49 protein-coding genes and 4 tRNA genes are annotated in these 52,136 nt (G+C 53.9%); 4 read left to right on the plus strand and 49 right to left on the minus strand.

Annotated features, from left to right (window positions below):
• Positions 1–110 precede the first annotated feature (110 nt).
• Complete coding sequence (locus tag FYJ78_RS02680; protein ID WP_235899775.1) at positions 111–1,808, plus strand: DUF4127 family protein; 1,698 nt, start codon at positions 111–113, stop codon at positions 1,806–1,808.
• Positions 1,809–1,887: 79 nt separating this feature from the next.
• A tRNA-Gln gene (locus tag FYJ78_RS02685) sits at positions 1,888–1,963 on the plus strand.
• Positions 1,964–2,135: 172 nt separating this feature from the next.
• Here the strand turns inward: FYJ78_RS02685 and FYJ78_RS02690 are convergent.
• On the minus strand, positions 2,136–2,774 hold the full coding sequence (locus tag FYJ78_RS02690) for a hypothetical protein (protein WP_154619857.1): 639 nt from the start codon (positions 2,772–2,774) through the stop codon (positions 2,136–2,138).
• Between the two features lie 216 nt (positions 2,775–2,990).
• Between FYJ78_RS02690 and deoD the strand changes: the two genes are divergently transcribed.
• Positions 2,991–3,701, plus strand: a complete 711-nt coding sequence (gene deoD / locus FYJ78_RS02695) for a purine-nucleoside phosphorylase (RefSeq protein WP_154619858.1) — start codon at positions 2,991–2,993, stop codon at positions 3,699–3,701.
• Positions 3,702–3,803: 102 nt separating this feature from the next.
• Here deoD and FYJ78_RS02700 read toward each other — a convergent pair whose 3' ends face one another.
• The 25 genes from FYJ78_RS02700 to putP form a co-directional block, all read right to left on the minus strand.
• On the minus strand, positions 3,804–5,198 hold the full coding sequence (locus FYJ78_RS02700; RefSeq protein WP_154619859.1) for an aminopeptidase: 1,395 nt from the start codon (positions 5,196–5,198) through the stop codon (positions 3,804–3,806).
• Positions 5,199–5,210: 12 nt separating this feature from the next.
• Positions 5,211–6,230 carry a tRNA dihydrouridine synthase DusB gene (dusB, locus tag FYJ78_RS02705; RefSeq protein WP_154619922.1) on the minus strand — a complete coding sequence of 340 codons (1,020 nt, stop codon included), beginning with the start codon at positions 6,228–6,230 and terminating at the stop codon, positions 5,211–5,213.
• A gap of 2 nt (positions 6,231–6,232) precedes the next feature.
• Entirely contained in the window at positions 6,233–7,051 is an 819-nt protein-coding gene (locus tag FYJ78_RS02710; RefSeq protein WP_154619860.1) for a type III pantothenate kinase, read from the minus strand.
• A 23-nt stretch (positions 7,052–7,074) separates the two neighbouring features.
• Complete coding sequence (locus FYJ78_RS02715; RefSeq protein ID WP_328597618.1) at positions 7,075–8,058, minus strand: biotin--[acetyl-CoA-carboxylase] ligase; 984 nt, start codon at positions 8,056–8,058, stop codon at positions 7,075–7,077.
• 93 nt (positions 8,059–8,151) lie between these two features.
• Positions 8,152–10,164 (minus strand): ATP-dependent zinc metalloprotease FtsH, encoded by a 2,013-nt coding sequence (gene ftsH, locus FYJ78_RS02720; protein ID WP_154619861.1) that lies wholly within the window; start codon positions 10,162–10,164, stop codon positions 8,152–8,154.
• 68 nt (positions 10,165–10,232) lie between these two features.
• The gene (hpt, locus tag FYJ78_RS02725; protein WP_154619862.1) at positions 10,233–10,778 is read right to left on the minus strand and encodes a hypoxanthine phosphoribosyltransferase; all 546 of its coding nucleotides are present in this window, start codon (positions 10,776–10,778) and stop codon (positions 10,233–10,235) included.
• Positions 10,771–12,180: a tRNA lysidine(34) synthetase TilS gene (tilS, locus tag FYJ78_RS02730; protein ID WP_154619863.1), complete on the minus strand. Its 1,410-nt coding sequence runs from the start codon at positions 12,178–12,180 to the stop codon at positions 10,771–10,773. Before tilS ends, hpt begins: the two co-directional genes overlap by 8 nt.
• 110 nt (positions 12,181–12,290) lie before the next feature.
• Positions 12,291–12,749 carry a S1 domain-containing RNA-binding protein gene (locus FYJ78_RS02735; RefSeq protein ID WP_154619864.1) on the minus strand — a complete coding sequence of 153 codons (459 nt, stop codon included), beginning with the start codon at positions 12,747–12,749 and terminating at the stop codon, positions 12,291–12,293.
• Between the two features lie 84 nt (positions 12,750–12,833).
• Positions 12,834–13,127 (minus strand): cell division protein FtsL, encoded by a 294-nt coding sequence (gene ftsL / locus FYJ78_RS02740; RefSeq protein ID WP_235899777.1) that lies wholly within the window; start codon positions 13,125–13,127, stop codon positions 12,834–12,836.
• A gap of 90 nt (positions 13,128–13,217) precedes the next feature.
• Positions 13,218–13,667: a hypothetical protein gene (locus FYJ78_RS02745; protein ID WP_235899778.1), complete on the minus strand. Its 450-nt coding sequence runs from the start codon at positions 13,665–13,667 to the stop codon at positions 13,218–13,220.
• Positions 13,668–13,793: 126 nt separating this feature from the next.
• Complete coding sequence (locus tag FYJ78_RS02750) at positions 13,794–14,924, minus strand: MGDG synthase family glycosyltransferase (protein WP_195847829.1); 1,131 nt, start codon at positions 14,922–14,924, stop codon at positions 13,794–13,796.
• Between the two features lie 52 nt (positions 14,925–14,976).
• Positions 14,977–15,735, minus strand: coding sequence for an SDR family NAD(P)-dependent oxidoreductase (locus tag FYJ78_RS02755; RefSeq protein WP_154619867.1), 759 nt, complete (start codon positions 15,733–15,735; stop codon positions 14,977–14,979).
• Between the two features lie 77 nt (positions 15,736–15,812).
• Positions 15,813–16,088, minus strand: a complete 276-nt coding sequence (locus FYJ78_RS02760; RefSeq protein WP_328597619.1) for an HU family DNA-binding protein — start codon at positions 16,086–16,088, stop codon at positions 15,813–15,815.
• Between the two features lie 144 nt (positions 16,089–16,232).
• On the minus strand, positions 16,233–16,916 hold the full coding sequence (locus FYJ78_RS02765; RefSeq protein ID WP_154619868.1) for an SAM-dependent methyltransferase: 684 nt from the start codon (positions 16,914–16,916) through the stop codon (positions 16,233–16,235).
• 12 nt (positions 16,917–16,928) lie between these two features.
• On the minus strand, positions 16,929–20,246 hold the full coding sequence (gene mfd, locus FYJ78_RS02770) for a transcription-repair coupling factor (RefSeq protein ID WP_154619869.1): 3,318 nt from the start codon (positions 20,244–20,246) through the stop codon (positions 16,929–16,931).
• Positions 20,247–20,380: 134 nt separating this feature from the next.
• Positions 20,381–21,019, minus strand: a complete 639-nt coding sequence (locus tag FYJ78_RS02775; RefSeq protein WP_154619870.1) for a hypothetical protein — start codon at positions 21,017–21,019, stop codon at positions 20,381–20,383.
• Between the two features lie 198 nt (positions 21,020–21,217).
• Positions 21,218–22,822: a CTP synthase gene (gene pyrG / locus FYJ78_RS02780; protein WP_154619871.1), complete on the minus strand. Its 1,605-nt coding sequence runs from the start codon at positions 22,820–22,822 to the stop codon at positions 21,218–21,220.
• A gap of 95 nt (positions 22,823–22,917) precedes the next feature.
• Complete coding sequence (gene rpoE / locus FYJ78_RS02785) at positions 22,918–23,247, minus strand: DNA-directed RNA polymerase subunit delta (protein ID WP_154619872.1); 330 nt, start codon at positions 23,245–23,247, stop codon at positions 22,918–22,920.
• 48 nt (positions 23,248–23,295) lie between these two features.
• The gene (gene argS, locus FYJ78_RS02790; protein ID WP_154619873.1) at positions 23,296–24,951 is read right to left on the minus strand and encodes an arginine--tRNA ligase; all 1,656 of its coding nucleotides are present in this window, start codon (positions 24,949–24,951) and stop codon (positions 23,296–23,298) included.
• Positions 24,952–24,970: 19 nt separating this feature from the next.
• Entirely contained in the window at positions 24,971–25,432 is a 462-nt protein-coding gene (locus FYJ78_RS02795) for a YwiB family protein (RefSeq protein ID WP_154619874.1), read from the minus strand.
• Positions 25,433–25,595: 163 nt separating this feature from the next.
• On the minus strand, positions 25,596–27,605 hold the full coding sequence (locus FYJ78_RS02800) for a methyl-accepting chemotaxis protein (protein WP_154619875.1): 2,010 nt from the start codon (positions 27,603–27,605) through the stop codon (positions 25,596–25,598).
• Between the two features lie 131 nt (positions 27,606–27,736).
• The gene (locus FYJ78_RS02805; protein WP_154619876.1) at positions 27,737–28,201 is read right to left on the minus strand and encodes a chemotaxis protein CheX; all 465 of its coding nucleotides are present in this window, start codon (positions 28,199–28,201) and stop codon (positions 27,737–27,739) included.
• A gap of 4 nt (positions 28,202–28,205) precedes the next feature.
• Positions 28,206–29,069 carry a response regulator gene (locus FYJ78_RS02810; protein WP_328597620.1) on the minus strand — a complete coding sequence of 288 codons (864 nt, stop codon included), beginning with the start codon at positions 29,067–29,069 and terminating at the stop codon, positions 28,206–28,208.
• A 176-nt stretch (positions 29,070–29,245) separates the two neighbouring features.
• On the minus strand, positions 29,246–29,611 hold the full coding sequence (locus FYJ78_RS02815) for a VOC family protein (RefSeq protein WP_154619877.1): 366 nt from the start codon (positions 29,609–29,611) through the stop codon (positions 29,246–29,248).
• Positions 29,612–29,630: 19 nt separating this feature from the next.
• The gene (gene putP / locus FYJ78_RS02820) at positions 29,631–31,109 is read right to left on the minus strand and encodes a sodium/proline symporter PutP (RefSeq protein ID WP_154619878.1); all 1,479 of its coding nucleotides are present in this window, start codon (positions 31,107–31,109) and stop codon (positions 29,631–29,633) included.
• Between the two features lie 409 nt (positions 31,110–31,518).
• Here putP and FYJ78_RS02825 point away from each other — a divergent pair, with 409 nt between their 5' ends.
• On the plus strand, positions 31,519–32,907 hold the full coding sequence (locus tag FYJ78_RS02825; RefSeq protein WP_154619879.1) for an NAD(P)/FAD-dependent oxidoreductase: 1,389 nt from the start codon (positions 31,519–31,521) through the stop codon (positions 32,905–32,907).
• Between the two features lie 105 nt (positions 32,908–33,012).
• On the opposite strand, the gene FYJ78_RS02830 is transcribed toward FYJ78_RS02825, so the two are convergent.
• From FYJ78_RS02830 to FYJ78_RS02935, 23 genes are all read right to left on the minus strand, one after another.
• Positions 33,013–33,435, minus strand: a complete 423-nt coding sequence (locus FYJ78_RS02830; protein ID WP_154619880.1) for a MarR family winged helix-turn-helix transcriptional regulator — start codon at positions 33,433–33,435, stop codon at positions 33,013–33,015.
• A 2-nt stretch (positions 33,436–33,437) separates the two neighbouring features.
• On the minus strand, positions 33,438–34,475 hold the full coding sequence (locus tag FYJ78_RS02835) for an alpha/beta hydrolase (RefSeq protein WP_154619881.1): 1,038 nt from the start codon (positions 34,473–34,475) through the stop codon (positions 33,438–33,440).
• Between the two features lie 194 nt (positions 34,476–34,669).
• Positions 34,670–35,953 (minus strand): ArsB/NhaD family transporter, encoded by a 1,284-nt coding sequence (locus FYJ78_RS02840; RefSeq protein WP_154619882.1) that lies wholly within the window; start codon positions 35,951–35,953, stop codon positions 34,670–34,672.
• A 49-nt stretch (positions 35,954–36,002) separates the two neighbouring features.
• Positions 36,003–36,314 carry a hypothetical protein gene (locus tag FYJ78_RS02845; RefSeq protein WP_154619883.1) on the minus strand — a complete coding sequence of 104 codons (312 nt, stop codon included), beginning with the start codon at positions 36,312–36,314 and terminating at the stop codon, positions 36,003–36,005.
• A gap of 2 nt (positions 36,315–36,316) precedes the next feature.
• Positions 36,317–37,996 carry a glutamine--tRNA ligase/YqeY domain fusion protein gene (locus FYJ78_RS02850; protein WP_154619884.1) on the minus strand — a complete coding sequence of 560 codons (1,680 nt, stop codon included), beginning with the start codon at positions 37,994–37,996 and terminating at the stop codon, positions 36,317–36,319.
• A gap of 13 nt (positions 37,997–38,009) precedes the next feature.
• A complete protein-coding gene (locus FYJ78_RS02855; RefSeq protein ID WP_154619885.1) occupies positions 38,010–38,810 on the minus strand; it encodes an HD domain-containing protein in 801 nt (266 codons plus the stop codon).
• 80 nt (positions 38,811–38,890) lie between these two features.
• The gene (locus FYJ78_RS02860; protein WP_154619886.1) at positions 38,891–39,406 is read right to left on the minus strand and encodes a transcription repressor NadR; all 516 of its coding nucleotides are present in this window, start codon (positions 39,404–39,406) and stop codon (positions 38,891–38,893) included.
• A 59-nt stretch (positions 39,407–39,465) separates the two neighbouring features.
• Positions 39,466–39,541: transfer RNA gene (locus tag FYJ78_RS02865), tRNA-Val, on the minus strand.
• Between the two features lie 5 nt (positions 39,542–39,546).
• Positions 39,547–39,621, minus strand: a tRNA-Glu gene (locus FYJ78_RS02870).
• Positions 39,622–39,623: 2 nt separating this feature from the next.
• A tRNA-Asn gene (locus FYJ78_RS02875) sits at positions 39,624–39,699 on the minus strand.
• Positions 39,700–39,785: 86 nt separating this feature from the next.
• Positions 39,786–40,286: a 2-thiouracil desulfurase family protein gene (locus FYJ78_RS02880; protein ID WP_154619887.1), complete on the minus strand. Its 501-nt coding sequence runs from the start codon at positions 40,284–40,286 to the stop codon at positions 39,786–39,788.
• Complete coding sequence (locus FYJ78_RS02885) at positions 40,283–40,861, minus strand: 3'-5' exonuclease (RefSeq protein ID WP_154619888.1); 579 nt, start codon at positions 40,859–40,861, stop codon at positions 40,283–40,285. Before FYJ78_RS02885 ends, FYJ78_RS02880 begins: the two co-directional genes overlap by 4 nt.
• A 186-nt stretch (positions 40,862–41,047) precedes the next feature.
• Positions 41,048–42,457 (minus strand): NADPH-dependent glutamate synthase, encoded by a 1,410-nt coding sequence (gene gltA / locus FYJ78_RS02890; RefSeq protein WP_154619889.1) that lies wholly within the window; start codon positions 42,455–42,457, stop codon positions 41,048–41,050.
• Positions 42,457–43,302, minus strand: a complete 846-nt coding sequence (locus FYJ78_RS02895) for a sulfide/dihydroorotate dehydrogenase-like FAD/NAD-binding protein (protein WP_154619890.1) — start codon at positions 43,300–43,302, stop codon at positions 42,457–42,459. The genes gltA and FYJ78_RS02895 overlap by 1 nt, the downstream gene beginning before the upstream one ends.
• Before the next feature lie 40 nt (positions 43,303–43,342).
• Positions 43,343–44,122 (minus strand): methylenetetrahydrofolate reductase, encoded by a 780-nt coding sequence (locus tag FYJ78_RS02900; RefSeq protein ID WP_154619891.1) that lies wholly within the window; start codon positions 44,120–44,122, stop codon positions 43,343–43,345.
• 181 nt (positions 44,123–44,303) lie between these two features.
• Positions 44,304–45,971: a formate--tetrahydrofolate ligase gene (locus tag FYJ78_RS02905; protein WP_154619892.1), complete on the minus strand. Its 1,668-nt coding sequence runs from the start codon at positions 45,969–45,971 to the stop codon at positions 44,304–44,306.
• A 118-nt stretch (positions 45,972–46,089) separates the two neighbouring features.
• Positions 46,090–46,956: a bifunctional methylenetetrahydrofolate dehydrogenase/methenyltetrahydrofolate cyclohydrolase FolD gene (folD, locus tag FYJ78_RS02910; RefSeq protein ID WP_154619893.1), complete on the minus strand. Its 867-nt coding sequence runs from the start codon at positions 46,954–46,956 to the stop codon at positions 46,090–46,092.
• 18 nt (positions 46,957–46,974) lie between these two features.
• Positions 46,975–47,823, minus strand: coding sequence for a 4-hydroxybenzoate octaprenyltransferase (locus tag FYJ78_RS02915; protein ID WP_235899780.1), 849 nt, complete (start codon positions 47,821–47,823; stop codon positions 46,975–46,977).
• Positions 47,820–49,280 (minus strand): menaquinone biosynthesis decarboxylase, encoded by a 1,461-nt coding sequence (locus FYJ78_RS02920; RefSeq protein ID WP_154619895.1) that lies wholly within the window; start codon positions 49,278–49,280, stop codon positions 47,820–47,822. The genes FYJ78_RS02915 and FYJ78_RS02920 overlap by 4 nt, the downstream gene beginning before the upstream one ends.
• 13 nt (positions 49,281–49,293) lie before the next feature.
• Complete coding sequence (gene tatC, locus FYJ78_RS02925; protein ID WP_195847830.1) at positions 49,294–50,073, minus strand: twin-arginine translocase subunit TatC; 780 nt, start codon at positions 50,071–50,073, stop codon at positions 49,294–49,296.
• 15 nt (positions 50,074–50,088) lie between these two features.
• The gene (locus FYJ78_RS12715; RefSeq protein WP_195847831.1) at positions 50,089–50,304 is read right to left on the minus strand and encodes a Sec-independent protein translocase subunit TatA/TatB; all 216 of its coding nucleotides are present in this window, start codon (positions 50,302–50,304) and stop codon (positions 50,089–50,091) included.
• A gap of 152 nt (positions 50,305–50,456) precedes the next feature.
• Positions 50,457–50,852, minus strand: a complete 396-nt coding sequence (locus FYJ78_RS02930) for a Sec-independent protein translocase subunit TatA/TatB (protein WP_154619896.1) — start codon at positions 50,850–50,852, stop codon at positions 50,457–50,459.
• Between the two features lie 86 nt (positions 50,853–50,938).
• A complete protein-coding gene (locus FYJ78_RS02935) occupies positions 50,939–51,910 on the minus strand; it encodes a polyprenyl synthetase family protein (protein ID WP_328597623.1) in 972 nt (323 codons plus the stop codon).
• Between the last annotated feature and the right edge of the window lie 226 nt (positions 51,911–52,136).

Here is a 52,136-nt window from a genome sequence, read left to right on the forward strand (position 1 = left end):
AGCAAACAGCTATATTCTATCATACTTTCCCCGAATAGTGAACCGTCCTTATGTTATAATAAGAAAAGAAAATGGCGTTCAGTCATCGGATTCCATCAGGAGGATTTTCTTTGAAAAAACAGGCATCACTTCTTCTGCTTCTCATTCTTTTTCTATCTGCGTCCCTAATCTGGCAGCAAACAATCCGGCAGGAACCTGACTCCGTTCCCATCTCTTCCCAGCGCCTGATGCAGGAACAGATTCTGCTGGTACCACTGGACGGGCGTCCGCCCTGCCGACAGTTCGTCATTGACGCAGGCCGTATCAGCGGCACAGAGGTCATCACACCGCCGAATAGTCTGCAGGACTATTATTCTCAGCCGGGCGACACGACCGGTATGCGGAGCTGGCTTTCCGAACATATCGACGGATCCGGCGCGGCCATTCTCTCCATCGATCAGCTTCTCTACGGCGGCCTGCTGGCAGCCCGTGAAAAAGAACTCCCGCCCGGAGCGATCGAGGAATTGCTCCAATTCCTCCGTCAGCTTCATGCAAATCATCCTGACATTCCGCTCTATGCGTTCAGCATCCTGCCGCGCCAAACACCGCAGGATACGATTGACGGTTATCAGGAACGCCGGGATCTTCTTGCTTACTCCCGACTGAAGGGCCGTGAGGATGCAGGACTCGCCATAAATTCATCAGAGCTTTCCCGCCTGGAACAGTCCATCCCCACCGGTTCCCTGCAGCGCTATCTTTCGCATTTTACAGAAAACGAGGCCCTGAACCGCGCACTGATCGAGCTGGTCCGAGAAGGCGTGCTGACACGCCTCATTCTCGGACAGGACGACGGCGAACCATACAGCATCCCGAATATCGAAAAAAAGCATCTGCTGGATTGGATCCGCAGCCGGAATCTGTCAGACGGCAGCGTTGTCCTGACACACGGCGCAGATGAAATCGCCCTATCTCTGCTCGCCTCCATTCACAACGAAAAAACCGGATTCCATCCGCGTATCCACGTGCGATACAATCACGACCGGACCCCGGCGCGTATCATGCCTTATATGGCCGTCAGCATAGAACAAACCGTACAGGAGAAAATCGCACTGCTCGGCGGACAACAGACAAACTCTGAAGAAAACGCGGATTTTACCCTGCTGGTTTCTTCGTGTGACAGCGAGGAAGACGACCTGTCGGCGCGCCGTGATACCGTTCAGGAGCTGGAGCACGACCGCAGCCTCTCTATGCCGGTCGCCCTCGTTGATCTGAGCCGCCACTTTCAGGCTCAGGAAACCGTGCTGCCTCTTCTCATTCAAAGGGATTATCCCGTCAACGAGCTGATTGCCTACGCCGGCTGGAACACTACCAGCAATGCGGTTGGCACAGCGCTGGCGCAAGCCAGTCTCTTTGAATCCTCCCGTAGGCAATCCGGTGACCGAGCCGAAGTCATCGCTGTCACAGCCGCCAATCTCACCTTCCTGCAGAACCGCATTCTGGAAGATTATTTCTATCTGAAAGATACCATTGATCTCATCAACACCACCCTGCAGAAAGCCGGATATACCAATACCGCCGACCTGGATCTGGAGCACAATTACCGCTGGGCCAATCTCATGCTGCAGCACACCATGAAGAACCAGCTGGCTGTCTATAAAAACACCCGCTCCTTCCGACAGCCGGTTCGCTTTTCCTCCCCGTCCGGTGATTTTGAGCTCATCATGCAGGATATAACCATTGATCTGAGCTATCCCTGGCCGCGCACCTTCGAAATCTATCTTCGTTCTGCCCCGCGCCTCGCCATAACCAAAACTCCGGAAGCAGAATAAAAGCTGTTTTTCAGGTATTGACAAACAAAACATCACCCGATATAATATGTAAATGTTGACGGTATTTCGCCGTTTGCACAGGGGTATCGCCAAGTTGGTAAGGCACGGGTCTCTGAATCCCGCATGCGTTGGTTCGAGTCCAGCTACCCCTGCCATATGAATACGAAATCGCTGTTCCGTAAGGAACAGCGATTTTTTTATCCGATGTTAAACGGGTGCTAAGACTCCCGTTAACATCGGATAAAAAGAACATCATCCCGAATCGATAGAAACAAACACGAAAAAACGCAGGGCCGTAAGCTGCACATACATGACCCTGCGTTTTTCTCAATGTCTTGGCGGAACGGGCAAAACAGGCGGAAGTTCGACCACTGCCGAAGCCCGCCTGACAGGAACCGGCTGTACAGGCGGAAGCTCGACGATCGCATCATGATTCCGCGCGGCCGGCACCGGCTGAATGGGCGGAAGGGCCGTCGTCTGCTCCGGACGCGAATCAGCGGTCCGCCTGAGAGCGGTACTGTGATCCGAATCCGTCTGACCTGCACCCTTCACCATAACAGGTGCGGCGATCTGTTTCTCCCGCGGGAGCGCCGGTGCAACGGAAGGACTGGAGGATGCCTGCCTTACCGGCTCCTTTATCTCCTGCCTTTTTTGCTTTCGCTGCGCATCCACATCCGCCGCAGTAATAATAATCGGTATTGCTTTGTCAACGCGAGTGTTCTGACCTTTGCTCAATGCTTCCGGAACATTCTTCGCGCGCTCAGCCGATTCCCACCGGAGCTGCGGCCGGTAATGCGGCAGTGCATGTGTGTCTTCTGCCGCGGCATACCGGTCCGCCTGTTTTTCTGTGCTTGCGCTGTCTATCCGCTGGCTGGAAGCAGCTGCGGCACTCTGTGTGCCGGCTGTGCCAGTCATAATCAGCATGACAGCCAGCAAGGAAACCGCCGGCCTGATCTTCCCCTTCATGGTAAAAGCCTCCTATATTTATCCTGATGATCTGTTATAGTCTTATTCGCCATTCCTGCCCGAAATCCTGCCGAAAAGAAAAAGCGGATATTCTCCTTATCCTGCACAGTAGAAGAAAAATAGGACATTTGCCCTTTTCTTATTTGCTATTTTTTCTTATACTTTATATGGATTTTAATTTTCAGAACAAGTTTTGAGAAAGAAGGAGCATCAACCATGGCAACACCACATATTGGCGCAGAAAAAGGCGATATCGCAGAGCGCATCCTCCTGCCGGGCGATCCGCTGCGGGCAAAATTCATTGCCGAACATTTTTTGGACAACCCGAAACAGTATACTTCGGTCCGCAACATTCTGGGATATACCGGAACCTATAAGGGCGTTCCTGTTTCGGTACAGGGAACGGGCATGGGCATTCCGTCCATCTCCATCTATGTCCACGAACTGATCCATGAATTTGGCTGCAAAAAACTCTTCCGCGTTGGTACCTGCGGCGGCATGCATCCGGATGTCAAGCTGCGCGACGTACTGATCGCACAGGGGGCCAGCACGGATTCCTCCATCATCAAAAATATCTTCGGCGGCTCCATCAACTATGCACCGCTGGCAGACTTCGACCTGCTTTCCAAGGCCGTAACGAACACGAAAAAGCTGAACCTGCGCGCTACAGTCGGCAATATCATCTCGGTCGACCGCTTCTATGACGATGAAATCGACAGCGACAAGCTGCGCAAATACGGCGTTCTGGCTGTCGAAATGGAAGCGGCCGCACTCTATACGCTGGCTGCTGAGGCCCATGTTCAGGCCCTTGCTCTGTTCACCGTAAGCGATCATCTGCTGACTGGCGAAGCCTGCACGGCTGAAGAGCGTCAGACTTCGTTCAATGACATGATCCGTATCGCATTGGAAACGGCGATCGAAGATTGATCCGGATCGCAAAGAATAGATCCAGCACCATATTGTTGAAAAAAATACCGTCGGCTGACAATCAGCCGGCGGTATTTTTTTCTGCCCTAACGGGCTGTTTTTTTATGCCTCGCGGAGAAACGCCGCATAGGCTTTCTTCGCTTCATAAACATCCACCTTGCTCGTAACCTCCCAGGGAGCGTGCATGCTCATGACACCGACACCGCTGTCAATAACCTGCATGCCGTACAAGCTCATGATGTACGCGATCGTTCCGCCGCCGCCGAGGTCGACTTTTCCAAGTTCCGCGAGCTGGTAATGAACCTGATTGTCATCCATGATGCGGCGAAGCTCTCCCAGATATTCCGCATTGGCATCATTGGAACCGGACTTTCCGCGCGCACCGGTGAATTTATTGAATACCATGCCTTTTCCCAAATACGAAACATTCTTCCGGTCATAGGCATCTGCATACAACGCGTCATAGGCACTCGACACATCGGAAGAAAGCATCTTGCAATTTGCCAGAGTCCGTCGTAGGGACAGATCGCTGTAACCGCCGCAGGCATTGAGCAGTTCCGCCACAATGTTTTCAAAGAAATGCGACTGCATGCCTGTGGCTCCGACGCTTCCGATCTCTTCTTTATCGACCAGCAGACAGCAGGCCGTGCGCTTCATATGACCGGTTTCCAGCATGGCAGCCAGCGAGGTATAGGCACAGACCCGGTCATCCTGCCCATAGGCCAGCGTCATGCTGCGGTCAAAGCCGAGCTCACGGGCCTTTCCGGCCGGAACAAGCGCCAGCTCCGCTGAGTGGAAGTCCTCTTCTTCTATATCGTATTTATCTTTGATCAGCTTGAGCACACCGGCCTTGACCGATTCCTTGTCCTCGTCTTCCAGCGGATAATTGCCGACCAGAATATCCAGATTTTCGCCCTCGATCACCTTGGCGGCATTCTTTTTCATCTGCTCCTGAGAAAGATGAATCAGCAGATCCGTCACGCAGAATACCGGATCATCGTCGTCTTCTCCAATGCAGATATCCATTACACGGCCGTCTTTTTTGACGACAACGCCATGCATGGCCAGCGGGAGCGTAACCCATTGATATTTCTTGATGCCGCCATAATAATGGGTATCCAAATACGCCAATCCGCCGTCTTCATAGAGCGGATTCTGCTTCACATCCAGACGGCAGGTATCAATATGGGCGCCCAAAATATTCATGCCCTGTTCAAGCGGATCATCGCCCAGATTAAACAAAACGATCGCTTTTTTCATATTGACGGCATAAACCTTATCGCCGGCCTGAAGCCTTTTCCCCTGTCGCACGACATCCAAAAGATTGCGGTAACCGGCGGCCTCTGCCTGACGCACCGCCTCCCGTACGCTTTCACGCTCGGTCTTGCAGCGGCTCAAAAAATCCCGGTAGCCCCGGTTGATCGTTTCCAGTTCCTGTTTCTCTGCTTCCTTATACTGGTTCCAAACGGACTGTTTTTCTTTTTTTTCCTCTGACATAAGCTGCACCCCTTACTCATTCTGCTGTGTCCGAATCATAGATTCTGCCGTCGGTTCAGATACCGGCTCCGCCGTATCAAAATAATCCTGAAGAATATCCACAAAATCCTGACGGGACACCGCCTTGTTAAATTTATCGCGCAAAACGGCGCCATGCGTGATGCCGCGCGTATACCAGGTCGCGTGCTTGCGCATTTCGCGCGGCCCTGCGTAATCGCCCTTATAATGAATCAACAGATCAAGATGACGCAAAATGACAGCAGCCCGCTCCCGCATGGACGGGCCGGGCAGTTCTTCACCGGTTTTCAAAAAGTGCGTCAGCTGACGGAAAATCCATGGATTTCCCTGCGCAGCCCGGCCGATCATTACACCGTCCGCCCCCGTAACCGCAAAAATCCGCTGAAGATCCCGGCAGGTGCGCACATCGCCATTTGCAATAACCGGTATCCCGACGCTCCGCTTGACCTCTCCGATGATCTCCCAGTCCGCATGATCCCGGTAAAACTGCTCCCGCGTCCGGCCATGAACGGCTATCGCATCGACCCCGGCCGCTTCTGCCAGTTTGGCCATTTCCACAACATTGACCTGTTGATCGTCCCACCCCTTTCGCATCTTAACGGTGACCGGCATCTTCACGGCACGCCGGATCGCGCTCAAAATGCGAAAAGCCCGCTCCGGATCGCGCATCAATGCCGACCCTTCCCCGTTTTTTACAATTTTGGGCGCCGGACAGCCCATATTAAAATCCAAAATATCCGCCGTTCCCAGCGATTCTACATAAGCAGCTGCCTCTGCCGCCATCTCCGGCGAATTGGCAAAGATCTGCATAACGAGCGGACGCTCTTCCGGCTCAGACTGCAGCATGGCCAAAGTCCGTTCATTGCGAAAATGAATGCCCTGACTGCTGACCATCTCCGCATAGCACAGCGGGCAGCCCATATCATGCGCGATGATCCGGTAAGCCGTATCGGTCACCCCCGCCATCGGAGCAAGAAAAACGGGCTGCTCAAAATGAAACGGTCCCAGATTCATGCTCATTCTCCAGACTTCCTCTCCGCCCGGTTGCCCGTATGCGTCTCCTCATGACGTTCGGCGTTGCGCTCATAAAGGGCACGAAGCCCGGTCAGTGTCAGGAAATGATCGACTTTGTCTATCGTTGCGGATTCCCTCGCAATCATTCGCGCAAGCCCCCCTGTGGCGATCACCTTCATCTCGGATCCGTACTCATCCCGGATGCGTCGGACGATCTCATCGATCTGCCCTACATAGCCGAAAATGATGCCGGCCTGCATTCCCTGAATCGTATTCCGGCAGATGATCTGCCGTGGAGGGACAAGTTCGATGCGCGGCAGCTGGGCCGCGGTCTGAAACAAGGCATCAGCGCTGGTCCCGATGCCGGGTGCGATCACACCGCCCATGAAATCTCCCTGTTCATTGACCACATCAAACGTCGTTGCCGTACCGATATCAATGACAATCAGCGGGCCTCCGTACTGCTCATAGGCGCCGACCACATTGACAATCCGATCTGCGCCGATCGCCCGGGGGTTTTCATAATGCAGGCGAATACCGGTCTTAATGCCGGGCCCTACCACCAGCGGATGAATATGAAAATACCGCTCGCACATTTTCACCATGGGAACGACCAGCGGCGGGACGACCGATGAAATGATGATTGCATGAATATCTGTCATGCGTATGCCCTGATAGCGGAACAAGTTGTTCATGAGCATACCGTATTCATCTCCGGTTTTCTGGCGGTCTGTGGAAATGCGCCAGTGCTTCATTAGTTTCCTGCCCTCATAAGTACCCATGACGATATTGCTGTTACCGATATCAAATACTAATAGCAAGGGATTGTCCTCCTGTACGTTTCTTATCTCTTCTGCGGACGAATGGACACATCGCCTGCCAACACTCTGCGCCGCCCTGACGGAGTATCTACAAGTAATGCGCCATCTTCATCGATATCTGCCGCGCGCCCGGTAAAAACATCGCCATCACGCACGCCGATCACCCGAACCTCCTGCCCCAGTGTGATGCTGTAACGGCGCCACGCGGCCATAACGGGAGCAAATCCCTCCCGCTTCACCGCGTCATAAAGCTCATCCATCGCCTCAAGCACAGCCTGAAAAAATTTCACCCGCGGCAGCGGCTTCCCGCCGTTCATAATAGACAGCGACGTGGCTGTCGCACGCAGCTCTTCGGGAAAGTCTTCCGCCATGATATTGACATTGATGCCGGTGCCGATCACCACATAATTGATGCCGTCCATCTCAGCACTCATTTCCGTCAGGATGCCGACCAGCTTCTTATTTTCATACAAAATATCATTCGGCCACTTGATCCCGGCTTTCAGTCCGAAGCGTTCCATTCCCATGGCGACAGCAACAGCGGCCAGCAGCGTACACTTCGGGGCCTCCTGCGGCAAAAACGGCGGACGCAGAATAACCGAAAACCAGATTCCCTTGCCGGCAGGAGAAAAGAAATGGCGGTCCAGTCGCCCTTTGCCACCATTCTGCTGCTCGGCCACGATAACGGTTCCTTCCGGCGCACCGTCTGCAGCCACTTGTTTGGCCAGCGTATTCGTCGAATCCACAACGTCACGAAAGATGATCTCCCGGCCAATGCAGCGGACATTCAGGCCATGCTGTATTTCACCGGGAAGAAGACGGTCCGGCGCTTCGCGCAGCGAATAGCCGCTGCGGGAGTGACTGGCAATATGATAGCCGGCCTCCCGAAGCTCCTGAATATGTTTCCATACCGCTGTCCGCGATACGCCGAGCCGACTGGCAATTTCTTCTCCCGAAATATAACGGTCTCCTGCCTGACGCAGAAGGGATAATATCTTCGCACGCACTGGCTCTCCCCCTTTGCTGCTGATTTCATACCTTTGTATTATACAACGAAACGGGACAAGAAAAAAGCCTTCCGAATCGGAAGGCTTAATCGATTATTTATCGTAATGCGTTACATTGAACTTCGGTTCCGCCGTCTTAGGCGTCCCGGATTCCTCACCGTCTGCAGGCTGATCTGTCTCAACGGCTTCATCCGGCTGCCCCTGCTCCTGCTGCGATACCAGTTCAGGAGAAACCGGCGCCGGATCGCCATCCCGCGGCCCGTTATCTTCCGGTTCATCATCATGCGCGTCGTCATCAGACAGCCGTCCAGTCGTGAGCAGTTCTTCCAACTGCTTCGCGGTCAGCGTTTCACGTTCCATCAGCTCCTGTGCGATCAGCTCCAGCTTGTCGCGGTTGTCCGTGATGATCTGACGGCATGCTTCATATGCGGCTTCCAGATATTTACGGACCTCCTTATCGATCTCGCTGGCAACTTCTTCCGAATAATTGCGCTCATGATTGAAATCGCGTCCGAGAAAAACCTGGTGATTCTGACTTTCACCATAAGCCACAGGTCCGAGCACGTCACTCATGCCATACTGCATAATCATGCCGCGAACCATGCGCGTAGCCTGCTGAATGTCCTGGGACGCTCCTGTACTGATTTCCTTAAGGACGATCTCCTCGGCTACCCGACCGCCCATCGCCACCTTAAGGCGGTCAAGAAGCTCCGATTTCGTAGCATAATTGCGATCCTCCTTCGGCAGCATCAGCGTATAGCCGCCGGCGCGCCCACGCGGAATAATCGTGACCTTATGCACCGGATCGGCATGTTTCAGCATCATGCCGACCAGCGTATGACCGCCTTCATGGTAAGCCGTCAGACGCTTTTCCTCATCATTCATGATATGCGACTTGCGCTCCGGACCAGCCATGACACGCTCAATCGCTTCCTCCATCTCACCCATGCCGATCTTCTTTTTATCACGGCGCGCGGCAAGCAGCGCAGCTTCATTCACCAGATTGCTGAGATCCGCTCCGGTAAACCCCGGCGTACGACGCGCCAGAATATCCAGATCCACATCACCGGCCACCGGCTTGCCCTTGGTATGCACCTTGAGAATAGCCAGACGTCCGCGGACATCCGGTTTATCCACCACGATCTGACGGTCAAAACGTCCCGGACGAAGCAGAGCGGGATCCAGAATATCCGGACGATTTGTCGCGGCGATGATGATGATCCCCTCATTTGCTGCAAAGCCGTCCATCTCGACGAGCAGCTGATTCAGCGTCTGTTCACGCTCATCATGACCGCCGCCGACACCGGCGCCGCGCTGACGGCCAACTGCATCGATTTCATCGATGAACACGATACATGGCGCATTTTTCTTCGCCTGATCGAAAAGATCCCGTACGCGGGAAGCACCCACACCGACAAACATCTCGACAAAATCCGAACCGGATATCGAGAAAAACGGCACACCAGCTTCACCGGCTACCGCACGGGCCAGCAAGGTCTTGCCTGTTCCCGGAGGGCCGAAAAGCAATACGCCTTTGGGGATGCGCGCGCCAAGATCATTGTACTTCTTCGGATGCTTGAGGAATTCGACTACTTCCTCCAATTCCTGCTTGGCTTCATCCGCGCCGGCTACGTCCTTGAAATTCACCTTGATTTTATCCGCACCGCTCATACGGGCACGGCTCTTGCCGAACGACATGACGCGCCCGCCGCCGCCCTGCGTCTGCTGCATGATAAAGAACCATACACCGACCAAAAGCAGGATGGGCAGCACCGAAGAAAACATCGTCGACCACCACGGCGGCTCCGGCGGATTCTCTGCAGAGATTTCCACTCCCTTGTCGGTCAGCGTCTGGTAAAGCTGCGGATCGTTGTTCGGGGCATCGGGAGTAATGGTCGTAAACTCCGTTCCGTCCGACAGCGTTCCGCGAATTGTGTTCTGAATGATGACAACCTTCGATACCTTGCCCTCATCCACCTGCTGCAGGAACTGCGTATATCCGACTTCCTGCTTCGTCGTGTTCTTTGTTGAAAAATAGTCGATGATGGAGATCGCGACCAGAATGATCAACAAGTAGAACCCTACATTGCGAAGAAACTTATTCAATCCATTGTCCTCCCCTTCCGGGAGCTTTTATGCTCCTCAGGATTCAAATTGATACCTCTTGTGCCTTTTCAGGCATATATTTCCGGTTTCAGGACGCCGATAAACGGCAGGTTGCGGTATTTCTCCGCGTAATCCAGGCCATATCCGACGATAAACTCATCCGGTATCTCGAAACCGCAGTAATCAATGGAAACATCAACGGTACGGCGTGAAGGCTTGGAAAGCAGCGCGCAAAGCTTGACGCTTTTGGGCTTGCGTTCCCTAAAATACTTCATCAGATAATTCATCGTCGTCCCCGAGTCGATGATATCTTCGATAATAATGAGATGTTTTCCTTCCACATCGTAATCCAGATCTTTTAAAATCTTGACGGTGCCGCTGGTCGATGTACCATTGCCATAGCTTGATGCGATCATGAAATCAAAATGTACCGGCAAGTCGATTTCACGGACCAAATCCGTATAGAATACCACCGCGCCCTTAAGAATGCCAACGCAGTAAATGGTTTCCTTTGCATCCTTGTAGTCCTCGGTGATTCGCTGTCCGAGTTCCCGAATCTTGGCCCGGATCTCCTCCTCTGTGAATACGACTTTTTCGATATCCTCTTTAATCATGCTCATGTTCCTCTCTTCGTTTTACCGTGAGATACAGCACCGGTCTGTTCTCCTTTAAGGCTTGTTCCACCGGGCAGCATATACTGCGGCGATGGCCGATAACCCATAATATTTCCCTTCCGGATGCCAAAAGCGGCAGGCTGTCACGCCGTTCCTGCGGGATCCGGTCATCAATCAACAGTTTCTTGAGTTTCTTGCGCCCTGCTGGCAGCCGGATGGTATCCCCCGGCTGGCGGAAGCGCAAAACCAGCGGTTCGGACAAGGAATCCGGTGACAGATAAAAGGAATCCGCCTCCGTCTCCAAAGGAAGTGCTTTACGCCATACAGCATGACAGCAAAGCGGCCCGAAACAGGTGTCGCCGGGAATCGCCAGCGGCACTGCGACTGGCTTTTCTGCCGGTGTTGCATGAAATGCACGCCGGCAGAAAAGCCAGCCGTAAGATCGCTCTGCTGCATAGCCGTTCGGCAATTCCTGCCGGCTTCCGGTCGTCCCCCGCAGACAAATGCCCCGCAGAAGTTCGGTCTGAACAAAGCCGAGATCCTGACCGCTTCCGGTCGTTTCCCGCCAGAAACGCCGCAGCAGGATTCGCTGGATAGCCGGATGTTGAGCGGCCAGCATCGAACAATTCAGTTCGACGCCCCGGTCCGCGCTGCGGATCCGATGCGCCTGCTGCCAGCACTGTCCGGCCTGCTGGTCCAGATATTCCTGCTCGCATGCCGCTACGTCGGACAACTGACACAAAGCCTGCGCCAGTTCAGGATTAAACATCCGGCGCAAAGCCGGAAGGACTTGCAGGCGAATCCGGTTGCGCGTACCATCCAGCTGCCAATTCGTACTGTCCTCCCGGGGCGTCAGATGCTCCCGGCGGCACCAGTCACGAATCTGACGCTTTGTCACGCCGAGCAGAGGACGGATGATGCGCCCATCGCAGCCGCTGCGCGGACGCATGGCAGACAACCCCCGTGTTCCAGTCCCCCGCAGGATGCGCATCAGCACGGTTTCTGCCTGATCATCCGCATGATGCGCAACCGCCAAAACATCATACCCCCGGCATCGGCGCACCTTTTCCAGAAAATCATAACGAAGCTTTCGGGCCGCTGTTTCCAGCGACAATCCCATCCGTTCTGCCGCCCGCGGAACGTCCGACTCGCCGGCCTCAAACGGAATGCCGCGCCGAAGGCAGTAATCCCGCACAAAGCGGGCATCCGCCCTGGACTCCTCGCCACGTATTCCATGCTCAAAATGCGCGGCCAAAATCCGCAGACAATACTTTTCCCGCAGGCGCCAGAGAATCTCCAGCATAGCCAGAGAATCTGCTCCTCCGGAACAGGCCGCTACAATGCGGAGCCCAGACTGAAGCAACCCTTGTTCCACGCAAAAGCGCTCCACCTGTTCCATCATCTTTCATCCCTCCGCACGATCCGCTTCCCAATCTGTCCTTGAAAAACAAACAAAAGCACCCTTATGCAGAGTGCTTTGAACGTGTCTTGATATCAGTACGCATCGTACCATCAATCTGAGCGACGGGAACCACGGCCTCCGCGTTTCGAGTCCGTCTTGCGGCGCAGGTCCGTCAGACGCTCGTCACTGTCCTTGAGAAAGCGGGAAAGCTTATCTTCAAAGGACGCATTGGAATGATTGAAGCGATTGCCCTTCCGGAAATCCCGCGGTCCGCGGGCCGGATGCGGCGACCGAACGGAAGGACTGCCGGCGGCAGCGTGCTCTTCCGATTTCTTTTCCTGGACTTGTTTGATAGAAAGACCGATCTTGCCCCTCTCATCAACAGTCAGGACCTTCACCCTGACTTTATCTTTTTCTTGAAGAAAATCGTGGACATCCTTGACATACACATCCGCGACTTCTGAGATATGGACGAGGCCCGTCTTGCCTTCCGGCAACTCGACAAATGCGCCGAAATTCGTAATGCCGGTTACAACACCCTCAACCACGCTGCCAACTTCTATGGACAAATTAATTCTTCCTCCTTAATGCAGTAAAGAATACACGCCTTATTATAACCTTGACGGCAGAACAGTGTCAAGGAGTATACCGACTCATTTCCGCCCGGTGCTGTAAGGAAGTTCGCCCCTGCGTGTCATGCCCAGCTCCTCCCGGGCCAGTTTCTCGATATAATTCAGGTCGCCGAGCCGTTCCTTTTCCTGACGCAGCGCTTCGTTTTCCTGACGCGCAGCAGCCAGACGAGCCTCCGCCGAGGCCTGATCCTGACGGACCTGGCTCAGATACACCTGCTGTGAAATAAGGAGAAACGCAAAATAAACGACAATACCGGCCATAAGCAGATAAAACCAGCGAAAACGCCGTTTCCCGGTTCTATGTCCACGTCTCATTGCGATCCTCCTCTCACTGAATCATTGCTTTTAATCATACTGGGAAATTCGCGGCCTTGCAAGCGCGGGCAGAAATTATTTTTCCGCCGATTATTTTTCCGACCACTGAAAATATCCGGTCGAGGCAATTCGGCGGAACGTAGAATGACAATAAGCGCAATGAAAATGATCCTGTACATTCTCCATATCCGGTTTTCCCTCTACCAGACGCACCGGCTGTCCCTCCACATAATCCATCAGACTGCCGCAGCGCGGACAGACGCACTGACCGTTTGAATCACGGCGGAGCTGCACAGGCTGAAGATCGCCCGTATTTCGTATTCTTCCGGTCACCTCTCCGGCCGGTAGATCATGCTCGCCATAAAAGCCTGAGCCGAGCAGTTCCTGAAAATAACTATGGCAATGATTACAAACATACTTTGGATATACCGCCGACATGTCCGCTTTCCCATCCACGATCTGCACCGCCCCGCCGCGGACAAAGTGAAGCTCCTCCTGACATCTTGGGCAGATGAACTGATCCCTTTCATTCTTCTTCAATTGATATAGTGCCATTTCCATCACCATTCTGCCATTTCGGCCGATTGAATTAAAAAACAAAGCATTTGAGAAAGATATTCCCCATTCCGCTGAAAAATCCTGCTTTGCCTGTCATTCTTTCCACTTTTATAAAATCTGGCGGAGAATACCTCCCGCGATTCGTCCGGCAATCACACGAGCGGCATCCGGCCGCCCGCAGGCCAGTGCATGCTGCCGCATCCGCTCCAGACAGCCTCCGCCCAACAGATCGCGAACCGCCGCAGCCAGACGCTCACCAGGGTGCAGCCAGACTGCCGCGCCGTTTTTCGTAGCATAAACGGCGTTTTCCGTCTCCGGACCGGGAATGGGATCATGAAGCAGCATGGGAAGTCCCAGAACAAAGGCTTCGCTGATCGTCAGCGCCCCCGGCTTCGTAATCAGCAGATCCGCTGCCTGCATCAGGCGGTGCGCCTGCTCCGTATACCCCCAGACCCGGACCAGATGACGGGATGTCTTGGCAAATCGCTTCGCTTCCGCGAGCAAAGCTTCATTGTGTCCGGCTACGACCAGCAAAGCCAGCCGTTCATGAATCGATTCCAGCTCCTGCAGAGTCGGCGCAATCCCGCCCAGCCCCAATCCACCCCCCATCAGCAGCACAGCGGGGCAGCCGTCAGGCAGATCCAGCTCTGCCCTTACCGCTTCTTTGCCCGGAAGGAAAGCCAGCCGTCCGTCCACGGGAATACCATCTGCATAGAGCGATTGCTCCGAAAAATTCCGGGCAATCATTTCCTCCCTCATCGCCTCAGTCGCCATAAAATATTGTGTAACACCGGGATACAACCAGATCTGATGCAGCGAATAATCGGTCATGACTACCGCCAGAGGAAGGTTGCTTTGATGGCGGCGTTTCCATAGGGATACCGCTCCTTCCGGAAAGGGATGCGTACAAATCACTGCATCGGGATGGAAGCGCTCGATCAGCCGCGATATAACCGGCAGCATGACCACTGAAAAGGCCTTCTGAACCAGCGATCCGCCGGATGCGCCCCCGGCGATCCGATAGAACACGTCGTACAGGTTAGGGACAAAGGCCAGCATCTTCAGATAAATCTGCTTCATCAGCCAATGCAGTAGAGAAATCTGGCGCGACATGAAATCCACCGTTACAATTTCAGCCTCCGGCATCTGCTGCTGAAGTTCCCGTCGGACAGCCTCCGCTGCCTTGATATGACCGGAACCGATGGATGCTGTCAGGATGAGTACCCGCCTCGCTGTCAATGTCTTTTCCCCTTCCCGTCTCCTTCTCGTTCTCTGCTTATTGTACCACATTTCATGCGGTCAGGCCACCGTCCACGCCCCAGACCGCTCCGGTAACAAAAGAGGCCTGCGGCGATGCGAGAAACAGAATCAGGGCGGCCGCTTCTTCCGGCGTACCGATGCGTCCCAGCGGATAAACCGAGCTCATTTCCTTCAATCCCTGTTCGCGATCCGGCAGCTCATCCAACTGCTTTTGGGTCAGCGGCGTCATGATATCGCCGGGAGCAACCGCATTGACCCGCACGCCGAAGCCGGCCAATTCCAGAGCAAGAGCCCTCGTAAACAAAACGACCGCCCCCTTGCTTGCACAGTATGCCGTACAATAATAATTCCCCTGTACACCGGCATCCGAAGCCACATTGACGATATTGCCCCTTGAAGCCTTCAGAAGAGGAACGGCTGCCTGACACAGCAGATAGGTCCCTTTAAAATTCGTATCCATCACCGCATCGAGATGTTCTTCCGAAGTATTTTCGATCGACTCCTCCCAATAAATTCCGGCGGAATTGACCAGTACATCCAGGCGGCCGAACGACCGGCTGACCGCCTGAACGGCTTCCCGGCATTGCTCTGCCGATCGTACGTCTGCCGATACAAACTGAGCGCGGTCCCCGGCAGACAATTCCGCCAGCGCGGCACAGCCGCGCTTTTCCGATCGTCCGGCCAGGACAACGCATGCTCCATTGGCCAGAAAACCTTTCGCCGCAGCCAGACCGATACCGGAAGTTCCGCCTGAGATCAAAACAACCTGCCCGCTTTTTTTCTGACTCATTTCTCCCTCGCTTTCCCGCTACAGATTCAAAAACCGGGTTCCCGCAGGAACCCGGTACAACAGTGCAATATCCTGAATTATTTGTTCACGGCATCCTTCAATGCCTTTCCCGCCTTGAACGACGGACTGGACGATGCCGGAATCTCGATATCCTGTCCGGTACGCGGATTGCGCCCCTTACGAGCCGCACGTTTCTTCACTTCAAACGTGCCAAACCCGATCAGCTGAACCTTCTCTCCGCCAGCCAGCGCCTGCTGAACACAGTCAAACAGCGCGTTTACTGCCTTTTCCGCATCCTTTTTTGTCAAGCCGGCTTTTTCCGCCACTCCAGCTACCAATTCTGTTTTATTCACAATCGCAGCCTCCTTAAAGGTGTCCTCATTCCCGGCAGCTTATCTGTCACATTCGTACCGTCCTGCCGCTATAACAGAATTTATCAGAAAACCCTGAAAAAATCAAGAGGTTTCACGAAAAAACACGAATTGCTATACCGGACCTTATTCTTCTTTCGTCTCAGCACGAAGAAACAAACTGGTCAGGTGATCGATGTCCGGCTGGCGGTCCAGCTCAAAGAGCGGAATCGTCCGGATGGATTCATCCGGCAGCGCCAGATTATGCACATAGGTAACCTCGTACTCATCCGGATACCATTCCATCAGCATCAGCTTCGTATCCGAAGCGATCTGACGGTTATAAATCTGTGTGACCACAAGAGATTGGACGGGGCGCTCCCGAAAGCGTCCAACATCCCCCGCATCAAGAATTGTCAAACCGGAAATCGGATCCACGCCCAGCCGCGTATACAGAACCTCCACAAAACTCATTCCCGGAAGGATATTCACCGTCACTCCTGAACCGACAGACAACCGGCGAAGCAGAACGACTGTGCGTTCGGCAACCAGCGGACTGCCGGGCACCGCGTAGACCAGACTTCCTTCCTGTCTGGCGCGCCGGATCAGATCCTCCGCTACCGCCCGGTACAGCGATTCAAAATCCTCCGCATGTTCATAAAATCCGTCGTATGTCGTATAGGTGATGCCAGCCTGATCCAGCGCGGCGGCCGTCGGATGAATGCGTGTCCGGAGGATCAGATGCTCTGCCTGCTCCATGAGCGCCCAGCTTTCTCTGGTGATCAGGCCGGGGCGTCCCGGCCCCAGCCCTGCTACTGTTATCGTTGCCATACTATCATCCTCTCATTGACTTCCTGCAGCAGCGCTCTGCTCCTCTCCTGCCGCGGCCATAAGCAAACGCGTAACGAAGTTCGTGACATTCTGCCGGTATCTATCCTGTAGAACAAAACGAAATCCGTTTTTCCCGGCAATCGGCTTCATCATCCGGCCGAACATCTGGTCCAACGCGATCATTCCCCGGATTGGAAGCTTATGATCCGGAAGCAGATACAAATCGATCGCCTTGGGCAGCTGGACAATGGAGCGGATCCCCAAGGAACGGGCATAGTTCCGGATCCTGGCCACCTCCAGCAGATGAAGCACCGGCTTGGTCGGATCACCAAACCGGTCGATCAGCTCATCCAGCAAATTTCGCAGTTCCTCATTCGTCCGTATGGCAGCAATGCGCTGATAGATTTCAATCTTATGCATGCCATCCGCAATATACCCGCCGTCTAGATAGGCCTCAACCTGCAGATCGATCACCGGATCCGGCTGCTCGGTCTGAATTTCCTCCGTCCTGCCGTGCTGCAGCTTCTCTACCGCTTCTTCCAACAGCTTGCAGTACATCTCAAAGCCGACGCTGGCGATATGTCCATGCTGCTGCGCGCCAAGCAGATTGCCCGCTCCGCGAATCTCAAGATCGCGCATGGCAATCTTGAATCCTGCGCCGAGTTCGGCAAACTCCTTCATCGCCTGCAGACGCTTCTCGGCAGTTTCCGTCAGGATCCGGTCTGCCTGATAAACGAAATAAGCAAAGGCCATGTGATGGGAACGCCCCACACGCCCCCGCATCTGATAAAGCTGCGACAAGCCGAAATGATCGGCATTATAGACAATAATCGTGTTGGCATTGGCCACATCCAGACCATTTTCTACGATGCTGGTAGCCAGGAGAATATCATAATCCCCCTCGTAAAAATCCATCATAACACGCTCCAGCAGGTCCTCCGGCATCTGTCCATGCGCAGTCTGTATCCGCGCCTCCGGCACAAGCTGCTGAAGATGATCCCGCATGCGGCTGATGGTATCCACGCGGTTGTATACAAAGTAAATCTGCCCGCCCCGCTTCATCTCTCGCTTAATCGCATTGGCAAGAATGGTGTCATTATTTTCCACGACATACGTCTGCACAGGGAAACGCTCCGCCGGCGGAGTCTCGATGATACTCATATCGCGCGCACCGACCAGCGACATATGCAGAGTCCGCGGGATCGGCGTAGCCGACAATGTCAGCACATCGATCCCCGCGGCCAGACTGCGAATCTTATCCTTCTGTTTGACGCCAAACCGCTGTTCCTCATCGACAATGAGCAGTCCCAGATCCTTGAACTGCACCTTTTTCTGATTCAGAATCGCGTGCGTACCGATAAGGATATCGACCTTCCCTTCCTTTACGCGCTCCAGAGTAACCTTCTGTTCCTGTGCCGTGCGGAAGCGGCAGATCACATCGACAACCGGCGCAAAATCCATAAAACGCGCGCTGAACGTCTGGAAATGCTGCTGAGCCAGCACGGTTGTCGGAACCAGCACAGCCACCTGCTTGCCGTCCATCACCGCCTTGTATGCCGCCCGGATGGCCACTTCCGTCTTGCCGAAGCCAACATCGCCGCAAAGCAGACGGTCCATCGGCTTTTCCTTTTCCATATCGGCCTTGATCTCACGGATAGCGCGAAGCTGATCTTCTGTTTCCTGATAGGGAAAAGCCTCTTCAAATTCCCGCTGCGTGCTGTCGTCAGGAGAAAACGCAAAGCCCTTGGCCTGACGACGCTTTGCATAGATTTCGATGAGTTTTTTTGCTATATCCTCAACCGATCTTCTGGCGCGGGCCTTCGCCTTGATCCACTCCGTGCCGCCCATGCGATGCAGGCGGGGGACATCTCCTTCCGCACCGATATATTTCTGCAGCAGACCTACCTGATCGGTGGGCACGAACAGTTTATCGTCTCCGCCGTATTTAATATGCAGATAATCCTTATGGAGGCCGCCCACTTCCAGCGTCTCCACACCCAGATATTTGCCGATGCCATGATTGACATGCACCACATAATCGCCCGGCTTGATCTCGCGAAAATGGGATATCTTCTCTCCAGATGCCGGTGCATGCACAGTCCGGCGTTTCTGGCGGCCGAAGATATCTTTTTCCGTAACCACAACGAGCCGCGCCGAAGCCATCTCAAATCCGCCGGAAAGCACCCCCTCCTGAATATTGATCAAATCCTCCCGCAGCGCATCGTCTGCGGCGATGACCGCCGAAGGTATGCGGCGCCGTGCCAAAAGCTCACGCATCGAATCCGCTTTACTCCGGTCACCGAGCAGGAGCAGGGTACGCTGCTTCTGAGACAGCCAGCGGCCTGTCTCATTTTCCAGCAGATCCATCTGCCGCTGAAAGGGCGTCATGTTCGTCACCGTAAAACTGAGCGTCTGCTCCGGCTCAGCCCCGTGCACCTGCTGAAGCATCAGCGCCGAATAAAACACGCGGTTCCCGCGGGCCGCTTCCAGCAGATTCTCCCAGCTGAATACCTGTGCGCGGATATCCGGATTTTCCCGGATCATCGTCCGAAGCTGCTCACGGATGCGCATCGGTTCATCGAACAAAACCGCGCCACTGTGATCCAGATACGTCAGAAAAAGCTCCGGTCTCCCGCTGTCATCCGTCTGGGCCAGAGGAAGTACCGAGGTACTGCTGATATTGCGGGTCGAACGCTTTGTGGCCAGATCGAACTCGCGCAGAGAATCGACTTCCTCATCAAAAAACTCAATACGCACCGGCGACATGCTGTTGATCGCAAAAATATCCACAATCCCGCCGCGTGCGCTGAACTGGCCGACGCGCTCCACTTCGTCCGCATGCTCATAGCCCAGATGAACCAGCTGATGAATCAGCTGCTCGCGCGGAAGCTGCTGGCCGATGCGCACCGCCAGACTGAGGCGCTCAAATTCCTGACGGCTCATCCCCTTCTGTACCGCTGCGGCAGAGGATGCCAGAACGATAACCGGTTCCCTCCGCATCAGATGTCCCAGGACATTCATGCGGCGCGCTGAACGTTCCATGCTCCTGGCCTCGGCCTGGACCCCGGCCGGATCAAGCTCCGGCAGTTCCATGACCGTCCGATCCGGCAGCAAAACCTCCAGATCTTCCTTCCACTCCCTGGCCGCGTCACGGCTGTGAACCAGTATGACCACCGGCTGCGGATATTTGCAAAAGCAGGAAGCAAACGCCACATGCTTGGCCGGACCGCTCAGCCCGTAGACCAGCGTCTCCGCGGGCGCACCGCCAAAACACTCCTGCAGTTTCCGCACGGCTGTATCCTGCTGCATCGCAGCAAATAAAGAATTCATCCTCACACCTCTGTTATTCCGGATTCTCGCCGCAGGCCTTTTGACTTCTTGCCGTTACGCGAAAATGGGACTGCCGGCGGACAGCACCACCGATAGTCCCTCAAAAGGCTTGTGCGATATAAATTATGATAGCCCTATTTTCCCTTTACGTCAAGCAGAGATCGCTGCGATTTCCAAATGAATGCAGCAGCCATACCGGGGCGCAGACACCTCAGATCCGCAGAGGTGCGGGCTGGAAGAACGCAAACGCTGCCGCAGGCGAGACACTCCAGCAAAATAACCTCGCCGATAACGGACGCCGTGATCTGCGTACTGCCACAGGAACAGGCCAGTTCGCCGCTGTCCGCCATATCATGCACCCGGTTCAATGCCTCCAGCATGGTTTGCTGGCGCTCAGGAAAATCCTCCCCCTCGCTGGGATGAAGCGCATCATACTCCGCCGCATTGAAATCCAGAAATTCCGCAATGTTCTGCCATCGGCCGATATAGCCAAGTTCAAAATGATCCTCTGCGCAGTACAGCTTTTCAAACGACAGATGACGGAGCTGATTCCAGCTGAACTGCTGACGGTTGCTGCTGCCGCATATCCCGCAGCGGATATCCAGCGCCAATCCCCGGTGCGGACGAAGCGCAGCCTCTCCCATCGTATGTCCGCAGCTCCCGCAGACCAAAGGAACGCCGACATGCCCGCTGAAGAGAGGAATGTCCTGCAGGTGGATCCGGCCGCATCGCTGGCAATAAAACGCCACAGAACAGGCCGTATCGATCAGCATTATCATTCCCTCCTCTCCATCGTCTCCGAGACACATCCCCGTTTTCCCCTGTCATAATTCGCCGCACAGCGGGAAAACTCCTCCCATGGGAAAAAGTTTTCCGCAAAACGCCGCTTCCTGAATACAAAAATCCGGACAAGACATGTCCTGCCTTGTCCGGACCATCGCAATCCGATACCGAACCGCCTTTTCTGCTCCTTACCGCGTCATCAGCGCTGCCCGGACAAACTCACGGAACAACGGATGCGGATTATTCGGGCGCGACTTGAGCTCCGGATGCGCCTGCGTTGCAACGAACCATGGATGATCCTTTACCTCGATCATCTCTACCAGACTGTCGTCCGGCAGCGTCCCCGCAATGATCAGTCCCTTTTCGGACAGTTCCTGACGGTACTTGTTGTTGAATTCATAACGGTGACGATGACGTTCAGCGATATCTGCTTTGCCATACGCTTCAAAGGAATGTGTCCCTTCCCGAAGCAAACACGGATAAGAACCGAGACGCATCGTGCCGCCTTTATTCTCAATGCCCTGCTGAGATTCCATGAGATCAATAACCGGATGCGTTGTCTCAGCGTTGAACTCCGAACTGTGCGCGTCGGTCATGCCGCAGACATGGCGGGCAAATTCAATCACCGCGCACTGCATCCCCAGGCACAGGCCGAGGAACGGAATCTCGTGCTCGCGGGCATACTGAATCGCCCGGATCTTTCCCTCAACGCCACGGTCGCCGAATCCGCCGGGAACGAGAATCCCCTTACAGCCGACGAACACCTCATCAAGATCCACTTCCGGATTCTCGATTTCCTCGGCATTGACCCAATGAATGCGCACCTGTGCGTCATTCGCAATGCCGCCGTGGTGCAGTGCCTCCGTCACGGAAATATATGCGTCCGGCAACTCCACATATTTCCCGACTACGGCCACTTTTACTTTTTTTGTCGGGTGGTTGATCTTATAGACCATCTTCTCCCAATCCGACATATCCGCAGGACCATAGTCCATATTAAGTTTCTGGAGGGCAATCTTATCCAGTCCCTCCTTCTGCATCATGAGCGGCACTTCATAAATCGTGGACGCCGTACGATTCTCAATGACCGCCTCCGGCTGCACATCACAGAACATGGCGATCTTTTCCTTCATTTCCTTGGAGATGGTCTTTTCCGTACGGCAGACCAGAATATCCGGCTGAATGCCGATAGCGCGCAGTTCCTTGACGCTATGCTGAGTCGGCTTGGTCTTAAGCTCGCCGGCAGCAGAGATATAGGGCAGCAAAGTGACATGGATATACAGCGTATCCTTCGGCCCGACTTCCTTTTTGACCTGCCGGATCGCCTCAAGGAACGGCTGGCTTTCAATATCACCAACCGTACCGCCGATTTCCGTAATGACGACATCCGCGCCGTCCGCCTTGGCCACATCGTATACCTTTTGCTTGATCTCATTCGTAATATGCGGAATCACCTGCACCGTAGACCCAAGATATTCGCCCCGGCGCTCTTTATTCAGGACAGACCAGTACACTTTTCCCGTGGTGATGTTCGAATTTCTGGACAAATTGATATCGATAAAACGCTCATAATGCCCAAGATCCAAATCGGTCTCCGCACCATCGTCCGTGACGAACACTTCGCCATGCTGATAAGGGCTCATCGTCCCCGGATCGATATTGATGTACGGATCGAATTTCTGAATGGTAACCTTAATGCCCCGGCTTTTGAGCAGCCGACCGAGCGAAGCGGCCGTAATTCCCTTGCCCAGCGACGATACCACACCACCAGTAACAAAAATATACTTTGCCATGGAACTGCCTCCTGTTTTTCGTTCATTTCCTTTGAAATCACATGCTGACTATTCTATCCGTTTTGATAAAGTCTGTCAAGAACGGGTACGGTCTGTTATTCCTGGATGCTCTCCAGTTTTTTCTGGCGGTTATTGATGGCTTTGTTCGCTGCCTTGGACTTGACAGAGCCGGACCGGCTGCTGTGGCGGCGAACCTCAGGCGGATTCCATTCCGTAAGGCCCCACTGCCCATCTCCCTCATAATGGAAACGGCTGTCCATATTGATGAGGGTGTATACCTCAGAAATCGCCGCGGACAAAGACTGAACCGGCTTGTGCTTCTTCTCGATCACTTCGAGCACCAAATCCTTGTAGTATATCGCCTGTCCTTTCTGACTGAGAATATAAGAAGCAATATCTACTTCCGAGCTATTTACGAAATCCATAGTCATGGTCTCCTTCCAAAATGAACCGGATCGATCCCGGGGTTGTATTTACATATGCTCCGGCGCAGAAACGCCAAGGATGCCAAGAGAGCGGCGAATGACCCGCGCGGTAACCGTTACCAGTGCCAGACGGGCCTCTGCCAGCTCTGGCGCAACGCCCATGATCCGGCACTTATTATAAAAGCTGTGGAACAGGCTGGCCAGATCATAGCTGTAGCGCGCAATGCGCTGCGGTGCATAGTCAGCGGCGGCTTTTTCCACCTCGTCCGGGTACTCCTCGATCTTCTTGATCAGCGCGATCTCCGAAGCATCCGTCAGCATACTGAGCTCCGGATCCTCACTGAGATGCAGCCCCGTCTCTTCCGCCTGACGGAAAATGCTGCAGATACGGGCATGTGCATACTGGATATAATAAACCGGATTGTCGTTGGACTTCTTCTTCGCCAGATCCAGATCAAAATCCAGCTGACTGTCCAGCGAACGCATGAGGAAGAAATATCTGGCCGCATCGGTTCCGACCTCTTCCATGAGCTCATTGAGCGTGACACTTTGTCCGGTCCGCTTGCTCATCTTGACCAGCTCGCCGCCGCGGTACAGTGCCACCATCTGCAGAAGCAGAACCGTCAGCTTTTCAGGATCATGCCCCAGCGCCTTCATCGCAGCCTTTACGCGGCAGACATAACCATGGTGATCCGCCCCCCATATGTTAATCAGGCGGTCAAATCCACGTTCAAATTTATTATGATGATAAGCGATATCGGCCGCCAGATAAGTAGGCACGCCATTGTCGCGGATTACCACGCGGTCCTTATCATCGCCATAGGCCGTCGAACGAAGCCAGAGCGCCCCGTCCTTTTCGTAGATATTCCCGTTGTCCTGCAGAATCTTCACCGCCGCCCGAACGGCATCCGGATGAAGCGTCCTCTCGCTGAACCAGTGGTCAAACGTCACATGGAAGGCCTCCAAATCTTCCCGGAGTGCCGCCAACTTTTCCACGTAGGCCAGATCCTTGAAAATCGTCAGGCGCTCTTCCTCGTCCATATCGAGATATTTATCGCCTTCCTTATCGATAATGCGCTGAGCCGTATCAATGATATCCTGTCCATGATAACCATCCTCAGGGAACTCCGTTTCACGGCCTAAAAGCTCCAGATATCTAGCATTGACCGACCGGGCCAGATTGTTCATCTGATTGCCGGCATCATTGATATAATACTCGCTCTCCACCGGATAGCCAGCGGCCCGCAGGAGGTTCACCAGCGCAGAGCCTGCAGCGGCACCGCGTCCATGTCCGACATGAAGCGGCCCCGTCGGATTCGCACTGACATACTCGACCTGAATCTTCGGCGCGTCCTTCTGCGGCAGCTGTCCGAACGAATCGCCGGCAGCAAAAATCCGCCGGAACGAATCATAAAGGACATCCCCCTTCAGATAAAAATTCAGGAAGCCGGGCCCCGCAACCTGCGTATGATCCAGCCATGCGCCATCGATGCGCTTGGACAGTTCTTCCGCTATCTGGCGCGGATTCCGATGAAACACGCGCGCCGACTGCATGGCAAAGTTCGTAGCAAAATCACCGAATTCTTTCTGCGGCGGCACTTCAAGAATAATCGTCGGCAGCTCGCCTTCCGGGAATGCACCATCCGCGATGGCATCCCGCGCCGCCTGCTCAATCGCGGCGGAAAGTGTTTCTTTGATATCCAATGTTCTCCCCCTGATTCCATCAATCCTGACGGATTGTTTTTTCCTTCTGGTCTGCAATGTGGGTGACTTCGATATGAAGCCGGTTTGTGCTCTGATACTGCCCGTTAACGGCAATATCATACTCCGCATCGATCCTGCCTTCCAGCAGACCACAGCAAATATCCAGCCGGGTCGTACGGACAGCCATATCGAGCGTTCCATACGGTGTGCGGTATTTGCTCTGCGTCTGCATCCCTTTTCGGAAACGAAGTTCCTGATCCATACCGCCTCTGCGCAGCAGAACCAGTTCGCCGTCATGAAACTTCAGTACCGTTGGCGTCTTCTGCTTTTCATTGAGCAGCAGATCATCATACAGAACGTAATGCTTGCCATTTTTTACCGAATGACGCCCTGCCGATACCGATTCAATCGTATTTTCCCTGCCCGTTTCATCCCGCTGGATTCCCCGGACACGAACCAGAACCGGATACATTCCGCTCATACTGCCACCTCTTCAAAAAACATACTGTACTATATTATAAACCAATGCCCCATCCTTGCCAACTATATTTTTTGTCTTCTGAAACACCGGCACAACAATCCCATAATAAAAAATACATCCGGCAGAAAATCCTGCCGGATGTATGCGAGTATGGCACGGTCTCTTAAGAGACTTTGAATTTTTCCACTTCCTGCGCCAGCTTTTCCGCCTGCTCAGCCAGACTGCGCGTCGCAGCGGCGATTTCCTGGGAAGAAGCCGACTGTTCTTCTGTCGTTGCCGATACGGACTGTGCACGCGATGCGTTTTTCGTGCTGACCTCGGCAATGGACTGTACCGCCTCCTGCATGGATTTCGTACCATCCGCGATTTTCCGGAAGTTACGGGAGACTTCGGCGATTCCTCCCGCCAGCGACTCAATGGAAATCTTGATGGACTCAAATACAGCATCGGCACTCTTCACAGAATCCATGCTGCTGGCTACGCTGTTCGTGCTCAACGTACTGGCTTCCACCGCTCCTTTCATATCGCTCTGAATCTTGGCCACCAGATTGGCAATCTGCTGCGTCGAGGAAGCCGACTCTTCCGCCAGCTTGCGCACCTCGTCCGCAACGACAGCAAAGCCGCGCCCTGCCTCTCCGGCCCGCGCCGCCTCAATGGCAGCATTGAGCGCGAGCAGGTTGGTCTGCTCGGCGATGCCGGAAATCATCTCAACGATTTTGCTGATTTCATCAGAACTCTTGGACAGCTCTCCAATGGATGCCTGTACCGTCGAGGTGCTGTCACTGATATGGTGCATGGAATCCACGACCTGATTGATTGCTTCGCGGCCGGCGCTGACGCTGTCAACAGTCATCTGGGCCACCGAGGCAATCGCGTCCGTATTGTTGACGATTTCTTCCGTATGTTCAGCAATATCCCGGGCAGTCTGGTCGGCACCGGAAGCGGACTCCGACTGGTCGGAGATGCCTGTGGCAATATCCGTAATCTGCTGCGCCACCTGATTGGAGGCCTCCGCCGACTGATGTGCGGCTGCGGTAAGCTCCTCGCCGGATGCCGAAACCTTTTCCGCGCTGGTCTGAATGTGCTGAACCAAACCGCGCAGCGTATGGCGCATTTCCTTAAATCCGCGAGCCAGATCCCCGAGCTCATCATTGGTATCCACGGAAAGCGGACGCGTCCGCAGATCGCCGCTGTTGATGGCATCGCAGTCCTCACGCAGAGCAACGACCGGATCACAGAGCTTCCGGGCCATATACCAGATCACACCGCAGATTACAATCATCATAAACAAAACGACTGCGCCCAACATCTTGACAAGGCTCACCGCCTCCGAGCGAATCTCCGACAGCGGCGCTACCGAAACGGCCAGCCAATTCCGGTTGTCCAAATGAATTGGCGTCATGACCGCCTGCGACTTCACGCCGCTCGACGTGGTATATTCGGTTGCGATCTGCTTATCCTCCTGAACGGCCCTGGTATAGCCGTCCACCAGTGCTTTATCAATGGTCTTATTCGACGTTTCCTTCGAAAGATCCAGCTTGCCGACATCGTCCGGCTGCTGCGCATAAGCAAGCACAAGGCCGCTCTGATCCGCGATATAAACCCGGCCGGTATCCATATATTTGATGTTTCCGACGATCGCGGAAATATCCTCAAGCTCGATGGTTCCATAGACAATACCGGTAAGCTCCCCATTATCCAACACCGGATAAGCAATAACCGTGATGAGCTTTCCGCTCGTCCCGGAAACGGAAGGGCCGGTCATATATGGCTTCTTCGTCTCACGCACGGCCTTGATGTAATCGCGCGTTGACCGGTCCATATCCTTGCCGGTATCGCTGTATGCCTGCCCGTTCACATCGGAATAAGCCAGCATGGCAAAGCCCTTCGTCTGGGCCTTGAGTTCTGCCAGCACTTTGGTACGCTGCGCACGGTCTCCATTCTTGATTGCCTGATTGCGCGAGAGTCCCTCGACAACCATTTCTTTCTTCTGATACACTTTTTCAATCTGCAACGCCGCGCTTTTTCCGATTTCCTGAGAAATCTGATCCGCACTGCGGTATAATGCCTGACTCGACATATAATAACTGATACCGAAAAGCACCGCGAAACTGATCAGAAACAACGGCAAAAAACCTGCCAGAAATTTCGTTCTGAGACTGTGCAGCTTCATAAATCCAACCTCCTGATTCTCTCCTCCCGAATCCCCCCATGGTCCGGGAGTCCTGTTTTTCCCTTTAGGCGCGGAAAAGCATCTCTGCCGACAGCAGAAATGCCCTTCCCTAAAAGTCCCTCTCCAAAATTTTATTGCTGTTCGACAGCAATGTCAAGTTCTACGATATGGCCGGCCAGATCCATATCGACAGCCAGATATTCAGAGTCGCTGATCTTCATCTGAAACTCCTTGCCGATTGACAGCGACGGCGTGGAAATATCCACCTCCAGTCCCATACCGGAAAGATTTGTCGCTGCCGTTGCCGTCAGCATATTGCTCATCTCAGAAATGGCGCTCTGCGCCATTTCATCAAACGCCGCGACCGGCATCCCCATCATCATCGTCGAAGCGATGAATTTTGCTGTTTCCACGGACATATTATACGCCACATTTCCACGTATCTGCTTCGTAAAACCTACGATCACCGATACGCCAAGGCTGGCCGTATTTTTATCGCTCGCGCTCATCCGGACGCGCTTTGGTTCTGGAAAACCGATTTGCGGCATGACCGTTGTGAACGCATCGACAAAAGGATTAACCAGCTTTGCATCCATCTTCTCATTCCCCTTCCGCAAATCCTACATTCATACTAATCTCTCCGATTCTCGTCTTCGCCGTGATATGGAACGTCGTCAGCTTCGGACTGGCAATCCGTATATTCGTTCCAACGATAGTCCCGGGCGGAGTAATGCGCATTTCCTTGTCTTTAAAGACGTCATTGATGTTGGAAACGCCTCGTCCCACAATGATGTTTGCCGCTTCCTCCACCGAATCACTGGCTTCTTCTTCACTGATCATATCCGGATCGTCCCGTTCCATCATGATCATAGAAAATTTACGCATGGTATCCGAATCCATGGAAACAATGGCGCGCCCCGTCGGATATCCGGTGAGCCCGATGATAACCGCCACGCCGCTGACATCGAGAAAATGTCGGTTATCCACCCCGAACTCCACCTCGCTGTGAACTCCGATCAGGCTGAACAGTCCCTGCTGCAGCGCCCGGACGAACGGCTTGGCGTACGACTCGCGCAGCACGGCCTCCTGCCCGATCCTGCTCTGGCACAGGATCATCAAGGTATCAATGAGATCATTCGTATTGATCGGCTTTTGCAAAAAGGCGCTGATCCCCGCTTCTCTGCCCCGGGATACCAGACTGGCATCCTTCATCGCGCTGACCATGACGATTCTTGCCCCCGAATCAATCGCGCGAATGCGTCGTGTGCATTCGATCCCGTCCGCATCCGGAAGATTCATGTCCATCGTCACCACATCCGGCTCCTGTTCGGCATAAAGCTGAACCGCTTCTGCCGCGGTTTTGGCTACCGCACAGACCACAAAATTGGTTTTGGCCAGCTTTTCCTCCAGCATGGCACAGCTGATTTTCGAATCATCGACAATCATTACTTTCACTTTTTCCACTAAGAATCACCTGCTTCTCCGTTACTTTCCTTACATTCTCCATCCGATACCGGCTGGCCGTCCATCTTCGGATGGATACATCCTTTTTTATTATATCGCAATATTCTTCGTTTCGCTATCCCCTGTCATAAACACATACAAAAAAGAGACGTCCGCCGCGCCTCTTTTTCCCCGATTCATTTTTCCGGCAGAATTTCAATCCAATATCCGTCCGGATCACTGATGAAATAAATGCCCATCGCCTGATTCTCATAGCAGATGCAGTCCATTTCCTGATGAAGCCGGTGCGCTTCCTCAAAACGATCCGTCGTTACAGCAAGATGGAACTCATTCTCGCCAAGATTATACGGTTCCTTGCGGTCATGCAGCCAGGTCAGTTCCAGCTCATGCGGCGTTTTCCCGCCGTCGGAAAGGTAAGCCAGCGTAAAGCCCGGCCCCTCCAGACGACGCGCCTCCCGAAACCCCAGCGCCTTTTCATAGAACGCCAGACTGCGCTCAAGATTCAGCACGTTGAAATTATTATGCGCAAATCGAAATGCCATAATCCTTCCTCCCTTTCCATCAAATCTCGCTTTTTCCTACCGCATCAAAGGTATCGGTAATGGTACGCGACGGTTCCCGGTCCATCATGCTGACCAGATAAATCGCCAGCAGAGAGAACAAAAAGCCCGGCACAATTTCATACAAGCCCAGCAGAGCGAACTGCTTCCAGATCAAAACCGTTACGCCGCCGACGACGATGCCGGCCAGAACCCCGTTGCGGGTCGTACGGCGCCAAAACAGACTCATGAGCAGCGCAGGTCCAAAGGCCGCGCCAAAGCCGGCCCAGGCATACGACACCATATCTAAAATGAAATTATTCGGATTCAGGCCGAGAAAAATCGCCAGCGAGGCAATGACGAGAACCGACGCCCGGCTGATCCAGACCAACTCCTTCTGCTCCGCTTCCTTCCGGACCAATGTGCGGTAAAAATCCTGAGCAAAAGCCGAAGCCGCGACGAGCAGCTGGGAAGACGCCGTACTCATAATCGCCGCCAGCACAGCGGATAAAATCAGACCGGCAATAACCGGAGGGAACATGGTATTGGTCATGACGAGGAAAACCGTCTCCGATTCCGTACCCTCCAGCGGCGTGGTCAAAAAGACCCGGCCTACCATACCGACCGCCACGGCTGCGGCCAGAGAAAGAACAACCCATGTCATGGCAATCCGCGTCGCCTGACCGATTTCCCGGGAGCTTGATATCGCCATGAACCGGACCAAAATATGCGGCTGACCGAAATAGCCGATTCCCCATGCCAGCAGGGAAATCAGTTCAATCGCGCCCAGCGTCGAACCATCCGGCTTAGTCAGCGGTTCCAGCATGGAGTGCTGGACCTGGCCGACAGCCTGCACCGTCGCACTGAATCCGCCCATCTCCATGCCCGCCGTAATCGGTACAATGAGGATGGCAAAAAACATCATGACGCCCTGAATAAAATCCGTCCGCGAGACAGCCAGAAAACCGCCGATCAAGGTATAAAAGACCACCGAGCCCGCGCCGATAAAAATCGCGTATTGATAGGGGATGCCGAACACCGTCTCAAACAGACGGCCTGCCGATACAAAGCCCGAAGAGGTATAGATGATAAAAAAGATCAGAATAAACACCGCCGGAACAATGCGCAGCAGCCCGCTTCTATCCTCAAAGCGATTTTCCAAAAACTCCGGCAGGGTCAGAGAATTGTTGGCCAGCTCCGTATACTTGCGCAGACGGGCTGCAATGAAATGCCAGTTTGCCCATGTACCGATGGCAATGCCGACTGCGATCCAACCGGCATTCAATCCGGCCAGATAGGCAAACCCCGGCACGCCCATCAGCATCCAGCCGCTCATATCCGAAGCCTCTGCGCTCATGGATGTAACCCACGCGCCGAGTTTCCGGTTGCCCAGAAAATAATCGCTCATATTGCGCGTCCGGCGATAATAATAAACGCCGATTGCCATCATAAGACCGATGTACAGGACAAAAGTATTGATGATTGCAATATCATGTGTCAACGAAGTTCCTCCTCTTCCTCATAGCCCGGTGGATGCGAAACGCAGCTTGCTGCAATCCCTCAAAAGAACCGATACAAATGAAAACGAACAAACGGCTCCCCCGGAATCCCGCACAATATCTGCAAAGCGGACGTTTGTGCGTACAGTTTGTGCATGTAGTCTATTATAGCCGAAATTCCATCCCCTTGGCAATACTTATTTACATAATAACTATACAGCTCTGTTATAGATCATGTTTTTCCAAAGCGCGCCCTTGCAATCCGCACCAACTTCCCGTATAATAACTACCGGAAAAAGAAAGAGGCCATGTCCATCGCAGATATTCCACCGGAACGGCTGGAAAAAGATCTGCGCTCTTTTCGTGTGCGCAAAACCTATGCGCCTGCCATAAACACAGGAGGTATTTACCATGGAAAACTACGACGTTGCGATCGTCGGCGGCGGTCCTGCCGGCGTATTCGCCGCTTATGAGCTCGCAGAAAAACGCCCTTCGCTTCGAATCCTCGTGCTGGAAAGCGGACGGGATATCTACACGCGGGTCTGCCCGATCTCTGCCGGAAAAGTAAAAAGCTGCATCGGCTGCAAACCATGCAGCATCATGCGCGGCTTTGGCGGCGCCGGCGCCTTCTCCGACGGAAAGTACAATTTCACCACCCAGTTCGGCGGCTGGCTCAACGAATATCTGCCGGATGAAGAAGTCATGGAGCTCATCCATTACGTCGACAAGATCAACATGAAACACGGCGCTCCGGCCCAGGTATTCAGTACCAAGGGATCGAATATCGGTCAGCTGGCCCTGCAGTACGATCTCCATCTGCTGTCGGCCAGCGTCCGCCATCTCGGCACAGAAAACAATCTTAACATGCTCAAGGCAACGTATGAATACCTCCGCGACAAGGTCGAGTTTCGCTTTGAATGTCCGGTCCGCCACATCCAGTCCGACGGAAAAGGCACCAATGAGCTGGAATTGGAGAACGGCGAAACCATCGGGGCAAAATTCCTGATTATCGCTCCCGGACGAGCCGGAGCCGAATGGTTTTCCAACGAATGCGACCGCCTCGGCATCGATCAGGAAAACAACCGCGTCGACGTCGGTGTCCGCGTCGAAGTGCCGGATGAAATTTGGAATCACATCACCAGCCAGGTCTATGAAGCCAAGCTCGTTTATCGCACCAAGCGTTATGGAGATCAGGTCCGCACCTTCTGCATGAATCCGCACGGACATGTCGTTATGGAAAATACCGACGGAATCGTCACCGTTAACGGACATTCCTACAGCGATCCGAAGCTGCAGAGTCACAATACCAACTTTGCCCTGTTGGTCAGCAATCATTTCACTGAGCCGTTCAAATCCCCGCATCAGTACGGAAAACGCATTGCCTCCTTTTCCAACATGCTCGGAGGCGGAATCATCGTTCAGCGGTTCGGCGACCTCATGAAAGGACGCCGCTCCAACGCGCACCGCATGGCAAAAAGCTTTACCAAGCCCACGCTGCAGGCGACGCCGGGCGATCTTTCCCTGATCCTGCCGAAACGCCATCTGGACAACATCATCGAAATGATTCAGGCGCTGAATCACATCGCCCCGGGCATGACCAACGATGATACGCTGCTCTACGGCGTTGAAGTAAAGTTCTACAGCTCCCGCGTCGTCCTGACCAAAGAACTGGAAACCGAACTGCCCAATGTATTTGCCATCGGCGACGGCGCCGGCGTTACGCGCGGCCTTTCTCAGGCCGGCGCCAGCGGCGTCTATGTCGCGCGCAGAATCTTAAAGCGCCTTGGCGCTCTCCAATAACAATCGGCATATATGACAGGAGCCGTTTCATCCAATGGATGAAACGGCTCCTGCTATTATGGGGCAAACTGGTTTATAGAAACATGCAGCATATATACGGGCAGTTCAATCCGCCAGTCGTTCTTCTATCATGCGAAGCATTGCTTTAATTTGCCTCGTTTCCTCGCAGCCCAGACATTCTTCCAGCAACAGATTTTCCCGTTCATCCTCTACAGACAGCAGCTTCACCTGCCTCTGTCCCTCTTCGGTCAGCAGCAAAAGAAACGCCCTGCGGTCTGACGGGTTGACGCGCCGCTGCACGTATCGCTTTCGAATCAGCCGGTCGACAATGGCCTTGACCGTATTCTGATCCTTTTCCATCCGTTCCGCTAAATGCTTTTGACTGATGCCGGGATGTTCAGCCAGTTTTTTCATCGCCACCCACTGCTCCATCGTCAGGCCATAAGGTGAAAAAATTTTTCCTATACGATGATGAACTTTCCGCGCAGTCCGGCAAATCATATAGCCCAGTGTATCATCGATCTGCATTCTTATTTTTCCCTGCTTTTCTTCAAGTATTGATCGAAAAATCGCGTGATGAGATCAAGAACCGGTTTTTGCGTCCAATAAATACCGCCGTGCTGCGCATCCTTCACCAGATAGCGTTCACTGGGAACTCCCTTTTTCTGCAGAGCTTGATACAATAAATCCGTCTGGCTCGGCGATACAACAGAGTCGGCCGTACCATGCATCAAAAGCATCGGCGCACTGTTTTTGCTGATATAATGAATCGGATTCGCGGCTTCTACCGCTTCCTTATCCGCCAGTATGCCGCCGTCTTTTCCCCCAAATACAGCCGATCCATTGACCCACAATGCCTCTGTTGCACCGGCCGAACGATGACGTCTCTGCACATCCTCCGAAAAATCTGAGCCGACCCGCGTCAGATCCGATAAGCCATAAAGGTCCACTGCTGCCTGGACATCGCTGGTCACCTGAAGATTCTCACCCTTATCAAAAGACCTCGTCCCGCTTGTCGTACCGGCCATAGCCGTCAAATAACCACCAGCGCTGCCGCCGACAATGCCGACATGCTCCGGATCAATTCCCCACTTCTCAGCATTCGCTTTCAAATACCGTATCGCTGCCTTCACATCTTCCAGTGGCTCCGGAAACCTTGCCGTCGGTGCGACGCGATAGTTGATGCTGCCGACCACATACCCCTGTTCAGCCAGGTGCATGCGAAGCTGTATCCCATTATCTTTATTCGCATTGATAAATCCGCCGCCGGTCACAAAAACAACGGCCGGCAAATTTTTTCCCGTTCTCGGTTTCAGAATATCCATCTGCATCGGAACATTGCTGTATCCACGACTTGGCACCTGTTCATAAACCACATTGGAAATCAACAGGATCTCCGGCTTTTCAATCTGCACCTCAAGCTGTTTACTCGCCACATGCCCCGGTAAATTCTTCGTTGCCGCATCGACATGAATTTCCAGCTTCGCGGCCATAGCGTCCCCGCCCATGAACAGCCACGCACCTGCCATCAAAGTGACCCACAGCTTTTTCCATCCCGTTTTCCTCATATTCTTCACTCCTCTAAATAATACGTTATCGTACTATTTTAGTTTATTCTGGCAGGATCCCTTTGTCAATATAAAAATCCCGCTTCGGTACAAAAAAAGTTCGGTCATTTTATGACAAAAACCGCAGCAAAGCCATGCTGCGGTTTTCCCTCTTTATGAAATTCTCCCGTCCTTCAGCAGAACCGGTCAACGGATCAGAGATAACGCACCCAGACGTAAACGCTGGAAATGAGAATGGTAAAGACCATGATTGGAAACGCTATTTTCATGAAGCCGAGGAAGGAAATCTGCCGGCCGCGCTGCGCAGCCATGGAGGCAACGACAACATTGGCACTGGCCCCAATCAACGTCCCGTTTCCGCCAAGGCAGGCGCCGAGTGCCAGCGACCACCACATCGGATCCAGATTCGTCAGACCCATCTGCCCCATATCCTGAATCAACGGAATCAGCGTCGCCACAAACGGAATGTTATCGATAAACGCCGAAGCAAACGCACTCATCCACAGGATCAGCATGGCCGTCGCATTGACACTTCCATTGGTCAGACGAATGGCTTCCGCGGCCAGCATCTTAATTACACCGGTTTCCACCAATGCGCCGACCAGAACGAACAATCCGGCAAAGAAGAAAATCGCCGGCCATTCGATCTTGGAAAGCACCTTGGCAATCATGGATTCATTGCGCGTATAAGTGATGAGCAGTAGCAGCCCGGCGCCAGACAAGGCCGCCGTTGCCGTTTCCAGTCCCAAATAACCATGAAGAACAAACAGCGAAATCGTCAGGAAAATGACCAGCAGGCATTTTTTCAGCAGAACTTTGTCTGCAATCTGACTCGCTGCATTGAGCCGCATGACCTTGGCCTGCAGCTCCGGCTGGGTTTTGAGCTCCCGTCCGTAAATCAGAATCAGCAGTCCCTCCACCGCAACAAAAATCAGCAAAGCTATCCCTGTGAGATTCCATACGAAATCCATGAAATTCAAACCAACGGCACTGCCGATCATGATATTGGGCGGGTCGCCGATCAGTGTCGCGGTGCCGCCGATGTTTGAAGCGAGAATCTGTGAAATCAAATACGGCTTGACATCTACCTTGAGCTGGGCGGTGATGCTGAAGGTGATCGGCACTGTCAGCAGGACGGTCGTCACATTATCCAGCAGGGCCGAGCAGAACATCGTCAGCGCAGAGAGCGCAACGAGCAGCGCAATCGGGCGCGCCTTCACCTTTTTGGCCGCCCATATCGCCAGAAAATTGAACAATCCGGTCTCGCTGGTGATATTGACGATAATCATCATCCCCATCAGCAGTCCCAGTGTATTGAAATCAATATGAGAAATCGCTGTCGACTGGCTGATGACGCCAAACAAAATCATCAGCATCGCCCCGAATATTCCCACAATCGTACGGTGTACCTTCTCGGAAATGATCAGCGCATAAGCCGCTACAAAGATGACGATGGCAATGGTTGTGCTATTTAACAAGATCTGTCCACTTCTTTCTTTGTTTCCACCCACGTCGGCATATTCAGGCTCATTGGTTTTTCTTGTATTTCGGCGTCAGAATAATCTGTTCGCCGTCCCGATGTATCTTAAACGAATACTGCCGTATACCTTCACGGAACAACTCCATTTTCAGCTGAAGAAGGACCTTGCCCAGCGCTTCGGTCAATTCCGGCGTAAAGCCTGCTCGGGCCAGATCGGCAGGAGGTTCGGGAACAGCCTGCTCACGCCGCTGGCGTTCGGATTCCTTTTCTGCATGAATGAACCGGTCTTCCAGAGAGGCTTCTTCCACATAATCCCGGAACATATCTTTATCGGTCAGACCTTTTGGTATCCTGCTCATATTTATCCCTTCTTTTTTTCTTTCGCCCAGCTGTCCCGCAGGCCGACAACGCGATTGAACACGAGCCGGTCCGGCGTTGTATCCGGATCGACCACAAAGTATCCCGTCCGCAGGAACTGGTAATGCGTCCCGGCAGCCGTCAGTCTGACGCTTGGCTCGATGCGCGCATCGTCAATGACCGTAAGAGAATCCTTATTGAGCGCGCCGATGAAATCAGCCGGTACATTCCCTTCTTCGTCCGTTTCCAGCAAATAATCATAGAGACGCACCTCTGCCTGAAGCGCCGTCCGGGCGGCGACCCAGTGAATCGTACCTTTGATCTTCCGGCCGGCAGTGGCCCCGCCTGTCTTGGAATCGAGATCCGCCGTGCAGTGAAGCTCCGTCACATTTCCCTGTGCATCCTTGATCACTTCGTCGCATTTGATGATATACGCATGCTTGAGCCGGACTTCTCCGCCCGGTTTAAGCCGGAAGAATTTCTTCGGCGGATCCTCCATGAAATCCTCCTGCTCGATCCACAGTTCACGGGAAAACGGCACGAAACGGCGGCCGCCATGCATCGGATTGTTATCCGCAAGCAAGTATTCTTCCCGATCCTCCGGATAATTCGTAATGACGACTTTGAGCGGATGGAGCACGGCCATGACGCGGTCCGCATGCTCATTGAGATCGTCGCGGACACAGTGCTCCAGCATGCTGACGTCCACCAGACTGTTGCTCTTCGCCACGCCGATTTCCTCGCAGAAATTGCGCAGAGATGCCGGCGTATAGCCGCGGCGGCGCAGGCCGGAAATCGTCGGCATGCGCGGATCATCCCAGCCGCGGACATACCCTTCTTCCACGAGCTGGCGCAGCTTGCGCTTGCTCGTGACGGTATTGGTGAGATTCAGCCGGGCAAATTCGATCTGGCGCGGCCGCGTGGCCGGATCGAAATCCAGCGCATCGAGCAGCCAGTCATAGAACGGCCGGTGCTCCTCAAACTCCAACGTACAGATGGAATGGGTGATGCCCTCAATGGCGTCGGACAGCGGGTGCGCAAAATCATACATCGGATAGATGCACCATGTATCGCCTGTGCGGTGATGCTTCACATGCGCAATGCGATAAATGACCGTATCGCGCATGACCATATTCGGCGAGGCCATATCGATCTTCGCCCGCAGAACCTTTTCGCCGTCCGCAAATTCCCCGTTTTTCATCCGCTCGAATAAATCGAGATTCTCCTCTACGCTGCGGTTGCGGCAGGGGCTTTCCTTTCCCGGCTCCGTGAGCGTCCCGCGGTAAGCCCGGATCTCATCGGCCGTAAGATCATCGACATAGGCCAGCCCCTTGCGAATCAGCTTCACCGCATACGCATAAAGCTGGTCAAAGTAATCCGAAGCATAAAAGCGGCGGTTCCCCCAGCTGAACCCCAGCCAGCGGATATCCTCCTGAATGGAATCGACGTATTCCGTATCTTCCTTCGTCGGATTCGTATCATCAAAGCGCAGATTGCAAAGACCATGATTGTACTCCGCCAGTCCGAAGTTCAGGCAGATGGATTTTGCATGACCGATATGAAGATACCCATTCGGTTCCGGCGGAAACCTCGTATGAATTCCTTCCGTATATTTGCCGTTCTTCTGATCTTCCTCAATCGCATTCTGAATGAAATTCGCAGCGATCGTTTTGTTCTCTGCCATCTGATTCTCTCCTTTATTCACCGGCACGGTCTTCTTCCGCGCATTTTCTTCCAATATATTCCCGCAGCCGCCGAATCCCTTCATCCAGCCCCTCCTGCTCCGGCAGGTAACGGATGATGCGGTCAACATAGCCGCGCTCCACGATCTTCCGTAGGGTCCAGCTGTAATGAATATCGTAAACCCACATAAGGCGCACTAGTTTACGGTCCCCGTGCGTACGCATCTTCCGATAATCCGCCTGCTTTCCGGCGGCAAAATCCCGGATGAAATCGGGGCTCACCAGCTGGCTGGCATCCGAACGGATGAAATTCGGCGCTTTGTCCGCTCCCTCAGGAGACAGATACGGCGACAGCACCCGATAAATGTCCAGCTTATCCGCATCGCGCAGCAGACGCGCAAACATCAGGGCACGCCCATCCGTCGCGGGTTCGATTTCCTTTTTGTTGTGATTCCGAATGGCAAAGCGCAGCAGATCAGCATCCTCCGAAGCCAATTCCCCCATATAAGGCATTTCTTCATCCAATACCCGAAGTCCCAGCTCCGCGTGATCTTCCGACTGCGCATCATTGAACGTCTGATACACCATGTACTGGCGAAACCGCCCGACATCATGGAACAGCCCCATCATCTCCGCCAGTTCGATATCATGTTCGCTCAGCCGCAAATGACCGGCCAGTTCACGGGCGATCGCCGTGACATAGCCCGTATGCGTTTTCTTGATGCGGATCCCCTGCATGACCGCCTCATCATCGGTATCAAAGCGTTTCATATACGCATCCATCCAGGTATGCATTTTCTTCAGCAAAAGTCTCAATTTACAGCCTTCTTTTCTCCAGACTACACGAAGTTATTATACTACGAAGCGAATTGTCACGCAATATCGCATCACCGCGTTTACTCCTCAGCCAGAATGCCAAGTTCATCGAGTTCCCGGCGGATAATCTGCAGCGTCTCTTCGTCAGGCACGCGAACCGTATGCAGGTGCGTACCTCCTGTGATAATCAAAAGAGGATTGGCCTGACACTTCTTCATTTTGGACAGGAAGTTCCGGATATCCCGTCGGCTTTCGAGCAGGAGATCTCCGCGGATCGGTCCGTAAACAGGATGCTCGACAATCACATCCAGCACAGCTCCGCCATTATCGATGATAGCCATAAGCTCGGCTTCCATCGCCGCGGCATCATGACGGCATACCAGCGTGCCGAGCATACTTTCCTTATGCCCGCTCGGAAGAACATAACCCCGCGGCGTAGCGAAAATCTGCGCGCCCTGCGCCCTCAAAATACTGATGTCTCCGACAATGATCTGCCGGCTGACCGAAAATTCCCGGGATAATTTCGTCCCCGTTACTGGCTGATCACTTTGCTGCAGGCGCGCCAGCAACTTTTCTCTTCGTTCCTCCGTATTCATGTGCCTCCCGCCTTTCTCTATAGCGAAAAAGGCTGCCTTTCGGCAGCCTCTATATACAATGGTGGGCGATAACAGGATCGAACTGCTGACATCTTGCTTGTAAGGCAAGCGCTCTCCCAGCTGAGCTAATCGCCCGAAAATGGTGACGCGTATGGGATTCGAACCCATGAAGCCGCCGTGAAAGGGCGGTGTCTTAACCACTTGACCAACGCGCCATTGGCTCCTCGAGCAGGATTCGAACCTGCGACAGCCTGATTAACAGTCAGGTGCTCTACCGGCTGAGCTATCGAGGAATAGCATCGGATGCGTTTGCATCGACAAAAGCTATTATACGGGATTTCCCATGATAATGCAAGCTTTTTTTCGCGCAGGAATCTTCTTAATGGCTGCGGTCGCGGCGGATGTCCTCAGCGATAAGTTCTTCGAGCCTCCCGATTGTCATATCCTGCTCCGAGTAAACAGTCAGGCCATGTTTTATCAGCAGTGCCGCCGCTACGCCCTGTCCCTTGATCTTTTTCCCGTCAAAATGGCCGCTATGGATCTGGCGCACGCCGCAGGACGGGCTTCCTTCCTTCAGGATCGCCACTCTGGCATGGTAAGCCATGGCGATCTTCAAAATTTTATCCGCCCCGGTCAGAAGATACTGCGTCGTATCCATCCCATTCAGGTCCGTGACTGACGCCCGGCCGGACAAAACCTTCCGGCCGTTCCCTCCCTGAATTTCCATTGGCGGGCGCGGCACCGGCATCCGGGCAAAGCATTCCGGACAAACCGCCAGAAAGCGTCCTCTATCGTTGTATTTCAGCAGCAAATCATGGGTATTGGTGTCACCGTTGTATTTTACTTTGTGCCCAAGCAGACAGGCACTTACCAGAATCATCTTTTCCACCTCTTCCTGTCGCTAAATGGATGAACCTGCACGCCAAGGAGCCGCGCCAGCCCTTCCAAGCTGTCGGCAGCCAGTTCGCGCCCCGCGCAAAGCGGGATCGCGGCGCAGGTGCGCGCATCATCCAGCGCATTGTGATGATGAAAGTCAATATGCAGAAAATCGCCGACGGTATTCAGCTTGTGATCCGTCAGATTCGGCCAGGCTTTTCGCGAAATCGCCACAGTATCGCAATAGGAAAACCGGGGGAACGGCAGCCCCGCACCCGCCAGGCAGGAAGCGAGTACGCTCATATCAAAGCGCGCGTTGTGCGCTACCACCACACGCCCCTCAAGGCGCGCACACAGCTCCGGCCAGACAGAAGAAAACACGGGCGCATCGGCCGTATCCTCGCGCGTGATGCCATGGATCTGAACATTGAACCAGTTGTACCGGTTGCCCGGCGGCTGAATCAATGTATAGTATGAATCATAAAGCCTGCCGCCGCGCACCTCAACTACCGCCACACTGCAGGCCGAATCACGCGCCGACGTCGCTGTCTCAAAGTCAATGGCCATAAAATTCATCATAAATAAAAATTTACTCCCTCTGAATCCAGTCAAACTTATCCAAGGCTTTAGAGGCGCTTGTCTCCCGCCTGAAGAGGCAAGAGCTTTAGCGACCCTTAGCATCGGATAAATCGGATTCTATCCGCACGAACGGATAAATCCGCCCCGGCCTGTACGGCCGGGACGGATTCTCCGCTTCTCTACTTTTTATCCATTCTTTTTTTTCTTTTTCAGATATTCGTCGATGGCCGCAGCCGCTTTTCGTCCGGCGCCCATCGCCAAAATAACGGTAGCAGCGCCCGTCACAATATCCCCGCCGGCAAACACTCCGGGCTTGGAGGTCGCACAGGTCTCCTCATCCGCCTCGATGTTGCCCCGCTTCGTCGTGGCAAGGCCGGGCGTCGTATGCGCGATGATCGGATTCGGCCCGGTACCGATCGAAACGATAACCGTATCCACTTCCAGATCAAATTCCGATCCGGCTACAGGAATCGGACGGCGGCGTCCGGAATCATCCGGTTCACCCAATTCCATGCGGATGCACTTCATGCCTTTGACCCAGCCGTTCTCGTCGCCAAGAATTTCCACCGGATTGGTGAGCAGACGGAAATCAATGCCCTCCTCTTTGGCATGCCCCACTTCCTCCTGACGGGCAGGAAGCTCCGCCTCACTGCGGCGATACACGATATAGACATGCTCTGCCCCCAGGCGCAGAGCCGTACGAGCCGCATCCATGGCCACATTGCCGCCGCCGATAACGGCAACGTTCCTTCCCGTTTTGATCGGCGTGGCATAATCCGGAAAACGATACGCCTTCATAAGATTGCAGCGCGTCAAAAACTCATTGGCGGAATAAACGCCGTTCAGGCTCTCGCCCGGGATCCCCTGAAAACGCGGCAGACCGGCGCCTGTGCCGATAAATACAGCATCAAAGCCTTCTTCTTCCATGAGCTCGTCTACGGTAAACAAACGGCCGGCCACCGAATTCAGTTCAAAGCGGACGCCGAGCTTCTCGATGTTTTCGATTTCCCGGCGAACTACCTTTTCCTTGGGCAGACGAAACTCAGGAATGCCATAGGAAAGAACGCCGCCTGCCTTATGCAGCGCTTCAAAAACCGTAACCCGATAGCCTTTTCTGGCCAGATCGCCGGCACAGGAAAGGCCCGACGGCCCGGAGCCGATGACGGCCACCTTGCAGGCATCCGCAGCAAACTCAACAGGCTGGACCTCTTTCTGCTTCGCCATATACGTATCTGCAGCAAAACGCTCCAGACGGCCAATACCTACCGCCTCACCTTTTTTCGCAAGAATACAGTATTTCTCACACTGGTTTTCCTGTGGGCAAACCCGGCCGCAGACTGCGGGAAGCGCATTGGACTCCTTGATCTTCTCGATTGCTCCGTCGAAATCGCGTGCTTTGATTTTCTCAATAAATTCCGGAATATCCACGGATACCGGACAGCCCTTGCGGCACTGCGGAACCTTGCAATGCAGGCACCGTTCTGCCTCTGCGACCGCCGTTTCCTCATCATAGCCAAGTGCCACTTCCTCAAAGTTTTTGGCACGGGTCTTCGGATCCTGTACCGGCATCTCATGTTTTTTCAAAGAAAGAGCCATTATTTCTTACCTCCCAGTCCGATGCGGCAAACGTGATCTTTTTCTTCGGCTTCCATATCGCGGTACATGCGCTGACGACTCATAAGCCCCCGGAAGTCTACCAAATGGCCGTCAAACTCCGGTCCGTCGACGCAGGCAAACTTTGTCTCATCGCCGACGGTCACACGGCAGCCGCCGCACATTCCAGTGCCGTCCACCATGATGGGATTCAAGCTGACCACCGTATGAATCCCGTATTCCCGCGTGGCATCCGCTACGCTCTTCATCATGATAACCGGACCGATCGCCGTGATCTGAGCGATTTTCTCGCCGCGGTCCACCAGCTCCTGCACGGCATAAGTAACAAAGCCTTTAATCCCCCGCGAACCATCATCGGTAGTCACGAGGATCTCATCCGTGACTTCCTTCATTTCCTTTTCCATGATGAGGATGTCCTTTGTCTTGGCTCCCATGATCGCGATGACCTTGTTGCCCGCTTCTTTCATTGCGCGGGCAATAGGGAACGTCGGCGCGACGCCGATGCCGCCGCCGACAACGACAACAGTCCCGTCAAATTTCTGAATCTCCGAAGGACGGCCGAGCGGACCGACAAAATCCAGAATGGCATCCCCTTCATTCAGCGCAGCCAGTTCCATAGTCGATGCGCCGATCACCTGAAATACGATATTGATTCTTCCCGTCTGACGATCAAAATTGGCGATCGTCAGCGGAATACGCTCTCCCTTTTCATCCACACGCAGGACGATGAACTGTCCTGCCTGCGCTTTTCTGGCCACGCGCGGCGCGTCAATGTCCATTGAAAAGACATTCGGCGAAAGTTCCTCTTTCTTCAGGATCTTAAACATGGATTCACTCTCCCTTTTACTACACAGAAATGCAGACCGGTCAGCGGCCTGCGGCTTCCTCATGGCTTTGGCCTGACCCGCCAAAAACCCCTTCCAGATAAGCTTCCAGATTGGTCCGGATCGGCATCAGATACACGCTGGCGTCCCTTTGTTCTGCCCATTCCATCACCTGATGCGAAAACGCTATGCTCCAGGAAAGATCCGGGCGGAACGACGACGGGAACACCACATTGTTCTTGCGCTCCCAATAGCTCTGCGAAGCCGTATTCATGACCGGAGAAACGCCCCAGTACACATCCATGCCCGCCATCATGTCCGCGTAAATTTCCAGGAAACGCATATCGTAAAACGGCTGGGTAAAGAAACCGGCTGCCCCGGCCTGTACCTTGCGGTGGATCCGGTAAAGCTCGTCCCGCATGGAGCTGCGATACTGATCGATACCGGCATAAACCGTTACCTCCGGCATCTCCTCCCGGAACTTACGAATAACATCCGTGCTTTCCGTCGGATAAACCGCATGATTCATTCGCTGCGGCGGATCCCCTTCGATGACCAGCACTTCACGAATATCATGCATGCGCAGATATTCTTTCATCGGCAGTTCCTGCGAAAGATCAATATCCATGGCACGAATATGCGGCATGACCTGCGGGAAATAGTCTTCTGCCATCGCCGCTCCCTGCCAGCTGCGTATCTCAAACCGCAGCAGATCGGGGATATTGATGACGTCAATCCTATCCTGATGACGCTGCAAAAGCTTCAGTTCCCCGCGGAGCGATTCTTCATCGCGGGGAACAAGCTCAACCGATACACGTTTCATAGGCTGCCTCCATACTTTTCAATACTTCGCTGTTTATCAACCACACCATTCATATTTTAAGGGGTCTGCAGAATTTTTGCAAGAGTCGCCCGCCGCGAAAGGATAGGTTTTATAAATGATAAAATAAATGCGTGGAATGAATCCTTCCACGCATTTTACCAACCGCCAAAACAGAATTTTTTTAGAACAATCCGGTGATCCGGCCATCCTTATCGATATCCATATTTTCCGCCGCCGGATGCCGGGGCAGGCCGGGCATCGTTAAGATATTTCCCGTCAGCGCAACAATAAATCCGGCGCCGGCCGAAACGCGCAGCTCGCGCACCGTGATGCGGAACCCCGATGGGCGCCCGAGTTTCGCCGGATCATCCGACAGGGAGTACTGCGTCTTGGCCATACATACCGGCATCTTATCCAGCCCAAGCGCCTCAATTTCCTGCAGCTGCTTTTGCGCGGCCCCTGTAAAGTCCACACCGTCTGCTCCGTAAATCTCGCGGGCCACTGCTTCAATCTTCTCAGGAATCGTCTGATCCGTTTCATACAGAAAATGAAACGAGTTCGGCTTGTCGAATGCTGCTTCCACCTTTTCCGCCAGCTTCAGGCCGCCCTCGCCGCCTTTAGCCCATACCTCGGACAAAGCGACCTCTGCGCCCATGGCCCGGCATTCCCGTTCCACGAAGTCCAGCTCTTCTTTCGTATCGGTCGGGAAGGCATTGACCGCTACCACAGCCGGCAGGCCGAACTTCTGGATGTTTTCAATATGCTTCGTAAGGTTGGCCAGCCCTTTTTCCAGTGCGGACATATCCACCCGATCGAGCTCCGTCTTGTCCAGCCCCCCATGCATCTTGAGCGCACGAACGGTAGCGACAATGACCACGGCGTCCGGATGAATGCCGGCAAAGCGGCACTTGATGTTGAGGAACTTCTCCGCACCGAGATCCGCGCCGAATCCGGCCTCTGTAACCACGTAGTCCGCAAACTTCAGCGCAAACTTCGTAGCCATGATGCTGTTGCAGCCATGCGCAATATTGGCAAACGGACCGCCGTGAATGAAAGCCGGTGTCCCTTCCAGAGTCTGCACGAGATTCGGCTTGATCGCATCCTTGAAAAGCAGGGTCAGCGCACCAGTCACATGAAGCTCTTTGGCCCGAACGGCACGTCCTCCGCGCGTATAAGCCACGACAATCTCGCCCAGGCGCTTTTTCATATCCTCCAGATCGGATGCCAGACAGAGAATGGCCATCATTTCCGAAGCCACGGTGATGTCAAACCCCGTTTCACGCGGTACGCCATGAGCCTTCCCGCCCAGACCGATCACAACGTGGCGCAATGCACGGTCATTGAGATCCAGAACGCGTTTCCATACAACGCGCCGCACATCGATGTCCAGCGCGTTGCCTTGCTGAATATGATTGTCAAGAACTGCGGCCAGCAGGTTATGCGCCGTCGTAATCGCATGAAAATCTCCGGTAAAGTGAAGGTTGATATCTTCCATCGGCACGACCTGCGCATAGCCTCCGCCTGCAGCGCCGCCCTTCAGGCCAAAGCATGGACCAAGCGACGGCTCACGCAAAGCCACAGCGACCTTTTTCCCCTGCCGGTGAAACGCATCGGCAAGCCCGACACTCGTCGTCGTCTTGCCCTCACCGGCCGGCGTCGGATTGATCGCCGTCACGAGAACCAGTCTGCCGTTCGGCCTGTCCTTTACCCGTTCCCAGGCCTCCAGCGAAATCTTCGCCTTGTACCGGCCATAAAGTTCCAGTTCGTCCTCCGAGATCTCCAGCTTCCCGGCAATGTCCCGGATGTCCTGCATTTCTGCTTCCTGCGCAATCTCCACATCAGTTTTCATTGGGCTTTCTTCTCCTCTTTGTTAAACGAATGGAATAGATCAGGTATATGATTTTTATTGCCATCTGCGCCGAAACATTCCGCAGAATATCCCGTCCAGTTGCGCAGATACCAACACGTTATGCTTTTTTTCTTTGCATTTCCGCCGCCTGAACGACATTCTGCATCAGCATGGCAACGGTCAGCAGCCCTACCCCTCCGGGAACCGGCGTAATCGCTCCGGCTACCTCCCGGACGGACTCAAAGTCCACATCGCCGACCAGCTTTTTCGGAGCAATCCGGTTGATCCCGACATCGACGACAGCCGCCCCCGGCTTCACCATATCCGCGGTAACAAATCGCGGCCGTCCAACCGCCGCGACCAGAATATCGGCTTCGCGCGCAATCGACGCAAGATTCCTGGTATGGGAATGACAAATCGTAACCGTTGCGTTCTTGGCCAAAAGGAGATGCAGCATCGGCTTGCCGACGATATTGCTGCGGCCGATCACAACGGCCCGCTGTCCGTCCAGCGGAACGCCTGCCAGCTCCAGCATCCGGATGCAGCCGGCAGGCGTACACGGAACAAGCCCCGGCTCACCGGTCACCAAACGGCCCACATTGACGGGATGGAATCCGTCCACATCCTTGGCCGGATCGATGCGGTTAAGAATTTCCGCCTCATGCGCGGCGATCTGATCCGGCAGCGGAAGCTGCACGAGTATCCCGTGGATGCGCGGGTTGAGATTCAGTTCATCAATCCGGGCCAGAAGCTGCTCCTTCGTCGTCTCCTCCGGCATCGCAATGACTTCCGAGTAAATGCCCAGTTCCTCGCAGGCCTTGTGCTTATTGCGGACATAAACCTCTGAAGCCGGATTGCTGCCGACAATGATCACGGCCAGCCCAGGCGTTATACCATACGTTTCCCGCAGGACGCCGGCCCGGCGGCCTGCATCGTCCCTGAACTGCCGGGCAAATACACTGCCCTCCAAAATCCGTGCTGACATATCGTCCCCCCTAAATCATCAAAACAAGAAACTAATCCAAGTACAGGCAAAAATCGCTACCGATACGATGCCGTTGCGCATGAAATAACGCTGCGTTACCTGACTGAAATCCGTCGGACTCACGATCCGGTGCTGATAAATCAACGTTCCGGCAGCAATGAGCACACCGACATAATAAGGCCAATGAAGCCGCAGCATAATGCCGACCATCAGGAAACAGACCACACAGATGAGATGCAGCGCGGAGGCTATGCGGAAGGCGCCTGCCGCGCCATAACTCACAGCCAGCGAATGAAGGCCCTGACTCCGGTCAAATGCTTCATCCTGAGCGCCGTACATGGCATCAAAAGCGCCGATCCAAAGCGCTACGGCTATGCAGAGCATCACCAGCGGGGCAGTGACCCGGCCAGAAACCGCCACCCAGCCGCCCGCCGGAGCCATGGCAATCGCAAGCCCCAGAAACAGATGGCACCAGCCGGTAAAACGCTTCGTATACGGATAGATGAGAAAAGGCGCCGCCGCGACCGGCAGCAGATACAGACAGACCGGCTGCAACTGCATCACCGACAAAACCATGAGAATCAGACAGACCGCGATGAACGCTTTGGCCTCACGCGGTGAAATGTCGCCGCGCACCATGGCGCGATAACTCATGCGCGGCTGCTGCCGGTCAAACCGGAGATCCGCGAGATTGTCCAGCGCCAGCGCCGCCGCCCGGGCCGTCGTAATGGCCAGAGCAATCCAGAAAAGATCATGCCAGGACGGATGGCCTCCAGCAGCCAGAACAGCCGCCATAAAGGCAAAGGGCAGGTCAAAAATCGTATGATGCAGCGCGACATTATTGACATGCGCTTTAAGATGAATCAATCCAGACCGAGCTCCTTCCATTTTGCATCCACTTTCCGGCGAATGGCCTCCGACATCTCGATCTCATCCGGCCATTCCCGGGTATGTCCTTCCTCCGGCCATGTCTTTGTCGCATCAATGCCGAGCTTGGAGCCCCATTTCGCCATCGGTGAGGAATGATCCAGCACATCCAGAGGCCCTTCGACGATTTCGAAATCGTGCTTGGCATCGATGTTGTTGTAAACGCGCCACCAGACTTCTTTCATATCCTGTACGTTGACGTGGGCATCCACGACGATGATCATTTTGACATTCATCATCTGACCCATCCCCCAAAGCGCATGCATGACCTTGCGGGCCTGCATCGGATACGACTTTTTGATGGAGACGATGCAGCAGTCATGGAACACGCCTTCCAGCGGCATATTGATATCCACGATTTCCGGCTGCATCTGCTGTAAAAGCGGTAAAAAAATGCGCTCTGTCGCCTTGGCCAGATAGCAGTCCTCCATGGGCGGCTTGCCGACCACCGTCGCCGCATAAATGGCATCTCTGCGGTGCGTTATCGCCGTGATATGAAATACGGGATAGTCATCCGCCAGAGAATAATAGCCCGTATGATCGCCAAACGGCCCTTCACGGCGCACTTCGTCCGTCAGGACATACCCCTCAAGAACGATCTCTGCCGAAGCCGGAACCTCAATATCCACGGTCTTGCATTTGACCATTTCCACTGATTTATGGCGCAAAAAACCAGCAAAGACCATTTCATCGATGTCGCGGGGAAGCGGAGCTGTCGCCGCGTAAGTGAGCACCGGATCCGTACCGATGGCCACCGCAGCCTCCAGCCGCTCGCCGCCCTGCGCCTTGGTGTCGCGTAAGTTCTCTGCGCCGTTTTTGTGGATATGCCAGTGCATGCCGGTCGTACAGCGGTCATATTTCTGAAGGCGGTACATACCTACATTGCGCTTGCCCGTTTTTGGATTTTTAGTGAATACCAACGGCAGGGTGATGAATGGGCCTCCGTCCTGCGGCCAGCACTTCAGAATCGGAATCTCGTCGAGATTCGGATGTTCCGTCTCTACGACTTCCTGACAAGGCGCATGTTTAACATATTTCGGAAAATTAACTGCCCGCTTAATCATGGGGATCAGCGAAACGACATTCATCTTGTTCTGCAGAGAAAGATACGGAAGCTTCATCATCTCACGAAGCTCGTCGCCGATATCATCGAGTTTCTCCACGCCAAGAGCCAGCGCCATGCGTTCGTAGCTGCCAAAGGCATTGATCAGAACCGGCATGTCGGAGCCCTTGACCCGTTCAAAAAGCAGCGCGACATTCTTGCTGCCTTCCTGCTTCGATACGCGGTCTGTGATCTCCGTAATCTCCAAATCCGGATCCACTTCGGTCTGGATCCGTTTCAGCAGCCCCCGGCTTTCCAATGCCGTAATAAATTCGCGTAAATCCTTAAATGCCAAAAAAGAACCCCCTTTACCTGCGAAGAATATACCGTACAATCAGGTATCCTACCTCATACAGGACAATGATCGGCAGCGCAATCATCGACTGAGTGAATACATCCGGAGTCGGTGTGATAATCGCCCCGGCTACAAAAGAAAGGAAAATGATGATTCGCTGATATTTTTTTAGGAACGCCGAGGTAATGAACCCCATCTTTCCCAGAATCGTGATGACCAGCGGCAGCTCAAAAATAAAGCCGAACGGGATCACGAACATGATAACAAAATCAAAATATTTATTGACGGAAAACAGCGCTTCCAGTTCACTGTTGCCAAATCCCAAAAAAAAGCGGATGCCGGCCGGCAAGACCAGAAAGAAGGAAAAGGCCAGCCCGGAGAAAAACAGAATGACCGAAGCCGGCACAACGATTCCCAGTACGGCTCGTTCCTTATGCGTAAGTGCAGGCAGGAAAAAGCGCCAGACATGCCAAAACACCACGGGAAGGGCGATCAGAAACCCCGTCGTGCAGGCAACCTTCAAATAAGTAAAGAAAGCCTCCGACGGCTGCATATAATAGAGCTTTCCTGCCGGCAGGGTGAGATAATGCATGATCTTGTCGATATAAAAGTACGCTGCGCAGCTGCCCAGCGCTACAGCCACAAGGCACTTGATCAGGCGGCTGCGCAGTTCAGTCAGATGAGCAATCAGCGACATGGTTCCATCATCGTGAACCTCTTCCACGGAACCCGGCTCAATGATGCCCCGCTGCTTCGGCGCTTCAATTTCTTCGTATTGTTTCTCTTCTGCCATGAATCCCCACCCGGCTCACTGCTTTGTTGCGTCGTTCTTCGGCGGCAGTTCCTTCGGCTGCTCTGTAACGTTCGTCATCTGCTTGGACTGTTCCGTATCGTCCTCCGTAGCATTCGTCTTAAATTCGCGGATTCCTTTGCCAAGCGCTTTTCCGATCTCCGGAAGCTTGCTCGGACCAAATACCACCAAGGCAATCAGCAGGACAATGCCCAGACTCTGAACACTAATCATAATTGGATTCCTCCCCCATATTTATCAATATCCTTATTCTTATCCATTATACCGAAAACCGGTTAAAATCTCAACGAAACTTGCCGCTTCCGGTATACGAAATCCTTATGGACGGCATAAAGAAAGCCATCCCCGAACGGGACGGCTTCCTCTCAGCTTTTTTTCTCCTCTGCGCCGGGCACGCCATGCGCCTGCTCCGCGGCGATCTGCTGTCGCACGGAATCCTGCGTCGGCGCCTGATACGCCGCAGCCGGAGCGGCAGACGGCGCTGCCGGCGCAGCTGCCGCTTCTCCCTTTGGCGGCTGGCTGGCTGCTGCATGTTCCTGCACCGGAGCAGCGGCAGGCTTCGCAGCCGGCGCCTGCTGCTGCGGACGCACGGGTCTCTGCTCCGGCGCGTTGATCGCCTGTGACAGCGCATTCGTCGCCTTCCGGAATTCCCGAATGCCCTTCCCCAGCGATCGGGCGACCTCCGGCAGCTTGCCCGGTCCGAATACCACCAGTCCGACGACCAGAATCAGAATGAGCTCCGGTACACCAATTCCAAACATAAAATCTCCCTCCAGCTTTCCGCTCCGGCTATAAATCCCTTTGATTTTATCATAAAAAAAATCATATGCTTTGATATGTCCATTCATCAGAAATCCCGTTCACCGATAAAATCCGCCAACATCCGGAACGCCTCGTCAATCTCCGGCGAAAGGCATCCGGGAAGGACCTGACGGGCGCGGTCCAGATACTCGTCCGCTTTTGCCCGGGCGATATCCGGACCGTCTGTCGCTCGGACGATATCCAGCGCCCGCTGAACCATCGAATCGGTCATCTCCGGATTCGTTACAATGCGTTCCAGTTCTTCCGCGTCCGGACTGACCGTCAGTGCATGAATGACCGGCAGCGTCACAATGCCCTGACGAATATCGTTGCCGGCCGGCTTGCCGATCTGCTCCGAGGACTGCCAGATATCCAGCAGATCATCCGTAATCTGAAACGCCATGCCGATGCAATGACCGTACTCTGCCATCTTTTGCTGATCCGCCCGATCCATCCCGCCGATATCCGCGCCAAGTTCGCAGCAGATCTCAAGAAAATCTGCCGTCTTTTTGCGGATGCGGTCATAATAATTATTCAAGTCCCGGACGGCCTGATACACCGTATGATCCTGAATGATTTCGCCCACGCTCAGATTACCGACCAGCTCCGCCAGCCGCTTCGACACATGGGCGCCGTAATCACCGTCAGCAATGAGCGCAAACGCGCGCGCAAAAATATAATCGCCGCTTAAAATCGCGATCTGATTGTCCCATCTGGCATTGGCCGTAGCGGAACCACGCCGCGTATCCGCCTGATCGATGACATCGTCATGAACCAGCGATGCGGTATGGATCAATTCCAATGCCTCGGCCAGCGGAAGCGCCCTCTGCAGGTCAAACCGCGGGCCGCCGCGGGCCGCCAGCAGACAAAGTGCAGGGCGGATCCTTTTTCCGCCGGCCTTCACCAAATGCGTACCGACTTCCGCAATCAGCTCTACCGGAGACGATACGGCATCCAGAAGTCCTGCATCAAGCTGTTTCAAATCCTCTTGTATCACATCAAACATAGGGTTGGACACATTCATCACCTACAAAATCCACTCATACTGCATAGCATATTACATAATTTTACTACATTTCCTCTGATTTGTCATGAGTGGTTCTTTGCAAAATTTATCCCCGAATTGCAATAATAAGTTGAACACCCGGCGAACCTTTATGCAGTAAGTGCTGCAAGCATTTCTTCCCTAAAGCACTCCTCGGGTGTCTTATAGCCGAGTATTTTTCTTGGCAGGGTGTTGGCCC

The organism is Wylensekiella montiformis, assembly GCF_009697385.1.
In the GTDB taxonomy this organism is placed as follows: Bacteria; Bacillota; Negativicutes; order Selenomonadales; family Selenomonadaceae; genus Selenomonas_A; species Selenomonas_A montiformis.

What these genes read in the sequence shown, in the direction of transcription:
- tilS (WP_154619863.1), bottom strand. Translation starts at nt 12,180, where the DNA reads ATGATGGAACAGGTGGAGCGCTTTTGCGTGGAACAAGGGTTGCTTCAG.
- pyrG (WP_154619871.1), bottom strand. Translation starts at nt 22,822, where the DNA reads ATGGCAAAGTATATTTTTGTTACTGGTGGTGTGGTATCGTCGCTGGGC.
- ftsL (WP_235899777.1), bottom strand. Translation starts at nt 13,127, where the DNA reads ATGAGACGTGGACATAGAACCGGGAAACGGCGTTTTCGCTGGTTTTAT.
- FYJ78_RS02765 (WP_154619868.1), bottom strand. Translation starts at nt 16,916, where the DNA reads ATGGCAACGATAACAGTAGCAGGGCTGGGGCCGGGACGCCCCGGCCTG.
- tatC (WP_195847830.1), bottom strand. Translation starts at nt 50,073, where the DNA reads ATGGCAGAAGAGAAACAATACGAAGAAATTGAAGCGCCGAAGCAGCGG.
- FYJ78_RS02775 (WP_154619870.1), bottom strand. Translation starts at nt 21,019, where the DNA reads ATGCTGATCGATACGGCCTGTTCTGTGGCGTTTTATTGCCAGCGATGC.
- FYJ78_RS02700 (WP_154619859.1), bottom strand. Translation starts at nt 5,198, where the DNA reads ATGTCAGAGGAAAAAAAAGAAAAACAGTCCGTTTGGAACCAGTATAAG.
- rpoE (WP_154619872.1), bottom strand. Translation starts at nt 23,247, where the DNA reads ATGGATTTCGTAAATAGCTCGGAAGTAGATATTGCTTCTTATATTCTC.
- mfd (WP_154619869.1), bottom strand. Translation starts at nt 20,246, where the DNA reads ATGAATTCTTTATTTGCTGCGATGCAGCAGGATACAGCCGTGCGGAAA.
- FYJ78_RS02860 (WP_154619886.1), bottom strand. Translation starts at nt 39,406, where the DNA reads ATGAATACGGAGGAACGAAGAGAAAAGTTGCTGGCGCGCCTGCAGCAA.
- folD (WP_154619893.1), bottom strand. Translation starts at nt 46,956, where the DNA reads ATGTCAGCACGGATTTTGGAGGGCAGTGTATTTGCCCGGCAGTTCAGG.
- FYJ78_RS02930 (WP_154619896.1), bottom strand. Translation starts at nt 50,852, where the DNA reads ATGTTTGGAATTGGTGTACCGGAGCTCATTCTGATTCTGGTCGTCGGA.
- FYJ78_RS02800 (WP_154619875.1), bottom strand. Translation starts at nt 27,605, where the DNA reads ATGAAGCTGCACAGTCTCAGAACGAAATTTCTGGCAGGTTTTTTGCCG.
- deoD (WP_154619858.1), top strand. Translation starts at nt 2,991, where the DNA reads ATGGCAACACCACATATTGGCGCAGAAAAAGGCGATATCGCAGAGCGC.
- FYJ78_RS02830 (WP_154619880.1), bottom strand. Translation starts at nt 33,435, where the DNA reads ATGCAGATCGATGATACACTGGGCTATATGATTTGCCGGACTGCGCGG.
- FYJ78_RS02905 (WP_154619892.1), bottom strand. Translation starts at nt 45,971, where the DNA reads ATGAAAACTGATGTGGAGATTGCGCAGGAAGCAGAAATGCAGGACATC.
- FYJ78_RS02885 (WP_154619888.1), bottom strand. Translation starts at nt 40,861, where the DNA reads ATGATGAATTTTATGGCCATTGACTTTGAGACAGCGACGTCGGCGCGT.
- dusB (WP_154619922.1), bottom strand. Translation starts at nt 6,230, where the DNA reads ATGAATCTGGGACCGTTTCATTTTGAGCAGCCCGTTTTTCTTGCTCCG.
- FYJ78_RS02850 (WP_154619884.1), bottom strand. Translation starts at nt 37,996, where the DNA reads ATGGCAGAGAACAAAACGATCGCTGCGAATTTCATTCAGAATGCGATT.
- FYJ78_RS02815 (WP_154619877.1), bottom strand. Translation starts at nt 29,611, where the DNA reads ATGGCATTTCGATTTGCGCATAATAATTTCAACGTGCTGAATCTTGAG.
- gltA (WP_154619889.1), bottom strand. Translation starts at nt 42,457, where the DNA reads ATGGCTCTTTCTTTGAAAAAACATGAGATGCCGGTACAGGATCCGAAG.
- hpt (WP_154619862.1), bottom strand. Translation starts at nt 10,778, where the DNA reads ATGATTAAAGAGGATATCGAAAAAGTCGTATTCACAGAGGAGGAGATC.
- FYJ78_RS12715 (WP_195847831.1), bottom strand. Translation starts at nt 50,304, where the DNA reads ATGATTAGTGTTCAGAGTCTGGGCATTGTCCTGCTGATTGCCTTGGTG.
- FYJ78_RS02895 (WP_154619890.1), bottom strand. Translation starts at nt 43,302, where the DNA reads ATGTTTAAGATCCTGAAGAAAGAGGAACTTTCGCCGAATGTCTTTTCA.
- FYJ78_RS02805 (WP_154619876.1), bottom strand. Translation starts at nt 28,201, where the DNA reads ATGGATGCAAAGCTGGTTAATCCTTTTGTCGATGCGTTCACAACGGTC.
- FYJ78_RS02825 (WP_154619879.1), top strand. Translation starts at nt 31,519, where the DNA reads ATGGAAAACTACGACGTTGCGATCGTCGGCGGCGGTCCTGCCGGCGTA.
- FYJ78_RS02690 (WP_154619857.1), bottom strand. Translation starts at nt 2,774, where the DNA reads ATGAAGGGGAAGATCAGGCCGGCGGTTTCCTTGCTGGCTGTCATGCTG.
- FYJ78_RS02795 (WP_154619874.1), bottom strand. Translation starts at nt 25,432, where the DNA reads ATGAGCGGAATGTATCCGGTTCTGGTTCGTGTCCGGGGAATCCAGCGG.
- FYJ78_RS02845 (WP_154619883.1), bottom strand. Translation starts at nt 36,314, where the DNA reads ATGAGCAGGATACCAAAAGGTCTGACCGATAAAGATATGTTCCGGGAT.
- FYJ78_RS02755 (WP_154619867.1), bottom strand. Translation starts at nt 15,735, where the DNA reads ATGAGTCAGAAAAAAAGCGGGCAGGTTGTTTTGATCTCAGGCGGAACT.
- FYJ78_RS02835 (WP_154619881.1), bottom strand. Translation starts at nt 34,475, where the DNA reads ATGAGGAAAACGGGATGGAAAAAGCTGTGGGTCACTTTGATGGCAGGT.
- FYJ78_RS02900 (WP_154619891.1), bottom strand. Translation starts at nt 44,122, where the DNA reads ATGAAACGTGTATCGGTTGAGCTTGTTCCCCGCGATGAAGAATCGCTC.
- FYJ78_RS02880 (WP_154619887.1), bottom strand. Translation starts at nt 40,286, where the DNA reads ATGATTCTGGTAAGTGCCTGTCTGCTTGGGCACAAAGTAAAATACAAC.